The following is a 54,724-nucleotide window of genomic DNA, read 5'->3' on the forward strand; positions in this document are numbered from 1 at the left end:
GACCCTCCCTGCACCCGGCGACGAGACCCGCCCGGCCAGCAGCGCCTCCAGCTTCCACATTCGCGACCTCTTCGAAAAACCCCACGACCAGCCATCCGAGGGCACGGCAACCCCACCCCCATAGAGCGACACCCCGAACCAGGCAGCCAGAACCATCGGCTTGCTCGGAAACGCACTTGTCCGGCGGCTTCCGCAGTGTGCTGTGTTCACGGAGTACTGGCGTCGTTGGCACACTGGCCACGCCACTGGCGTTCTCAAGGCCACTGAAACTTCCTTGACCTGCGTGGACCTAGCGGGACGTTATTCGAACCGCGCTGACCTGCAGAATCTTGAGGCCGCACGTGCCTCGATCCAGGTCAGAAGCGCTCCAACGGTCCCCCAGCGACGCAAACGACCCTCACGCGCCAAGAAAAAGACCCACACCCCGCAACGCCTCGAACGCCGGTTCTCCCCCGGCACGATCGACGAACTGATCCAGACGTACCAAGACGGCACTCCCATCGCCGCACTCGCCACCCAATACAAGGTCTCCAAAACCGCCGTCCTGGCCCTCCTCACGCGACGACACACCCCCCGCCGCTACCAGTCGATGACCAATACCGACATCGACCACGCCGAACAGCTCTACCTGGCCGGCCACTCCCTCACCGCCTGCGCCCAACTCGCCGGATTCCCCGCCAGCAGCATCAACCGCGCCCTCAACAAACGCGGCACTCCCATGCGCCCAGCAGGCCCCCACGCAGCACTCGATAGAACCTCCGGCCGAGCTAGCGACACACGTAGCGCGAGGCAATTTCTCGCCGCCAGCAATCGACCTGAATCCCTGGTGTGTCCGGAGACTCGAACTCGCCACAGTCTACGACTGCGTACGCTCATGCAACGGAATCAACCACAGTGGATCGACCACCGAGAGGTTCTTGGCGTGTCGTAGTGCGACACGCCAAGAATTTTGACCAAACAGCAATCTGCCAGCGAACCAGCGATCTGTCGCTGCTAACCAGAGGATTCCACACTGAATTGGGCCGTAACTAGTAGAGAGCTCCGAACCACGGAGCTCCGAGCGATACAACAGCGCAAGTTTGCGGCAATCTTGAGTCTTTTGCCCTCTACCAGCCGAATTCATTTGATAACCAGTAGCGGTTCCGGAAAAACCAACCTCCGAGGGGAGCGTTGTGGCAGCACCCAATTTGTTTGCTGCAGTACATCTTCGGTCGGCAACCGTCTTTCGATAGACACATCACGGCTCGCCAACCACCGAGCCGCAGCGGCCTCATATCAACACTGCCGCAACAGCTCTCAGTCGACCACCAGCGAATTGGCAAGTAACATCAGCCCACGTTCGCCGATTGCACTCGGAGGACATGTAGCGGATGGAGCTGTATGCTGGCTCGTTCGGCGGTGTGGTGGGGACCCGGAAGGATTGCCGTGCTTCAGGATTCGGCGCTCTGAAGTGAGAACAATCCCAATCAGCACCCCTATAGGCGACGGGGCTTCCAGAGCCGGCCGATTACCCGTCACCAGTAGATAAAACGTGATGGCAACAGAGAATGGGGGGTTCGCCGTATGGATGTGGATCGGTGGACGTCTGTCACCGAGTCAAGTTTCGAGCACGAACGCCGCGGCCTGGAGGCCATCCGTGTCGCGCTACCCGATGCCGACCCCTGGCATGCGTGGGCGAACTTCACCTTCACGGAGCGATACGGGCACGTGCGCGAGGTGGACCTGCTGGTGATCGCACCCAACGGGGTACACATGATCGAGCTGAAAGACTGGCGCGGTCGGCTCATCGTCGAGAACGGCGACTGGGTACAGGAACTGGATAGTAGAGGGTGCCGGCATCATCGCAACCCGCTGCATCTGAACGAACAGAAGGCCAAGGAACTTGCCGGGCTGCTCGCCCCGCACCTTGGATCCGAGCGCGTCTTCGTGACCAGTCATGTCTGCCTCACCAACAAGGATCTGAAGTTCGAGTTGCCGCCGGGCGACCGCGCAAACACGCACACCATCACGGAGCTGGTGCGGGTCTTGAACGGGCCGGTGCTCGACGAGCGCCGCCGAATGACCTCCCAGCGGGCGAAGTCCGTCGCTCGCGCGCTACAGAAGGTCGGAATCGGCCGCAGCGAAGCCGATTTCACAGTGGGCGCCTACCGACTCGAACACCAGCCGTTCGACATCGGCCCCACCTGGAGCGACTATCAGGCCAAACACGCCGACCTCGGCACACCGGCGCGCGTCCGGATCTACGTCTCCGAGCGCGGTGCGAATGCCGAGGCGCGCAAGTCGGTGTACGACTCGGCGAGGCGAGAGGCGGCGGTGCTGCGCCAGTTCAGGCACCCCGGCGTGGTGCGGTTCGTCGATATCGACTCCGGCGCGCATCCCGCGGGTCCGGCGCTGATATTCGAATACGACCCGGCCACCATCCGCCTGGACGAATTTGTGTCACGTCATGCCGGCTCTCTCGACCTCTCGGATCGGCTGCAGCTGGTACGCCAACTGGCGGAAACGATGCGGGCGGCACACTCGAGGCGCATCTACCATCGCGGTCTGGCCGCCCACTCGGTACACGTGATCCCACGCCTGCACGACCGTAGCGGCCGCCAGCTGGGGGAACAAGATCGTTGGCGCACACCGTATCTGCTGATCTCGGACTGGCAGATCGCCACCCAGCGCAGCACCATCAGCCGACCGGGGCTGACCAGCCAGACCTCGACAAGTCTCACGGCGACGCATCTCGCGCCCGGCACCGAGGTGTATCTGGCGCCGGAGCTGGCTGCCCACAAGCCCAAGCCTATCGAGATGGATGTGTACGGCCTGGGAATTCTCACCTACCTGCTGGTGGCGGGCCGTCCTCCGGCCGCGACCCAAGCGGAGCTGCTTGCCAGATTCGAGGCAGGTGAAGGGTTACGGCCGGGCGCGGTGGTGGATGGCTTGCAACCCGACGTCGACGAGCTCGTAGAGGCTGCTACCGCCTACCAGCCGGAGCGCCGAATCTCCACGGTCGACGAGTTGCTGGAGTGGCTCGAGCTCATCGAGACCGAATTGCGCACACCCACGGATCCGGAACCGGTTGCGCCGGAGATCGATCCGCTCGAGGCGGTCGCCGGCGACGTCTTGGGCCGACGCTGGGAAGTACGTCGTCGGCTCGGCACCGGCTCGACCAGCCGTGCATTCCTGGTACGCGATCTCGAGGCCGACCCTCATGCGAAGGATGCGCGGGCCTTCGCAGTACTGAAAGTGGCACTCTCGGACGGTCGCGCCGACGTGCTGACCCGCGAGGCCGAGGTGATGCGGCGGCTGCGCAAGGACGCCCGCATCATTCAGTCGGTGGATCCCGGGATAGTCCCCCTCGGCGGCCGCACCGGCCTGCTACTCGAATATGTCGGCGATGAAAGGGAATTGGCCGGGCCCACCGAGACGGGGAGCAAACGCCGCCGCACCGAGGAAACGGTGGCGCGACACCTCCGCGAGAACGGCCGCCTCACCGTGGACGAGCTGGAGGCCTACAGCGAATACCTGTTCGGTGCAGTCGAATTCCTCGAGGGTGAGGGCATCTGGCACCGGGACCTGAAACCGGACAACATCGCGATTCGAGTACGCCCCAACCGAACTCGGCAGCTGGTGCTGATCGACTTCTCGCTCGCCGGCTATCCGGCCAAGGATACCGAGGCGGGGACCGACGGCTACCTGGACCCGTTCATCGGCACCGTCAGCCGCACCAATTACGACGCGCACGCCGAACGCTACGCACTGGCGGCCACGCTGCACGAGATGGCGTCCGCGGAACTCCCGCGCTGGGGTGATGGCTCGGTAGCGCCACGGCAGACCGATGCGGATCAACTCCCTCATCCGGAGATCGCCGCGGACGCATTCGATCCGTCGATTCGGGACGGGTTGATCGCGTTCTTCCGCAAGGCATTACACCGGGATGCCGCACAGCGGTTCGACGACCTCAAGCCCATGCGAGACGAGTGGCGGCGGATCTTCCTGGAAATGGCACGAGCGGTGCCCTCCCGCCCGCGGACTCGGCAACCGGGCGTGGACGCGACCGTCGGTGCCGACTCCGAAACGCAAGCCGGTCTCGCGCCCGCGGACGCGGAGACATCCGAGCAGGAGCGCAACCGGATCGCCGAACAGGCGACCCGCGAAACCTCTCTGGCGACTGCCGGTTTGACGGCGGCAGCCGAGCAATTCCTATACGGGATCGGCATCAACACGGTCGGAGATCTGCTCGACTACAGCCAGCGCAATCTCATCAACGCCCCCGGCCTAGGGGCGCGCACCCGCATCGAGATCCAGGGCCGCCAGAAACAGTGGGGCAGCCTGCTGGGCCGCACCACGCCCACACCGCTCACTACCGAAGGCCGCCGCGACGCCAGGGAAGAGCTGGCCGAATTACAGTCCACCGCAGCAGATCTGGGCGCGACGGCACTGCGGGCACTGAGCCTGGACACCCTGGTATCTCAGCTGGTGCCGGAACTCAACAGCAACGGCTCCAACGCCAAGAAGGTCGCGATGGTGACCCGGCTGCTTCAGGTCCCCGGTGTGGATAGCCTGCCCGACCTGGGCGTGTGGCCGACAAAGTCGGCGGTAGCAGCGTCTATGGGCGTCAGCTCGCCGGCAATCTCGCAGTCGCTCAAGCAGATGCGTCAGAAGTGGCGTAAATCCGATGCACTGTCCGCGGTACGCGATGAAATCCTGGAACTGCTGGGGGAATTCGGCCGAATCGCCTCCATCATCGAGCTCGCCGACGCCCTGATCCTGCGCCGCGGCACCCGCCTCGACGGGCGGGCGCAGCGCCGGGCACTGGCGGTGGCTGTGGTGCGCGCGGTCGTGGAGGCCGAACAACTGACACCAGACGAGGCGGCGTTCGAGTGCAATGGCCCCCGCGACGGCGCACTGCCGGTGGTGTTGGCTCTGGAGGTGGACGAAGCCAACGATCCGCCCGAAACACCTTCGGTGAAGGCATTGTTGGGCTACGCGGCGCGGCTGGGTGCCGCGGCCGACCGGCTGGCGGATGCGGAGACCCTCCCCACGCCCGGCACCGTGCTGGAACGGTTGAGCGCCATCGACGTTCCACCAGGCGTCGTCGAGTGGCCCGATCTGGGCTGGGACGAGCGGCGGCTGGTGCAGATGGCGGTGGGCGCATCACGGAATGCCGCGGCCACACCGCGATTGGAGATCTACCCACTGACGCTGCCGCTGGTAAGAGCGGCACGTCTCACCCAGGCGGGCCTGATCCGCCTCACCCCTGGTCTGGAGCGCCAGCGCCAACCCGGCATACGGGAGACGGAGGTGCGCGAGCGGATTCGTGCCCGATTCCCGGAACTCGGAGCGGGACAGGGCCTCCCGAAAGGCTCTGAACTCACCGCCGCACTGCGCAACGCCGGCTTTGACCTGGTACTGGAGACCAGTGCCGAGGGAATAACCCGCTACCTGCCGACTCACGGGATAGACGTCCTCAGCTCGCTGTCGGCTTGGTCGGGGCGCCGGTCCACCGCCACCACCGTCCGGGACGGCCGCTGGGCCGACGACCCCACCGTGGCAGCGGCGGCCCGCGCCGAAGAACAACTCACCGCGGCAGCGGGCCGCGATGGCTTCCGAGTGCTGACGGTGCGTTCCTCGATCGCTCACCTGGCCGCCGACGAGATCGCGAGTCGGTTTGCCGCCGAACCGATCTCGATGACAGGGCTCTTCCTGTCCGTCATGCACGACCTGGTTCCCTCCGGCGGCAAGCCAACCTGGGAGACGATCCTCATCTCCGATGCCGCCGAACCCGGCAGCAAGCGTGCTATCCATTTCGCGGACTACGCGCGCACAGCATTCGGCCGCATCGAACCGCAAGTGCTTACACGTCTGGCTGCCGCACCAGGCCCGGTACTCATAACCGACACCTTCGTTTTCGCCCGCTATGACGCCATGGGCGTACTGAACAGGCTCGCGGAGCAGGCCCGGCACGGCGGTCGTGGACTGTGGATGCTCTGTCCTCAGGACGACCCCAATCGCGAGCCGCGCCTGGGCACGGTCGTTGTCCCTTTTCAAGCCGGGTTCAGCGAGTGGATCGTGCTGACCGACGACTGGATCCGCAACAAGCACCGGGCCGGTATCCGAAATATCAACGGCGACAATGCAGGAGTGTCGAAATGATCGACCGCGTCCTATTGCTGGCAGACCTCCGCAAGCAGGTAGTGGCGGCCGAAAAGGATCTGACCGAACAGGTCGAGCACCCCGTCACCGAACTCGCCCGTGCGGCGCGCGATAAGTTGCTCGATGAATACCATGAGGCCAAGAAGGTCGGCCGTACCGCGGCCACATGGTCGACATGGCTTGTGGGCGACGACAAATTCCCGGGTCGTATCCCCCAGGTAGCCGCCGCATGGGTGCTGGGCACCGTCTTCGTGCGCTTCTGCGAAGACAATCAGCTCATCACCGAGCCGTACCTGACCGGACCCAGTACTGACCGCCGCGATTTGGCGCAGGCTCGCTACGACGCCTACGTCGAATCCGATCCCGACCCCACCTACCGCGGCTGGCTACTGCGCGCCTTCGCCGAAGTCGGCTCCGGCCAGGCGGGCAAGCTCCTGTTCGACCCTGCACACAACGCGCTGTACCAGATCCCGCTCTCTCATGAGGGTGCGGGCGCGCTGGTCGAATTCTGGCGTACGCGGGACGAATACGGGCAGTTGATACACGATTTCACGGACCCGCTGCGGGAGGGCGGCAAAGAGGGTTGGAGTACGCGGTTCCTCGGTGACCTGTATGAGGAGCTCTCCGATAATGTGCGCAAGGCCTATGCACTGCGGCAGACTCCAGAATTTGTGGAGGAGTTCATCCTCGATCGCACCATGAAGCCAGCACTCGGTGAGTTTGGCCACGAAGCGCTGAAGGTCATCGATCCGACTTGCGGCTCAGGACATTTCGTGCTCGGAGCCTTCAGGCGCCTGTTCGAGAAATGGGAAGTGCAGCCATGTGGGAAGGACCTGCATCAGCAGGTGCGGGCGGCGTTGGATTCGGTGCACGGTGTGGACCTCAACCCATTCGCCGTTGGCATCACACGCTTCCGACTGCTGGTGGCGGCCATGGCAGCAGCCAAGATTGACACGCTCGCCGAGGCCGCTAATTACGAGTGGCCGATCCACCTGGCGATCGGCGATTCGCTGATCCAGAACCGGCAGCTCGAACTCAACTACAACAGTGCCGGGGATCACGATCCCCTCGTCGAATTCTCCTACGCTACCGAGGATCTGCCTGAGCATTCTAGCATCCTAGCGAACAGACGCTACCACGTGGTGGTCGGCAACCCGCCGTACATCACTGTGAAGGACAGGAAGCTCAACGAGGCGTATCGGAAGATCTACTCCGACGTCTGCTCAGGAAAATACGCGCTCTCGGTACCGTTCGTCGCCCGCTTCTTCGAACTCGCCAAGCGCGGTGGCTCGGACGGCCGTGGGTTCGGGCGAGTGGGGCAGATCACCGCGAACTCGTTCATGAAGCGCGAGTTCGGAACCAAGCTCATCGAAGAATACTTCGCCAAGAGTGTCGAGCTCATCGAGGTGGTCGACACATCCGGCGCATATATTCCGGGACACGGCACGCCGACGGTAATACTCGTCGGCACACCACGATCCGGCGACAGCCGGACGCCGACAATCCGCACTGTGCGAAGCGTGCAGGGGGAACCTAAGGCACCTGCCAAACCTGAGAACGGGCTCGTGTGGCGGGAGATCGTCGAGCAGATAGACAATCCAGGCTTTGTTGGGAAATGGGTTTCGGTGGACGACCTCGAGCGGAAGCGATACTTCAGTAGGCAACCTTGGATTCTCATTGATGGCGGTCTAGAGATGGTGGATAAAATCGCCGACGCAGGCACCGTCAGATTGCGATCAGCTCTGGCACGTGACATCGGTTTCGCAAGCTTCTCTGGGGTTGACGACGCATTCTATCTACCGCGCCATCTGCATAACAGATGGCACGCGCCCGATTACATGCAGCGCCCCATGGCGGTCGGCGAGGACATTCGTGACTGGAATGTGAATCCATCATTCGACGCCTTGGTAACCAATCGGTTAGACGGATCTGTTATTGATTTCGACAGCACCTCCGCTTGGGGTCGGCACTTGTGGCGGTATAAGCAGATAATGGGCCGATTAACAGATTTCGCACGAAATTCACGTTTCGACACAAATATTCCCTGGTGGTCATGGTACCGATGGGTCTCAGACCGTTATCGAACACCAGAGTCCATCAGTTTTAGCCATGTCGCAACCCATTTTCATTCGGCGTTTGATAAATCGGGTATGACGTTCAACCAGCACGCCCCGGTAATCAAACTACCCGAGGGGGCGAGCGACGACGAGTATCTGCGGCTGCTCGGGCTGCTCAATAGCTCCACCGCTTGCTTCTGGCTCAAGATGGTGAGCCACAACAAGGGCAGCACTGTTGACGACAAGGGAGCCCGCCAGTCACGCGTGCCTTTCGACGACTTCTACGAGTTCACAGGAACCAAACTGCAAGGGTTCCCACTAGTGGTAAACGATTTCTCGGTTCACATCAGTAACGACCTAGATCGATTAGCCAATGAACTCAGCCAGACGAGCGCAACATCAGCTGCGCAGATATCAGTACCGTCGACTGCATTGCTGCGCCGAGCCGAATCCTGCTGGCATACAATCCGCCGCCGCATGATTGCCCTTCAAGAGGAGCTCGACTGGCACGTCTACTCCCTCTATGCCCTCCACCCCGAAGACCTCCGTCCTCGTGATGCGGTTGCGCCGGAGCTAAATTTTGGGGAACGTGCGTTCGAGATCGTCCTGGCTCGACGCGTACTCAAAGGTGAAGCGTCGGGCGATTGGTTCGGCCGCCATAACGCGACTCCAACTACCGAAATCCCCTCTCACTGGCCGGATTCCTACAAACGCATCGTGGAAAAGCGCATCGATGCCATCGAAAACAACCGCGCCATAGGCATGATCGAGCGCCCCGAATACAAACGCCGCTGGGCCACTGAGGGCTGGGATGCTTTGCAACACAGGGCACTCCGCTCCTGGCTCCTCGATCGCATCGAGCAGCGCGATCTCTGGCACGACGAGAACGACCAGCCGGTGATCCGCACTCTTCCCCGCCTCATTGACTTGCTCTCGCAGGACGAGGATTTCACCTCCATCAGCGCGATCTACGTCCCACGCCAAGACTTAGCGAAAGTTGTAGCGGATCTACTCACCGAGGAGCACGTCCCCTTCCTGGATGCCTTGCGCTACAAGCCATCCGGCCTCCGCAAACGCGCCGACTGGGAGCACGTCTGGGACCTCCAACGCCAAGAGGACAACGCCCCAAACCTGGAGCAACAGCTCAAGATTCGCGATTCGATCCCGATACCACCCAAGTACACCAGCGCAGATTTCCTCCGCACCTCCTTCTGGCAGGCCCGCGGCAAACTAGACGTCCCCAAGGAACGCTTAATTTCCTACGGCGACACCAACACCCCCACCCCGCAACGCTACGGCTGGGCGGGCTGGGATCACCGGGAGCAGGCTCAGGCCCTCGCCACATATTTCACGACACATGCCCTGGACACCGAGCAGATCACCCCGCTACTAGCCGGTCTGCTGGAGCTCCAGCCCTGGCTGTACCAGTGGCACAACGAATTCGATGACGCTTACAGCGGACCCCCCGCCGACTTCTTCGCCGGGTACCGCCGCCAAATCCAAAGCGAGCACGGATTGACCGACGACGACCTGCGCGCCTGGCGTCCGCCCGCCGCCACCCGCGGCCGGGCCACCGCCGCCAGAAAAACCACCCGAGCACGTAAGACAAAGGAGTGACAGTGACACCGAAACCTGCCACGCCGAAACCGTTGCTGCGGGACCTGATCCACATCAAGGAGCACATCTCCACCTCCGACTACGTGCTCGCCCTGGTCGAGTCGGTGTCCGATCCGGATGCCGCGGCGCAGGCGGTGCGCGAGTATGTGCTCACCGAGCAGTTGCTGGCCGACTACAACCAGGCGCTCACGCTGATCAAGTCCGCGCTCGACGGACACACCTCCAAGCCGGCGTACCTGCACGGCTCATTCGGTTCGGGTAAGTCGCATTTCATGGCGGTGCTGTATGCGCTGCTGTCCAATAATCGAGAAGCCCGGAACCGTACCGAGTTCGCGCCGGTGCTGGCCAAGCACGAGTGGCTGCAGGCCGACGGCCGCAAATTCCTGCTGGTGCCCTACCACATGCTGGGCGCGAAGTCCCTGGAGCAGCGGGTGCTGGGTGGATATGTGGAACATGTGCGCGCGCTGCATCCCGAAGCCCCGCTGCCGCAGGTGTATCGCACCGACGCGTTGTTCGAGAGCCTTGCCAATCTGCGAAAGACCATGGGCGACGATGCGGTGCTCGGTGCGCTCAATTCCCTCTACGCCGACGACCAGGACGACGAGTGGGGGGACACCGTATTCTGGACGGCGGCCAATTTGGATGCCGCCATGGCCGCTCCCGAGTCACACGATCCGGGTGCAGCACTCGATCTGGTAGCGCCCAAGACCCCAGAGGAGTGGCGCGCCAAGCTGGTCGGCGATGCCAGCGCCACACTCATCACCGGCTTCACCCGCGATGCCGCCGAGGACGAGCACGGGTTCATCTCACTGGATGCCGGCCTGTCGGAGATCGCACGGCATGCGAAGGATCTCCACTACGACGGGCTCATCCTGTTCCTGGACGAGCTGGTGCTGTGGCTGCACACCCAGATGCACGACCACAAGTTCGTGGCCCGCGAGACAGGGAAGATGACCAACTTCCGGGAAGGTGGAGACACCCGCCGCGCCGTCCCGATCGTGTCGTTCATCGCCCGTCAGCGCGATCCGCGAGAACTGCTGGGCGGCGAGGCATCCGGTGCGTACGCGGCCGCCATTCACGACAATCTCGAGCTCGCCTCCGGCCGGTTCGACGTGATCGAACTCGAGGACCGTAACCTTCCGGAGATCGCGCACGAGCGACTGCTCAAGCCGCTGAACAAGGATGCCGAGGCACAAATCGACGCCGCATTCGCCGTCACCAAAAGGGTCGGCCCACAGGTGTGGGACGCACTGCTCGGCTCCGACCAGTCCACCGGCGCGGATGAGGCTTCGTTCAAACTCGCCTATCCGTTCTCGCCGTCGTTCCTCTCGACGCTGGTACACATGTCCACCGACCTGCAGCGCAACCGCACCGGCCTCAAACTCATGGGCGAGTTGCTGGCGCAGCGCCGCGACAATCTGTCTCTAGGGCAACTGGTCCCGCTGGGCGATCTGTACGAGGTGCTCACCGCAGGCGGTGACCGGCCCTTCGTCGCGGACAAGCGTGTCATGTTCGAGGCTGCGGATCGCTTGTACCGCAACGATCTTCGCCCCTACCTGCGACGACTGTACGAGGTCACAGGGGACGATATCGAGGCTTACCTGCACCGGCCGACTGAGATCACCGACGCGAAGATCGTCAACGGCTGCAAGCAGTTCACGGCCGACAACCAGCTGTTGTGCACGCTGCTCCTGTCCGCGCTCGCGCCCAGCGCACCCGCGTTGCACGACCTGAACGCACGCAGCCTGGGGGCGCTCAACTACGGATCCATCGCCACCCCGATACCGGGCGCGGAGGTCGGTGTCATCGCGACAAAGATTCGTGAGTGGGCGGGCCAGTTCGCCGAGATCAAATACAGTGAGCCTGATGCCAATCCCGGTGTGCACCTGGAACTTACCGGCGTCAATGTCGATATGGTGCTCGCCAATGCCAGCGTCAACAACACCCGCGCCAACCGGGCCGCCCTGGCGAAGCGGTTGCTGATCGGGGAATTCGGCATCGGTCCCGATACCGATGTATCCGGTTCCCATCCGCTGCAGTTCGTATGGCGCGGCTCGAATCGGACAGTCGAGGTGGTGTTCGGAAACGTCCGTGACGAAGACGAACTTCCCGACAGCCAATTGCAGCCCTATGACAGCAGTCTGTGGCGGCTGGTGATCGATCTGCCGTTCGACGAGGATGACCACACCGCCCGGGAGGATGCCACCCGCGTGCGTGAACTGCGCGCCAAACAGCAGGACCATCCCACCCAGACCGTCGCCTGGTTGCCGGACCACCTGTCCAAGGCCCGCTGGGACGGATTCCAGAAGCTGGTCATCATCGATAAGGCCGTAGCCGACAGGGGCCGGTTCGACGCCCAGTACGCCAGTCATCTCAACGCCGACAATCGCTCCACCGCCTGGAATCTGCTGACCACCCAACGCGACACGCTGATGAATCAGATGCGAGCGGCGTTCAAGAAGGCGTATGGGCTGGACGCCAAGGCCGAGACCGATGTGCAGAATGTCTTCGACGATCATCTGCAGCCGCTGCCCGAGATCGCCGATCTGCGGCTTCCGTTCGGTTCGACGATGCACGACGGTATCCGCCATCTCGCGGGCCTCATGCTGGCTCACCAGTATCCCGCTCACCCGGATTTCTCCGACGATATCGGTAGCCCGGTGCGAGCCGCGGACGCGAAAACCATCTTCGCCCACGTGCATTCGGCCGCGGAATCCAGGGACGGCCGCGTCGAGGTACCGGCCAAGGACCGCAAAATTATGCAGCGCATCGCGGTCCCGCTCGGGCTGGGGGTACAGAAGGAGGCGTATTTCGAGCTATCGCGGCGCTGGGCAGACGACTTCCGGCGTTTCGTAGCCACCGATGGCGTGACCGGCGACCTGCCGGTCACCACGCTGGCCAAGTGGACTGACCGGCCACCACGCGGCCTGGACGAGTTCTTGAAGAATCTGGTGATCGCAGCCTTCGCCGCCATGGACGATCGGGTATGGGTACGTTCCGGCGTACCGCAGGACATTCTTCCCGAGCCGAGCCAACTCAAACCCGTTGACGCGCTGGGTAAGCAGCCGCTGCCGAGCGAACCTGTCTGGGACGTGGCACGGCATCGCCTCGAGACGATCACCGGCAACAAAGCACCGGCGCTACTCCGCGGCCCGCTGGTGCAGCAGCTGGCACGCCAGGTCACCGCATTCGCGCGCGACTTCACCGAACCCGCCGCTGCGCTGGTGCGGCAGTTGGAAAGTCACGCCACCTTCCTGAACCTGAACAGTTCCGATCGTCTGGCGCTGGCGCACCGCGCCGCCGCCCTGCTGACAACGGTGTCGGCAGCGAACGAAACCGGTTCTGCCACTGCCAAGAGGATTGTGGAAGCCTTCGCCGCATTCGATCTCGGTGAGGCGACACCGCAGCACCTCGGCGCGTCTCTCAAGCAGGCACGCGCCGTCGCCGACTCCCTCGAGGCCGCCCCCTGGGGGACACTACGTCTGTACAAGCGATTGGGTGCATCCGGCGAGCAGTTGCTGGAATCACTGCGGACAACCGCCCGCGCCAACCAGTTCACCGACGACCTGGTTGCCAAGCTCACCGATACCGCCGACGCCATCACGACCGCGCTCGACACGGAGGAGCCGGCTCCCGAGCCACCTCGAGAGACGTGGCAGCGCTCGGAGTACATCGACCTGAGCAACGAGTCGAACCATCCTCCGATACACACCGATCCGGTACCCGGCACTCCTGCGCGTTCCGGGTCCCGGCGCTTCACCGCCGTCAACGTCCGCGACGCCATCGGTGCGCTGGAGCATGAGGTGGCGGATCTTGCGCAGCGCGAGCCCAATGCCCAAATCATGGTGAGCTGGCGGGTGATCGAGTGAGCGGAATAGCCACCGACACCATGACAACACTTCCTCGGCTGCGGACTGCGGATGTCGCCCAATATCTTTCGGCCGGCCTCGGCCTCGCCGACGCGCTCGCGGGCCACGGCGACCGGACCGTCGTGCTGTTGCGGGCCGAACCCGCCTGGGATGGGCCGGCCGAGCTCATGATCGGAGATCGTCGTGCTCGGGTGGCGCCCGCCCCCTCCGCCCTGGCGGTACACGAACTCGTGCTGCGTCACCTGGATACGGCTGATGCTCCGCAGGTGCTTGTGGTGCTTACCGACCGCGAGCACGAAGACCTCGACCCGGCCATCCTGGCCCGCACTCACCGGAAAAGGATCAACCCGGTAGATCGCTGGGAAATCGTCCGGAATGCCTTCGGGGCCACCGGAATCGACGAATGGATCAAACGCGAACCATGGGCCGCGGAGGCACTCCTGGATGCAGCCGGCCCCAACGGCTGGCCTCGGGTGCCAGGTGTGCTTTCCAAGGGAGAGGCACTGTCCGCCTTGGCTTCCCGACGGCTGCGACTACCGTCCTCCGACGCCGACCGTATCGACCCGGCCACATTGCTGCACTGGTCACATACCCCGGGCAATCCCGAGTTGCTGCTGGATCTCCGCGATGCGGAACGTGACGGGCTGACGGCGTTTCTTACCGATGACGAGCAGGCCGGTGCGACAGGATCCGTCCTGCTCGATCTGGTCCGGGCCGGTCATGGTGGTGATGCCGTGGCGTTCGGACTGGTGGCCGCGGCCTTGTGGCTGCATCCCGATCCCGACGGTGCCACCTACCAGGCGCGCGGTCGCGCAGAACGCCGCCTGGGCGACCGTCCGGCGCTCAGCGCGGACGAACTCGACCGCCGCATGACAACGTTCGGCCGTGCCTGCCTCGAATACTTCGATGCTCAGCTGGCCCGCGCCCACGATCCCCGCGCCCGCAGCTCCAACTCCCACGTGCCCGGACCCGACGGCGACACCCCCTGGTCCAAGGCTGCCCTTGCAGCCCGTCAGATCGTCGACCCGAACCTGCGGCGCGCGGGCGAGTTGGTGCGCGAACTGGGTGCGGACACCGCGGCTCGCACCAGCCCAGTCCTTCAGGCCGGACTCGATGCCTGTTTCACTGCCGTCGGAAATGCCCTGGGCAGCAACGATTCCGCAGCTGTATCTCTGGCAGCCAAAAAGCTATTCGAGCACCGTCTCGCCGGTGATCCGGAACTCGAGGTGCGCATCGGCCGGGTTGAGATGGCACAGCGACTCGCCCGCTGGCTCGCCGACGATCCCGACACCACTACGGACGCGGTTGCCGATGCAATCGATCGGCACATGCGCGAAACCTGCTGGGTAGATAGGGCTTTGGACTACCTGGAAGCCGGCGGCGACACCGATCCGGCCTTGAAGATTCCCTATCGCACGCTGGTGAACAACGTCCGTCGGCGCCGGCGTGACCTGGATCGCGAATTCGCGACAAGTCTCGCGGTGTGGACGGCCGCGGGCACCGACCCGGGCCGGATGCTCACGGTCGAATCCTTCCTTACGCGAGTGGTCGCGACCATCGCTGCGCACCGCCGCGTGCTATTGCTGGTATTGGACGGAATAAGTGCCGCGATCGCCACGGAACTGGCCGACCAATTGCTCAGCGGCTGGAACGAATACGATCCCTATCCGGATGGTGGTGATCCCCGTCGCCGGGCGATGGCCGCCGCGCTGCCCAGCCTTACCGGCGTATCTCGCACTTCCCTGTTCGCCGGAAAATTGATGCGAGGCGATCAAAACGACGAGAAGCGCGAATTCGCTCGGCATCGGTTCTGGGGTTCGAAGAAGACGGCCGCGGTTTTTCATCTGGACGACCTGCGCGGCGAGAGTGGGCAACCGTACGGCGACGATCTCACCGCTGCCCTTCTCGACCAGAATCAGCACATCGCGGTCGTACTGAATACTATCGATAACGCGCTCGAAAATAATCTGAAACTCGGTGACCCGGAGTGGGAATTGCGTGAGATCGGTGATCTGCGCGCCCTGCTACGGGCCGGCGCCGATCAGGGCATGGCGGTACTGATCACCAGTGACCACGGACATGTCATCGACCGGCACAGTGTGAAAATCGAAGTGGACGAATGGCAATCGGCTCGGCACCGCTATCCGGACACCTCGCGTCCGCTGGCCGACACCGAAATCGCGCTGTCCGGTCCCCGCGTCCTGTGGCCACAGCCAGGCGAGTCCGATACATCTATCGTCGCGTTGTGGGACAACGATTCCCGCTACACAACCCGCAAAGCGGGCTACCACGGCGGCGCCTCGCTCGCCGAGGTCACCATTCCGATCCTGGCGTTTCTGCCGTTCGGCGTTGAACCGCCCACGGTCTCACGCCAACCGATCTGGCGACAGCTCGGCCCGCAGTCCCCGTACTGGTGGTCATCGGATCGTCCGACGCCCCCGGCCGTGCAGGTACACATGGAGATACCCGCACGACGACGCAGTATCGATCGCGTGGCGAAGGAACGGCTGCAGGGCCTCCAGCCGATGTTCGATCTGCCCGAAACCTCTGCTGCTACATCGCCGTCCACATCGAACGTCGCCGGGGACGACCTGGTCGCCCGACTGCTCGAGTCAGAGGCCTTCGAGGGCCAGCGCGCGTTACTTGCCCGACCGCCACAACCGGTGACAGTCGACAAGGCCATCCACGCCTTGCTCCAAGGCCCGCTTCCCATCACTGCACTGGCACAGCGCGTAGGTTATCCGTCTGTCAGGGCCAGCGGCTTCGCCGCCATTCTCAGTCAGCTGCTCAATTTCGACGGCATCATCGTGCTGGAGACCCTGGGCGACGGCCGCACGTTGAAACTGGATGCTGCACGTTTGCGCACCCAGTTCGGGTTGTGACCCCGAGGGACGATTGCAGGGAACCGGAATCCGGCGGCTCGGTATGTCACATGAGGGGCTGGCGGGTGCAGATGACATGCGACACTGGGCATGTGAGTAGCGTGCAGCCCCTGCCCGTGAGCGCGGTCCGGCGGCGCCTGGTGATCGACGCACTGCGTCGCGGCGCCGTTCCCGAGGCAGGGCTCGACTTGCTCGCCACCGGACTGGACCGCTTTGAGGCGGCGATCGACGCCGAACTCGACACGGTGGTTTCCGGCGGATCGGTGTTCAAGGCGGTGCGCGGTGAGTACGGCTCCGGCAAGACGTTCTTTGCGCGCTGGCTGGCCGAAAGCGCGAAACGCCGCAACTTCGCCGTCTCCGAAATCCAGATCTCCGAAACCGAAACCCCACTGCACAAGCTGGAGACGGTGTACCGGCGGCTCACAGAACGGCTCACCACCGCCAGCTTCCCCCCCAGCGCCCTGCGTCAGGTGGTAGACGCCTGGTTCTACACCTTGGAGGAGGACGCGCTTGCTGACGGCGCCTCCGACACCGAACTGTCCACCGCGGTGGAGCGGCTCATGCTAGCGCGTCTTTCCGAGGTATCAAGGCACGCACCGTCTTTCGCAGCCGCCCTGCGTGGCTATCGCACGGCCACACTGGACGGTGACGAATCGACCGCCGCAGCAGTGCTGGCGTGGTTGGGCGGGCAGCCGAACGTCGCCGCCACAGCGCGACGGGCCGCCGGAGTACGCGGCGAGTTGGACCATTTCGGCGCACTCGGCTTCCTGCAGGGGCTATTGGTCGTGCTCCGCGACAGCGGGCACCGCGGGCTGCTGGTCGTACTCGACGAAGTCGAGACGCTGCAGCGGGTGCGTTCGGATGCCCGCGACAAGGCCCTCAACGCGCTGCGCCAGCTCATCGACGAGGTGTACTCCGGGCGATTTCCCGGCCTCTACCTCCTGATCACCGGAACGCCCGCCTTCTACGACGGCCAGCAGGGCGTCCAACGGCTACCGCCGTTGGCGCAGCGGCTGGCCACCGATTTCACCACCGATCCCCGCTTCGACAACCCGCGCGCGGTGCAGCTACGGCTGCCCGGTTTCACTCTCGAGTCCTTGACCCAGCTGGGAATTACCATCCGCGACCTGTACGCGGATGACTCCGCCGACGGCGACCGGATTCGAGCCGTCGCCGACGACACCTATGTCGGCGACCTCGCGAAAGCGGTTGGTGGCGCGCTGGGTGGCAAAGTCGGTGTAGCGCCCCGATTGTTCCTGAAGAAATTGGTCGGCGATGTCCTCGATCGCGTCGATCAGTACCCCGATTTCGATCCGCGACAGCACTATCGGCTGACGGTGACGCCCGCCGAACTCACCGCAGCCGAACGAAACCTCAGCAGCGCTGACGAGATCGACCTGGAACTGTGATCGATCGCAGCGACGGAGCCGATCCGATCGATCGGCTCGATCCGGTAGTAATCCACCACATCGTCAACACACTGGGCTGGCCCGATCTTCGACCGCTGCAGAAGGCGGCCATCGAACCGCTACTCGCCGGAAACGACGCCGTACTGCTGGCCCCGACCGCCGGTGGCAAGACCGAAGCTGCGTGTTTCCCGCTGCTCAGTGCCATGGCGCAACGCGACTGGCGTGGAGTTTCGGTGTTGTATCTGTGCCCACTCAAGGCACTGCTGAACAACCTCGTCACCCGGATCGATAGCTATGCCCAATGGCTCGGGCGCAGCGCCGCGATGTGGCACGGCGACATCGGCGAATCCCAGCGCAACAGCATCCGCCGCACCCCTCCTGACATTCTGCTAACCACTCCGGAATCGTTGGAGGCCATGCTGATCGGAGTCAAGACCGATCACGGCAGTCTGCTCGGCGGGGTCCGTGTGGTGGTCGTCGACGAGGTACACGCCTTCGCCGGTGACGATCGCGGCTGGCATCTACTGGCGGTACTGGAACGCTTGCAGCGAGTGACCGGACAACCGATCCAGCGCATCGGACTGTCGGCGACCGTCGGCAATCCGAGCGAGTTGCTGACCTGGCTGCAGGGCTCAGGAGCGGGGAGCCACCCCGCTTGTGTCGTCGCACCGGATCTCGACGCAGCGGCAACCACAGCAGGACAACCTGTTTCGCTGGTTCCACCACCAGGTGAGGTCGAACTGGACTATGTCGGCTCGCTCGACAACGCCGCAAAGGTGATCGCCACCTTGCACCGCGGCGAAAAGCGACTCGTGTTCTGTGATTCGCGTCGCCAGGTCGAGGAACTCGGAGCAGCGCTGCGAGCCCACGGAATCACGGTGTTCCTCTCCCACTCCTCGCTGTCCGCCGACGAACGCCGCCGTGCCGAACAAGCATTCGCCGAGGCCCGCGACACCGTCATTGTCGCCACCTCCACCCTCGAATTGGGCATCGACGTCGGCGACCTAGATCGGGTCATTCAGATCGATTCCCCCGGCACTGTCGCATCCTTCCTCCAGCGTATCGGTCGCACCGGCCGACGATCCGGTAGCACGCGAAACTGTCTATTCCTCGCCACCAGTGACGATTCCATTCTGCAAGCCGCCGGGCTGCTGCTGCTTTGGGGACGAGGGTGGGTGGAACCGGTCGTTGCCCCACCAGAGCCTCGGCATCTGATCGCTCAGCAGATCCTCGCCGTGACCCTGCAACAGGGGACACTCGGTGATCGGATCTGGGCAGAGGAATGGAACGGCTTGTCTCCATTCGACCGATCCGGAGAGCCGATCTTGCGGCACCTGCAGAACGCCGGCTACCTCGAAGACGACCAGGGATTGTTGTTCATCGGCCTGGAGGCCGAAAAGCGTTTCGGGCGAAAAAATTTCCTCGAACTCACCGCTGCATTCACCGCGCCGCCGCAGTTCACTGTGCTCACGGGCCGACACGAGCTCGGCCAAACCGACGCCTCACTCCTCATCGAGGATCGGCCGGGCCCGCGTGTACTGCTGCTAGCAGGGCGGAGCTGGCGCATCACCTATATCGACTGGAAACGCCGCCGACTCTTCGTCGAACCGGCCGAGGGGGGTGGCATCGCCAAGTGGTCTACTGCGGGTCTGCGTGGCCTGTCCTACACGCTTGCCCGCGCCATGCGTGAAGTCGTGCTCGGTGCCGACCCACCGGTACTGCTGACCCGTCGCGCCGTTACCGCCATCGCAAGCCAACGCGACAAACGTACCAGCACAGTCACAACAGATGCGACGGTGATCGACCGTGATGAAAAGTGCGTCCGCTGGTGGACCTGGGCCGGCTATCGTGCCAACGCGACTCTGGCACATACCCTTGCGGCCATCAGCGAACCCGACCAGCGACCAACGGATCTGGCCATCCGGCTCCGTCCCGATCTGACGCCAGAAACGTGGCGTGCCGCCATCGCCAACACCAACATGGTGCTCCCCAAAGTGGATCCTCGTGCCGTCAACGGACTGAAGTTCGCCGCCTTGCTGCCAGAGCACCTCGCCGCGGCCACCATCGCCGCCCGTCTAGCGGATCTGCCTGGTGCACACGAGATAATCAGGGAGCGAACACTCTTCCGCACCAAATCGTGATGTTGCGGCTTCGCCTCGATGACCCCGCCGCCCACACCCCGGTCCCGCCTCACCGAACAGCCACACAACATGGAACAGAGCTAACGAAATGCTGCACTAGATCGGCTGCGCCGGTCCCCCCAGGACCGGCGCGGGCTGGAGCATGATGCCCTGCGCCCCAGCGAAGCGGCCGGTCAGCGTGAACATCTCAGAGCGAAGGAAGGGGTACAAATCTCTCACGGCATTCGCCACGAAGACGTCAATCTCCTCACTCGAGCTTTTCGTGAGGACCGAATCATCCGGTTCATCAGGGCTGGGTGGCCGCTGATCGTCTGTCGCGAACAGGCCGACAACGGATACCACAGCCACATAGGGCTTCCTCTGGACTTTGGTCTCCATCGTTACCAGGACAGATCTGTTTACCCAGCCCTCCACTTTCAGGGCACCTGCCGATGCTTTGGCGAACCAGTCGGGGATATTCTCGGGCTCATCTGGATTGATCCGTTCACAGAGCAGCCGACCCGGATTGACATGGCGAAATCTGAGGTCTGACAGCTTGGTCATGGTGCCGATGCCACCTCGATCGTCCACTCCGTGGAATGATGCGATCGTTTCGCACCCACCTGTTGATGACTGAAAGCAGACACATCTAGGCCACTCTGATCGTCAACGAGGAGCGTCAAGGTACGTTCGACCAGGTCTCTGACGCGCTTTTTATGCTGCCAAGCGTGGTGAGGCTCGACTTCGTAAGTGATCATAGCGCCGATCGCCTCGGCATACCGATTGACCGTAGCCATCGTGGGGTTGGTAGCACCTGCCTCGAAGCGACTGATGACACTTTTGTCCACGTCGAGGCGTCGAGCCAGCTCAGCTGGCTTGATCCCTGCAGCTACTCGCAAGGCAACCAACTGTCGGATAAGACCGTACTCGGACTTTGCGAGGTCAACCCCTAGACGCTCATCAGCACTCAACGGCTCCAGGCCAGCGATGGTCATGTTGACCTCCTCATACAGGGTGTGTTGACTTTAAAGTCAACGTTAGCAGTCCCAGTTCCATACTCGCCAGGATGTGGGAGGGTTCGCCTCCTCACACCAGTGAATGATGCCCCACATCGCCTTCTTCATCTGTTCCGTCTGCTTCTGATCGGCCCCGCGGTCTCCTCCGCGCTTACAACCCAGGACAGAGCCCACTATCAGGTTGGCTGGCACGTCCGGCTCACCGAAGTAGAGCCTGTGCTCGAAAGCCTTCCCCGGCGGGGACGGTCTCTTCGGTGTCCGCTCATCAACCCGAAGCTCGCCCAGCCACGGCATATCCCGCCCTTTGAACTCGTGCCGATTGACCTTGCCCCCTACCGGCACTCGGTAGCCGTCAGCACCGTTCTCCGAAGCCGACAGCCCCTCCTCTACCGCAGTCTCCATGAGGGCGTAGAACTTCCGGAATGCACCCGGATCGGTCCTCCGAAGATCCTCCAGCTGCGGGCCGCAGAGCTCCAAGTTCCACGCACAACCAGCACAGTTGAGACGCCCGTGCAACTCTGCAGGAGGGATCTTTCCCTTCCACACATCGCGACCAACCAACATAGTTACCCCGCTGCTGCAACAGATCTGATCGAGCAAATCCTACGCACAGGCACCTGATATAGGGATCTACCAGTACTTTCCTGGTGGGCGCACGCGGGATCGAACCGCGGACCGCTGGTGTGTAAAACCAGTGCTCTACCGCTGAGCTATACGCCCCAGTGCTCCGCGGGGCGGAGTGGGTTGGCGCCTTGCGAGAAGGCGCGGGTTACGAATCTAACGCAGTGAGGGCTTTCTCCCAAGCCGCCTGGTCACGGGGCTCTCCGGGGCCGTTCATTTCGGCGAAGCGGATGATGCCGTCCTTGTCTATGACGAAGGTGCCGCGGTTGGCGAAGCCGGTTTTGTCGTTGAAGACGCCGTAGGTTTGGGCTGTCCGGCCGTGGGGCCAGAAGTCGGACAGGAGGGGGAACGTGTAGCCCTGTTCGCTGGCCCAGATCTTGTGGGTGGGTGGGGGGCCGACCGAGATGGCCAGGATCTCGGCGTTGTCGTTCTGGAACTTGGGCAGCTCGTCCCGGACCTTGCACAGCTCGCCCTGGCAGATGCCGGTGAAGGCGAGCGGGTAGAACACGACCAGCACATTTTTCCGGCCGCGGAAGGCGGACAGGGTGACGTCCTGGTTGTTCTGGTCTTTCAGCGTGAAATCCGGTGCGACCGCGCCGACTTCGAGTGACATGCGCGCTCCCTCCTGTCTCTGAAGTACTGGCACGACCGCTGCCGTGGCGAACGGACCTTACCGTCCACGGGGCCTGACGCGGCGCACGCAGGATCACCCCGCGTACCCCGCGTACAGAGGGTACCCAATCACCGCGGTCCATCAGCGCCTGGCGGTCGCCAGAAGCGCCGACGGGATCCCGCGGCCTCCAGGGCCGCACTCGGCCTCCGTGCCGAACGCGACCCAGTGCAGAACTCGAACCCCGGCGATGGTGAGCCGACGGGGTGGGGTGACTCAGCGCTGCTTCGAGGGTGTCTTGGGCTGGGTGAGCTTGGTCCCGGTCCAAGTACCGAGGCTGACCGGTGTCGTCGAGGTCAGTCCCGCCGGCGTGGCGGACTCGGCGATCTCACTCGGATCAACGTGGCCAGGTTGGCCGGTCTTGGGTGTCAAGACCCACACGACACCGTCGTCTGCGAGCGGAGTGATCACGTTCAACAATTCGTCGACGAGATCACCGTCCTCATCGCGCCACCACAGAAGCACGACGTCGACCACCTCATCGGTGTCTTCGTCGAGCAGCTCGGAGCCGATCGCTTCCTCGATCTCCTTGCGCAGCTCGTCGTCGGTGTCCTCATCCCAGCCCAGTTCCTGAACCGCCATGTCGTGGGAAATGCCAAGTTTCTGAGCGTAGTTCTGCGCGTCCGCCGCGGCGACCACGGTGGTGTCCTCCTCAACTCCAGACAATAGATAGTTGCAAGCGAACATGGTCGAACGCCACAACGCAAGCCGATCGGGCCAAAAACTCCGCGAAAAGTCGAGATGCGGGTCGGTGGCAGCCCCCCGACCTCGATCAACACGCCGGACCGAAGCGCAGGCAAAATGCTTACCGCGGACACGCGTCGCGTGCGGCGTTCAGCGAGTCGTTGACCACCTTGCTGGCGTCGTTCAACGGTCCGACGGGCGCGGTGTAGGTCATCTTGCGCGATTCGGCGGCCAGCGCGCGGGCGGCGTTCACATAGGTGGTGAACTTCGCCGCCATATCCGGCGGTAGGTCGCCACCGGCGCTGTTCACCCGGCTCTCCACCGCTCTGGCGGCATCCTCGAGGGTCTGTGCCGCCGTATCGCGCTTGGCGTCCTGATCGGGCGCGTTGGCGTCGTGCGCGTCGACGAACTCGTTGTACTTGGTGACCGCGACACTCGTGGTGCCGCGGAACGGAGTGCAGTTGTCACTGACCGCCTTGGCGGTAGCCGCGGCCTTGCGCGACGAGCTTGCCGCCGCCGATGAAGAAGCCATCTCCGTGCGGTACGCTGCGGCATCAGCCTGGTTCACGGTCGCGGTGCCGCGCACCGAACTGGAGCAGCCGGCCACTACCAGTCCCGTGGCGACCGCGACGGCCGCACACACCATTCCGAACCCGTGCGGGTTCAGCAGCTTCATCGTCTCCCCACTTCTCGACGTCGATTATGTCCGTTGGCAATCGGATGCAATGGGCTCGAGATGCCCACGACGGGTACATCCGTTGCCTCGTGCACGGTACTGGATTTACGACTGACATGATGACCTGGGACGCATCATCGAGGAGGATGTGAGGTGCGCCCCATCCACGAGGGAACGTGGCAAGACGAGACCACCGCCGCGCACCCTCACCGAGCGGACGCACCGAGCCCGACGACGTGCGTGACGTTCGTGACGGATAGCCCGCTTACCAGCGCGACTATCCGGGGTTAGAGCAATCAGCTTGTCCACCCCCTTACGAGGAGCATTGATTTTGACAGACGTGATGCACACGGAGTCTTCGTCGTCATCGTCGATTTCAACCAACGGCGGCGCCGCCGACCCCGGGTCGGCTCGCGCGCAGTCGGGCGGGTCGCGCGTGCGAGTGATCCGCGAGGGGGTGGCGTCGTACCTACCGGATATCGACCCGGACGAAACCAGCGAATGGCTGGAGTCCTTCGACGACATGCTCGAACGGGAGGGCCCGGGCCGCGCCCGCTACCTGATGCTGCGCCTGCTCGAGCGGGCCGGCGAACGGCATGTCGCGATCCCCGCGCTGACCTCCACCGACTACGTCAACACCATCCCCACCGAGAACGAGCCCTGGTTCCCCGGCGACGAGGAGGTCGAGCGCCGCTACCGCGCCTGGATCCGCTGGAACGCCGCGATCATGGTGCATCGCGCGCAGCGGCCGGGTATCGGTGTGGGCGGCCACATTTCGACCTACGCGTCGTCGGCGGCGCTGTACGAGGTCGGCTTCAATCACTTCTTCCGCGGTAAGGACCATCCCGGCGGCGGCGACCAGGTCTACTTCCAGGGCCACGCCTCCCCCGGCATGTACGCGCGGGCGTTTCTCGAGGGCCGCCTGACCACCGACCAGATGGACGGATTCCGCCAGGAGTACAGCAACGGCGGTCCCGGTCACGGCCTGTCCTCGTATCCGCATCCGCGCCTGATGCCGGAGTTCTGGGAATTCCCCACGGTCTCCATGGGTTTGGGCCCGATGAACGCCATCTACCAGGCCCGGTTCAACCACTACCTGCACGACCGCGGCATCAAGGACACCTCCGAGCAGCACGTGTGGGCGTTCCTGGGCGACGGCGAGATGGACGAGCCCGAATCGCGCGGCCTGATCCAGGTCGCGGCGAACGAGGCGCTGGACAACCTCACCTTCGTCATCAACTGCAACCTGCAGCGCCTGGACGGCCCGGTACGCGGTAACGGCAAGATCATTCAGGAGCTGGAGTCGTTCTTCCGCGGCGCGGGCTGGAACGTCATCAAGGTCATCTGGGGCCGTGAGTGGGACGCGCTGCTGGGCGCGGACCGCGACGGCGCGCTGGTGAACCTGATGAACAGCACCCCCGACGGCGACTACCAGACCTACAAGGCCAACGACGGCGCGTATGTGCGCGAACACTTCTTCGGTCGCGATCCGCGCACCAAGGAGCTGGTCAAGAACCTGTCCGACGCCGAGGTCTGGAACCTCAAGCGCGGCGGTCACGATTACCGCAAGATCTACGCGGCGTATTCGGCCGCGCTGGCGCACAAGGGACAGCCGACGGTGATCCTGGCCAAGACCATCAAGGGTTACGGCCTGGGCAAGCACTTCGAGGCGCGCAACGCCACGCACCAGATGAAGAAGATGACGCTGGACGATCTGAAGGCGTTCCGCGACCTGCAGCGCATCCCGATCACCGACGCCGAACTCGAGGCGAACCCGTACCTGCCGCCGTACTACCACCCCGGCATGGAGGCCCCGGAGATCCAGTACATGCTGGGCTGCCGCCAGGCCCTGGGCGGCTATCTGCCCGAGCGACGCAGCACGCCCAAGCCGCTGCAACTGCCCGGCGACGAGCCGTACCGCGGCGTGCGCAAGGGTTCGGGCAAGCAGAACGTCGCCACCACGATGGCGTTCGTGCGCCTGATGAAGGAACTGTTGCGCGACAAGGAAATCGGCAAGCGGATCGTGCCGATCATCCCGGACGAGGCGCGTACGTTCGGCATGGACTCGTGGTTCCCGTCGCTGAAGATCTACAACCGCAACGGTCAGCTGTACACCTCGGTCGACGCGGAACTGATGCTGGCGTACAAGGAGTCCACCGTCGGCCAGATCCTGCACGAGGGCATCAACGAGGCCGGGTCGACCGCGTCGTTCACCGCCGCGGGTACCTCGTACGCCACGCACGGCGAGCCGATGATCCCGCTGTACATCTTCTATTCGATGTTCGGCTTCCAGCGCACGGGCGATGGCCTGTGGGCGGCGGCCGATCAACTGGCGCGTGGATTCATTCTCGGCGCGACCGCCGGGCGGACCACGCTGACCGGTGAGGGCCTGCAGCACAACGACGGTCAGTCGATGCTGCTCGCCTCGACGAACCCGGCGATGGTGGCCTACGACCCGGCCTTCGCCTTCGAGATCGCCCACATCGTGCGCGACGGCCTGCGCCGGATGTACGGCGGCGGGCAGCCGGCGCCGGAGACCGCGGCGCTGCCCGGTACGCATCCGCACCTGTCGCACGACACCTTCGGCGGCGAGAACATCAGCTACTACATCACCCTGTACAACGAGCCCTACCCGCAGCCCGCCGAGCCGGACGGCATCGACATCGAGGGCCTGCTCAAGGGTCTCTACCTGTACAAGCCCGGTGGTGAGGGCACGGTACGCGCGCAGATCCTGGTCTCGGGCGTGACGGTGCCCGACGGCCTGCGGGCGCAGGAGTTGCTGGCCGAATGGGGTGTGCAAGCCGATGTCTGGTCGGTGACCTCGTGGAGCGAGCTGCGCCGCGAGGCCCTGGCGCAGGAGATCGCCGCCCTGCACAACCCGGGCGCCGAACCGGGCGTCCCGTACGTCACCCGGGTGCTGTCGCAGGCGCAGGGCCCGGTCGTGGCCGCGTCGGACTGGATGCGCGGAGTGCAGGACCAGATCCGCAAGTGGGTTCCGGGCGATTACACCACGCTCGGCACCGACGGCTTCGGTTTCTCCGACACCCGTCAGGCGGCGCGCCGGGTCTTCAATGTCGACGCCCAGTCGATCACGGTCGCGGTCCTGGCGGCCCTGGCCCGCACCGGCGCGGTCGACGCGGGCAAGGCGACCGAGGCCGCCGCGCGCTATCGCATCCACGACGTGAACGCCGCCGAACTGGCGACATCCACCGACGAGTAGTGCCCGGATGCGGCAGGCCTGCCGGATATCGCGACGACACAGTCGTGACATCCGGCAGGCCCGGCCGCGCCACCCACATATAAGTACCGCCGACACCGTGGAGTATGGAGACGTGGATCGTAAACCGCCGAGACCGCGTCGGATCTCCGACTCCGACACCTCGACCTCCAACGAGGTGTACCTGCCCACCGGAGCGCTGTCGCCGAATCGGCAGAATCGTGACCCGCTGCCGGACACTCTGCTCAAACGGGTCAAGCAGTTCTCCGGGCGGCTGTCCACCGAGGCCGTGTCCTCGATGGAGGATCGGCTCCCGTTCTTCGTGAACCTGGACGCCGCCCAGCGCGCCGGCGTGCAGATGCTCGTGCAGACCGCGGTGGTGAACTTCCTGGAGTGGCTGCAGGACCCGGAGAGCGATATCCGGTTCAGCCTCGACGCCTTCCAGGTGATCCCGCAGGATCTGGCTCGCCGCCTGACGCTGCGCCAGACCGTGGACATGGTCCGGGTGGCCATGGAGTTCTTCGAGCAGTGGCTGCCCGCGCTGGCCCGCAACGACCGGCAGCTGGTGGCCCTGACCGAGGCGGTGCTGCGCTACGGGCGCGAGCTGGGCTTCGCGGCGGCCTCGGTGTACGCCAGCGCGGCCGAATCCCGGGGCGCCTGGGACACCCGCCTCGAGGCCCTCGTGGTGGACGCGGTCGTGCGCGGGGACACCGGCCCGGAGATGCTCTCGCGGGCGGCGACGCTCAACTGGGACGCCACCGCGCCGGCCACCGTGCTGGTCGGCACACCGCCGCGCGATCAGGTCGCGGTGGTGGGGTCGGTGCACACGACCGCCGCCCGGCACGGACGCGCGGCGCTGGCCGTGGTGCAGGGCTCCCGGTTGGTGATGGTGGTCAGCGGCAATCTGGGCGACACCAGCTATCCCTCGCCGTTCGTCACCGATCTGCTCGCCGAGGCGTTCTCCGAGGGCCCGGTCGTCATCGGCCCCACCACCCGCACCCTGTCCGCCGCGCACGTCAGCGCGGTGGAGGCGATGGCCGGAATGGAGGCCGTGGTGGGCTGGCGCGGGGCGCCGCGACCGGTGCACGCCTCGGAACTGCTACCCGAACGAGCACTGCTCGGTGATCGCGCTGCGGTCGAGTCGTTGAACGAGTATCTTGTGCTACCGTTGGCCGCCGCTGGATCGGCCCTGTCGGACACCCTCGACGCCTATCTGGACTGCGGCGGGGCAGTCGAGACGTGTGCGCGCCAGCTGTTCGTTCATCCAAATACAGTGCGGTACCGCCTCAAGCGGATCGGCGAGGTCACCGGCCGGGATCCCATGAATCCACGGGATGCCTACGTGCTCCGGATCGCTGCCACCATAGGTAGATTGACACGAACTCGTAACGAATCATCGTCATCCGTCACAGAGGACCCATCAAGCACTCTTTACGAAGATCGCCTGTAACGCCCGGACGGAAGCAGTCGATCGGGGCGGTCCACTAGCTGTTTTGTGGGGTCCACACAAAAGCGACCGACAAACATCATTCGCGTCGACATCTCCACAACCGCCTCGGACGGTGTTGTCTATAGACGTGATCGCGTTGTTCGCCCCCGGACAGGGCTCCCAGACACCCGGCATGTTCGCGCCATGGCTCGATTTCCCCGGCGCGCGTGACCGGCTCGAAGGATGGTCCAAGGTCGCAGGCCTGGATCTGGTGACGTTGGGTACTACAGCCGGCGCGGAGGAGATCACCGATACGGCTGTCACGCAGCCGTTGGTGGTCGCCGCGGCGCTGCTGGCGTACTCCGAGATTTCCCAGGAGGTACTTCCGGCCGATACGATCGTTGCTGGACACTCGGTCGGCGAGCTCGCCGCAGCCGCGGTCGCCGGCGTCATCACCCCCGACGAGGCGGTGATGCTGGCCTCGATCCGCGGTGCGGAGATGGCCAAGGCGTGTGCGCTGGAACCGACCGGAATGTCCGCCGTGCTCGGTGGCGACGAGGCCGCCGTGCTCGCCCGACTGGACGAATTGGATCTCGTTCCGGCCAACCGCAATGCGGCGGGTCAGATCGTGGCCGCCGGTCGGCTCGATGCGCTGGCGGAATTGGCGGCGAACCCGCCCGCGTCCGCCCGAATTCGCGCACTGCCGGTAGCCGGGGCATTTCACACCGCATTCATGGGTCCCGCTCAGGATGCTGTGACGAATGCCATCAACCGGATAACCCCCGGCGAACCGACCAGGACCCTACTGTCGAATTACGATGGGCAGCCGGTCGGTTCGGGCAAGGACGCCATCGATAAGCTCGCGGCACAGGTCACCCGGCCCGTCCGGTGGGATCTGTGCACCGAAACCGTTCGCGCGGCAGGGGTTTCCGTGGTGGCCGAGTTGCCGCCCGCGGGCGCCCTGGTAGGCATCGCCAAACGAGAGCTCAAGGGCACCCGGATTTTGGCGCTGAAGACCCCTGAGAACATCCCCGCGTTGTCTGATCTTGTAGCAACCGGATAGCTTTTCCCGCGGTGGCAGTGACGCAACCGCAACCGAATGGTTAGAAACATTCTTCCGTTCGGCACCGACAAAACAATCGCAACCCCGACAGAAATTAGAAGGGAGCCACGCAGTGGCCGCTCTGACCCAGGAACAGATCGTCGAAGAGCTCGGCAAGATCATCGAAGAGGTGACCGGAATCGAGCCCTCCGAGGTCACCATCGAGAAGTCCTTCGTCGACGACCTGGACATCGACTCCCTGTCGATGGTCGAGATCGCGGTGCAGACCGAGGACAAGTACGGCGTCAAGATCCCGGACGAGGATCTGGCCAGCTTGAAGACCGTCGGCGACGCCGTCGCATACATCCAGAAGCTCGAGGCCGAGAACTCCGAGGCCGCTGCCGAGCTGAAGGCCAAGTTCGGCGCGGACGCCGAGTAGGACCGATACCGTGACCACTCCTTCCACCTTGAACGGGAATTTTCCCAACGTCGTCGTAACTAGCCTGGCGGCGACCACGTCGATCGCGGGTGACGTCGATGCGACGTGGAAGGGACTCCTCAACGGCGAGAGCGGTATCGACACTCTCGAGGATTCCTTCGTCGAGGAATACGGCCTTCCGGTCCGCATCGGCGGACATCTGAAGGTGCGGCCCGAGACCCTGCTCAGCCGGGTCGAATGCCGTCGCATGGCGTATGTCGAGCAGCTCGCGACCGTCCTCGGTCGCGAGGTGTGGAGGAACGCCGGCAGTCCAGAGGTCGACCCGGAACGGCTCGGCGTGGCGATCGGCACCGGACTCGGTGGCGGCGACGCGCTGATCGACTCGGTCGACAAGCTCAAGAACGGTGGCTATCGCAAGATTTCGCCGCTGGCGGTCCAGATGGTGATGCCGAACGGACCGTCCGCCGTAGTGGGCCTGGAACTCAAGGCCAGGGCGGGAGTGGTCACTCCGGTCTCGGCGTGCTCATCGGGTTCGGAGGCCATCGCGAACGCGTGGCGGATGATCGTCATGGGCGACGCCGACATCGTCGTCACCGGTGGCGTCGAGGGATACATCGACGCCGTGCCGATCGCGGCATTCTCCATGATGCGCGCGATGAGCACCCGTAACGACAATCCGAAGGCGGCCTCGCGCCCCTTCGACAAGGACCGCGACGGCTTCGTCTTCGGCGAAGCGGGCGCGCTCATGGTCGTCGAGACCGAGGAGCACGCCAAGGCGCGCGGCGCCACCATTCACGCTCGTCTGATGGGCGCCGGGATCACCTCCGACGGTTTCCATCTGGTCGCCCCCGCCCCCGACGGGCAGGGCGCGGCTCGCGCGATGACAAGGGCGATGCAGACAGCTGGCCTGACCAGCAAGGACATCGCTCACGTCAACGCGCATGCGACCGCGACGCCGATCGGCGATACGGCCGAGGCGAACGCGATCAGCCTGGCCGTCGGCAATCATGCCTCGGTCTACGCTCCGAAGTCCGCCCTGGGCCACTCGATCGGCGCGGTCGGCGCGCTCGAGTCGGTGCTCACAGTGCTCAGCATCCGTGACGGCATCGTGCCGCCCACGCTGAACCTGGAGAACCAGGATCCGGAGATCGATCTGGATGTCGTGCACGGCGAGGCTCGCCGTCAGGACATCGAGTACGCGATCAACAACTCGTTCGGTTTCGGTGGGCACAATGTTGCGCTCGCCTTCGGCCGGTACTGATATTTCGCCGGTCGCATAGGACCAGCGCATCCGGTTGGGGCTACCGGGAACACCGGTAGCCCCGACCGGGGCACAAACATACGTAAAGCCGCATAGCGACTCGACATCCTCTCGAGGAGAGAACGCGATGACCACTTTGGCCCCCGCCCAGGCTGATGCTGCGACCGATCCCCGGGATCCGCTCGGCCGGTTGCAGCGATTCTTCGATCCCGGCACTGTTCTCCCGCTCCACCCTCGTGACAAGTCCGGCGTGCTCGCCGCCATCGGCGAGGTCGACGGCGTGCGCACCGTCGCCTACTGCTCCGACGCCACCGTGATGGGCGGCGCGATGGGCGTGGACGGCTGCAAGCACATCGTCGACGCGATCGACACCGCCATCGACTCCCACATCCCCGTCGTGGGCATCTGGCATTCCGGTGGCGCCCGCCTGGCCGAGGGTGTTGAGGCTCTGCACGCGGTCGGCCTGGTCTTCGAGGCCATGGTTCGCGCGTCCGGGCTGGTTCCGCAGATCTCGGTGGTGCTGGGCTTCGCCGCGGGCGGCGCGGCCTACGGTCCGGCGCTCACCGATGTGGTCATCATGGCTCCCGAGGGCCGCGTGTTCGTGACCGGTCCCGATGTCGTGCGCAGTGTCACCGGCGAGAACGTGGACATGGCGACGCTCGGCGGCCCCGACACCCACTTCAAGAAGTCCGGCGTCTGCCACATCGTCGCGGACAACGAGCTGGACGCGCTGCACCGCGGCCGCCGCCTGATCTCGATGTTCGCCGAGCAGGGCGAGTTCGACATGGTCGCCGCCGAGCACGGCGATGTGGACCTCAAGGCGCTGATGCCGAAGTCGGCCAAGCGCGCCTACGACGTCAAACCCGTCGTGCACGAGCTGCTGGACAACGTCGATGGCGAGTCCTCCTTCGAGGAGTTCCAGGGTGGCTACGCGCGCAGCATCGTCACCGGTGTCGGCCGTCTGGCCGGTCGCACCGTCGGCGTGCTGGCCAACAACCCGCTGCGCATGGGCGGCTGCCTGACCTCCGAGAGCGCCGAGAAGGCCGCGCGGTTCGTGCGCCTGTGCAACTCGTTCGGCATCCCGCTGGTCGTGGTCACCGACGTCCCCGGCTACCTGCCCGGTGTCGGCATGGAGTGGGAGGGCGTCGTGCGTCGCGGCGCGAAGCTGCTGCACGCGTTCGCCGAGGCCCGCGTTCCGCGCGTGACCCTGGTGACCCGCAAGATCTACGGCGGCGCGTACATCGCCATGAACGCCCGCTCGCTCGGCGCCACCGCGGTGTACGCGTGGCCGGAGGGCGAGGTCGCGGTCATGGGCGCCAAGGCCGCCGTCGGCATCCTGCACAAGAAGGCCATCGCCGCAGCCCCCGAGGAGGAGCGCGAGGCCATGATCGAGCGCCTGACCGCCGAGCACGAGCAGATCGCGGGCGGCCTGGGCCGCGCGATCTCGATCGGCGTGGTCGACGAGATCATCGACCCGGCCAAGACCCGCTCCACCATCGCCGCCGCCCTGGCGTCGGCGCCGGCCCGGCCGAGCCACAACAAGAACATCCCACTGTAAGTTCTACCGCGGCAACATGACACGGGTGGCCTCCTCGCCGAGGTCACCCGTTTCGCGTCTGGAACCGTGGGACACCGACGGCCGACGGTGACCGATACCCGGTTTCGCCCGCTCGCCGGTCAACCGTCGACGAGATCGGGTTCGGTGGGGTCGGGGTCGTCGGTGTGGCCGACCACCGTCATCTCGATCAGCAGCAGTACGGGCGGCTGGGAGCCGGGGACCATCGTGCTGACGACGTCGATCACCGTCCAGCCGCCGCCGATGCGGCGCATGCGGATGTTCTCGATGACGTTGCGGGAAAGCCCTTCGCGCAGTACACGTTCCAGCTCCCCCCGGACGCACGCGAGGTCGTCGGGATGGGCGGTGTCGCGCTGGTCGACCGTACCCTTCCACTGGATTCCCGGCACCGGGTCGGTGATCCAGCGGATGATCCGCAGCTTGTGCACATCGGCCAGTGCGAGATACGAGTGGTCCGCGTGGCGCCGGCCGAGGGCGGCCAGCGTCGCGTAATCGACCGAGGCAGGTTCGGGCGCAAGGGATTCGGTGACATCGAGCAGTAGTCCGCGCAGCTGCGTGCGCTCGCCGCCCGCGCCGCCGCGCAGCACCAGCCGATAGCGGCGGGCCGCATCGCCCGCGCGCACGGTGAGATCGCCCGCCCAGCTCAGCCGCTCGACCGGATCGAGCGTGCGCAGGATGAGATCCATCGCTTCGTCGAATCTCTCGACGAAGCGAAAGGCTTCCGGCACAGTCCAACTCGACCTGCCGTCCGGAAGCCTCCAGCCGAATGGATTGGCCGCCAAATAGATCGAACGCTCGTCCGACGAATAGTCCACTGCCGCAACAATATAAGGCAGTGGCATTGCATCACCCCCGGATGCGTAGCACACCTGGATCGCGTGCACGCGATCGCGAGGACCCAGCACCGGCGTCACCGCGACGACGACCTCCACCGTCGGATCCGCGCCGGGCTCCCCGAATACCCGCGCGGGCAGGCGTGCGGCGACTCGCGCCCGGCGACGATATGCCTGGACCAGCAGCGGCTGCACACCGATCGGCAGCACCCGCAGTATCGACCGCCACCGCACCGGACGCCCGTCGACCGCCAAGACGGTCCACTCGGCGTCCTCGGAACCGCCCCCCAGCGTTTCAACCAGCACTCGACCGCTGTTCATATTCCCCCTCCTGGTCATTCATCCGACACAAGACTCTGCCACACGGAGGTAATCCACCACCAAGACCGGTCGGTTTTCAAGACAAACCGGACACGGGCCTATGCGGCACCTCGGCCGACGATCGTCCGGCAGCTCACCACATTCCGTCCGGTCCGGACGGGCGGCCTATCCGACGTCGCGGCGCAGCCAGGTGATCTCCGCGCCCTCGCTGCCGCTGCGGTACGCCTCGAGGTCGTCGTCCCAGGCCGTCCCCAGGGCGCGGTCGATTTCGGCGGCGATATCGGCGGGGGTGTGGCGACCGCGCTCGCGCGCCGAGCGCACGATCTCCCGCAGCCGCATCTCCCCCACCATCACATCGCCGTTGGCGCTCATCGCACCGCACCACAGGCCCAGGCCGGGAACGAAACTGTACCGTTCACCGTCGACGCCCTCGCTGGGATCCTCGGTGATCTCGAAACGCAATACCGGCCACGCCCGCAACGCGTTGGCCAACTTCGATCCGGTGCCGACCGGGCCCACCCAATCGGTGGTGGCCCGAAGCTGTCCGGAATCGACGGGTTGCGCCGTCCAGCGCAATTGCGCGGGTGATTTCAGCGTCGAGGACAGGGTCCACTCGATGTGCGGGCACAGCGCGGCGGGCGACGCGTGGATGTATACAACACCCGACGTCGCATCCGCGAACTGGTTCGATCCGCGCACCAGCACACCTCCAGCCTCGACCGGGAACGTCTTCCCCAACGATCGATCGAGCTGGCGTTGCCCGAGTTTACTGGAGTGCTGCGAGTTACGGGTGTTACTTTTCCGCTGTGTTGCGATTCTCGGCGAATTCACCGATCACCGCGTCACTCAACGGGGGCCACGCCGCGCGTGACCAATCGCCGAAATTCTCGTCGGCCAGGGCCACGCATGCCACCCCCGGTACCGGATCCACCCACAGGAACGTGCCGGACTGGCCGAAATGCCCGTAGGTGCGCGCGGAGTTCGTCGCGCCGGTCCAATGGGGAGTTTTCCGGTCGCGGATCTCGAATCCGAGCCCCCAATCATTGGGGCGCTGCGAGCCGAATCCCGGCAGCACGCCGTCGCGGCCCGGAAATTGCACGCTCGTCGCGGCCGCCAGGCTTTCACCGGTCAGCAATGTCGGATCCAGCAACTCGGAAGCGAAACGCAGAAGGTCGGCGACCGTGGAACTCGCGCCGTGCCCGGCCGAGCCATCCAGTTCCGAGGATTTCATTCCGAGTGGCTCGAATACCGCCTCGTACAGATAATCCTCGAACTCGATCCCGGTCTGTTCGACCACGAACCGGGCCAGCACCTCGAATCCGGAGCTGGAATAAATCCGCCGCGCACCGGGCTCGGCCATGATCACCGTGGTGTCGAATGCTAGTCCGGAGGTGTGCGCCAGCAGATGCCGCACCGTGGATCCGGGCGGCCCCGCGGGCTGGTCCAACTCGATCGCCCCCTCCTCCACCGCGACCAGGACCGCGTAGGCGACAAGCGGTTTCGTCACCGAGGCCAGCGGAAACACCCGCTCCGCATCGCCTTCTGTCACCGTTCCCGCACGTGAAACCACCCCAGCGGCAGCATGTCCGACAGGCCATTCCCGAATCTGCTCCAGTGCTCGCACGCGACGAGCCTACGACCCGTTACGCCCGGTCACTGCGCGGGTCCCTCGGATTCCGGGCCGCGCGCCGCCGCCGGACACGCCGCACCCCCACGGCAAACCCCCTGTCCGGACGGACATTCTCGTCTCCGCAATGCCCGAGAGTCAGAGATTCTTGCTATACCCACAGGTCGCATATATGTTTCGGGAGCATCGGTCCAGCGCCACCGCCGAAGTCGCCGACAGCGAACCACGACGCCCGACATAGGGTCCGCGATCCGCGACGGCAGCGGCGCCGAACAGCAGTCGGGAGTCGAATTGCGCAGGCGCAGAACGTTGTTCCAGATCGGGCCGATCGCGGCGCTGCACGCGATATTAGGGGTGCTCGTGGTCTGCTCGACCGTTCTGGCCGCTCCCGCCGCGGCGAGGCCGTCGGTGAACGGCTGCCACCCCGCACCCGAGCATCCTCATCCGGTCGTCCTCGTGCACGGCACGACCGCCACGGCGGCGTCGTGGAGCAAGGCGTTCACCCAACTGCTGGCCCGCGGATACTGCATCTACGCACCGACCTACGGGGTCGATCCGCTCGCAGCGCTGAGCATGCTGCGGCCGGGGACCGGTGGCGTGGGGCCCGCCGACAGATCTCTTGCGGAGCTGGCGGAGTTCATCTCCCTGGTGCGCCTGGCGACGGACGAGCCCACCGTCGACCTCGTGGGCGTCTCCCAGGGTGCGGGGCTCATCGAGTACTACACGAAGTTCATCGACCCCAAGGCGGTCCACGCGGCGATCCTGCTGGCGCCGCCCACCTACGGTTCGACCCTGGACGGGCTCTACACCGTCGCGAACCTGCTCTCCGGAGGCTCGGCGGGATCCTCCGGCAGGCCGGTGAACGCGGCCGTCCATCTGGTCTGTCGCCCCTGCTCGGCCATGACGCCGAGCGGATGGCTCGTCCGCAGACTCACCGACGGACCGGTCGCCGTGCCGGGTGTGCGCTATGCGGTACTCGCCACGCGCAACGATCTGCTCGTCACGCCTCCGGGGAAGGCCTCGTTCATTCGCGAACCCGGCGTGACCAACCAGTGGGTGCAGGATCTGTGCGGCGAGAACTACGTCGCCTTGCATCCGGGCCTGGAGATGAACCCCGTCGTGATCGAATGGGTGCTCAGACAGCTCGATCCGCGGGAGTCGGCGCCGTATCCGTGCACGGCTCCGATAAACCCGCTCGACGTACTCGACTCCGGCTCGGGATAGGCGCGCGCCGATCACTCGATCAGCCGATGCGCCTTCTCGAACAGCTCCAGGGTGATGGCGTGCAGGAAATCGCCGACCTGGGTGGGCGCCTTGCCGGCGAAGGCACGGGCGTGGGTGCCCTCGAGCACGATGCCGAGTTTGAAGCAGGCCAGCACCGTATACCAGGTGATATCGCCGAGGTCGCGGTCGGAGAACCGCACGTAGTGGGCGACCATCTCCTCCGGCGTGGGCAGCCCGCCCGCCTCGCCCAGCTTGCCGACCAGCGCCGCGCCGGTGGTGCCGGGCTCGGGCCGGGTGGCGATCTGCCAGCCCAAGTCCAGCAGCGGATCGCCGATCGTGGACATCTCCCAATCGACCATGGCCGCGAGCTGTGGGCCGTCGTAGCGGAACATCATGTTGGCCAGATGGCAGTCGCCGTGCAGGATGCCGGGGGTCCATCGGGCGGGGCGGTGCCGGTCGAGCCAGTCGCCGACCTGCTCGACACCCGGGATGCTGGGCCCGGGATAGCCGTCGTTGGCGGCGTAGGACTCGAGCTCACCGAGCCAGCGCGGGACCTGGCGCTCCAGGAATCCCTCGGGCTTGCCGTAGTCGTCCAGGCCGAGGGCGCGGTAGTCCACCGCACCGAGACGGGCGATGCCCTCCACCGCCGACAGGCCCATCTGCCTGCGGACCTCGGGATCACCGGCGTGCAGGGCGGGCAGCTCATTCTGCGGGTTGAATCCGTCGATCGGCTCCATCAGATAGAACACCGCGCCGAGCACCGTCTCATCGGGGCACGCCGCGATCACCTCGGGCGCGCGGACCCCGGTTCCGGTGAGCGCACCGAGCAGCCTGGCCTCGCGCCGGATCACGTCGTTGCTCTTGGCGCGCAGATGTTTCGGGCCGCGCCGCAGTACGTAGTCGCGCCCGCCGCGGGTGAATCGCAGCATGATGTTCTGGGTGCCCCCGCCCAGCGGGGCCACGCCCGTGAACTCGCCGGTGGGCAGTCCCTGCTCATCCATCCACTTGCCCACGATCGCGAAATCCACTACATCGCGATCCACCTCGACCGGTTGCGCCACAGACATGACCAACATTGTGCACCAACCGTCGACAACTGAGGGCAGATGCCTTCAATCTCCACTGTGGCACGGGCCACTCGGCCGCACGACGCGACACCGCGAATACGTCGCCGACCGCAGGATTTGCCATGTACGCATGCCTGAGCGCAGCACAGAGGCGCCGCGGCCGGTCGGCTACGGTGAACGCCATGGCAGGGCCGGATCCACAGCACACCACGCGCAACCCTGTCCAGTCCTGCCCGGAGCCGGTGCACCTGACCGTGCTGCACGAGACGATCGAGCGCGCGGTGGACACCGAGGCGATCTTCCTGGCGCTGTACCGCGAGTCGGGGACGGCCTTCTGGCTCGACAGCACGCATGCGGAACCGGGGCTGGACCGGTTCTCCTATCTCGGCGACGCCGCCGGTCCGCTGGCGGAGGTGGTGCGGTACCGGGTGGGCAGCGGGCGGGTCGAGATCGACCGGCACGACGGACCGCATACCGAACCGGGCACCGTATTCGACTACCTGGCAAGTCGTTTGCACCAGAGGCGGATCGAATTCCCCGACGTTCCCTTCGATTTCGCGGGAGGATACGTCGGCTATCTGGGCTACGAGATGAAGGCGGACTGCGGCGCCCCCGCACGCCATCACGCGCCGACGCCCGACGCGCAGTGGATATTCGCCGATCGGTTGATCGTCGTCGACCATGTCGCTGGGCGCACCCATCTGATCGTGCTCTCGGACGCGAAAAACCTTGCGGCAGGGCCTCGGTGGATGGCCGTCGCCCGGGCCGCCCTGGACTCGCTGCCGGCCCGCGGACCGCTCGCCCGGCTCGATTTCCCCGCCGACGAGCATGCGGTGCGGGCCCACCTCACGCGCGGGCGGGAGCGGTATCTGGCCGATATCGCCGAGATCGACGCGCAGTTGCGCGCGGGCGAGACGTACGAGGTCACCCTGACCGATGCCGCTCATGTCGATGCCGACTGCGACGGTCTGGAGGTCTATCGCACGCTGCGCCGTTCGAATCCGGCCCCCTACGCGGCGTTCCTGCGCTTCGGCGAGCTGGAGATCGCCTGCTCGTCGCCGGAACGATTCCTGCGCATCGATCGCGACCGCATGGTGGAATCCAAGCCGATCAAGGGCACCGCGCCACGCGGGAACACCCCGGCCGAGGACGAGTCCCTTTGCCGCGCACTGGAATCGGATCCCAAGACGCGCGCGGAGAATCTGATGATCGTGGACCTGCTGCGCAACGATCTGGGCCGGGTCTGCGAACTGGGCACGGTGCGCGTGCCCGCGCTCATGCGCACCGAGACGTATACGACGATGCACCAGCTGGTGAGCACCATCCGCGGGCGGCTGCGCCCCGACGTGGACGCCGTGGCCTGTCTGCGGGCCTGTTTCCCGGGAGGCTCGATGACCGGCGCGCCGAAACTGCGCACCATGGACATCATCGATGCGTTGGAGACCGAGGCCCGCGGAATCTATTCGGGCACTATCGGATTCCTCGCGCTCGGCGGCGCGGCCGACCTCAATATCGTGATCCGCACCGCGGTCCGCCACGACGGCCGCTGGCGCGTCGGCGCGGGCGGTGCGATCGTCCTGGATTCCGATCCGGAGCAGGAATACCACGAGATGGTTCTGAAGGCCGCTTCCGCCCTGCGGGCGGTCACGCATGTGGCGCGGCAGCAAGCCCCGGCAGGGAGGGCCTGAGGGGACAGAACTCGCGGCCGTATCGTTCCCGCGTGCCGCTGTGCGCACAGCGGCACGCGGGAACGACGAAGCGTGAGCGGGACGGCTGACGAGTCGTCACGGAGCCGTCCCCGCCTCACCGCGCTATCGAATCACCACTGGTGGCAACGCTGGTCGGGGCGTCCCCAGTGGTCGTTCTGGTCATTGTGCCAGTAGCCATGGCGGTCACAGCGCCAGTCGAGCCCGGGAGGGGTACCGGGATCGCGCCAGCCGGGATGGTTGAACCCGCGCCAGCCCGGGTCGCCACGCCAACCCGGAGGCTGGTGGCCCCATCCGGGAGGCGGCATCCACGGTGGCTGCTGATGGACAACACCCGATGATGGACTCGCGGCGGTCGCCGCGGGTGCGGCAGCCACGGTCGGAGCGATCATCAGGGCACTGATGGCGGCGGCGGCGCACAGGCCACCGAAAATCCTCTGCCTCACAGTGTGATCCTCTCGTATCCAATCTCTGCATCGATACCGATGCCGGGCCGAGGCTACCCGGATCGGCCGATCCGGGCTCCCGATTCCGACCGGCAAACCCGACTCCGACCGGTTGGCATGCCGTCTCCGGCTGCGGCGATCGCCGAATCGGCGCCGGACAACGACGAGTTCGGGGACGGGAGGCAACGGGCTCGCAGCATTCGGTGTCGGTGCCGGCTGGCATAGTTCGCACTACGATGACTCACACCGAGGATGGCGCGACGCCGGTACCGACTTCGCTGCTCACCGTGACGCTTTCGTGGCGTTCGGCGCACGCGCTGGACGCTCATGCGCTGCTGCTGGCGGTCGACGACCGTGTCCGGTCGCCGCGCGACGCGGTGTATTTCGGCGCGCCCCGGCATCCCTCCCAGGCGGTGACGCTGGATCAGCGGCCCCAACCGCAGACTGCCCGGCTGGCAGTCTCGCTGCCGCGCACCGAGTCCGACGTGGAGCGCATCGTGCTGTGCGCATCCCTTCGGGAAGACGCGGGCGGGCGGGCGAGGCGAGAAACGCTGCACGACATCGCGGATCTGACGGTCGAAGTCCAGGACGTCGCCGGGCTGGTGGCCCGATGCACTGCCCCTACCCGGGCAGACGACCCTTCGAGGACGGATGCGATCCACCCGGCGGACGACGGTGAGCAGTCCGGGGTACGGGTGACGGCCCTGGCGGAATTCCTCCACAGACAGGACCGCTGGTGGTTTCGCCCTCTCGGGACGACCTGGGCCGAACTCACCGAGATGTTCGCGGATTTCGGCGTCGAGGCACAGGACGCCGGGCACGCGGACAGAGACCGGCTGTCACTGCGGCGCAGTGATTTACGCGATGTCGAGGACGAATGGCGCACGACCGCACCGGCGGATCCCGACCTCGCCGACTGGCATCTGCGGGGAGAGTCACTGCGCTGGTGGAACGGCACGCGCTGGACGGATGAATCCGCACCCCCACCACCAGCGCAGGATGCGCGCGTCTGCCCGCACTGCGGCAGGAGGCGGGGCTGGCGGGTCATCGGTTCCCCCGCGCCGTGCCGGACATGCACCGCCGAGATCGAGGAATATCTGAGCGGCTGGAAGGCCCGGGCCTGGCGGGTGCTGACAGGGTCGGGGCCGCGCGGCGAGGCATGGGCCGAGCTGTGGACCGCGCTGCGCTACCGCCATATCCCTGTCGATACCGGCCGCGCCGCGCTGCGCGGGCCCGGTATGGCGTATGTGGAGCGACTGGCCGCGTTCACCGAGGCCGATGGCGAGCTCACCCAGGAAGACCTGGGCGATTTCGAGGACACCATCACGGCGCTGAGCCTGGCCGGTCCGTTGGTCCAGGAACTGCGCCGGCGCATGCATCGCGCTCGCACGCTGTCCCGGTTGCGCTCCGGGGAGCTACCGCTGGTGCCGGTGGCCGGACTGCATCTGGATCCCGAGGAACGGGTGCATCTGGATGTCGCGGCGACCCGCCTGCGCGTGCTCGCCCGCGGTGAGCATCGGTCCGACGGGCGGCTGATCTGCTCGAACAAGAAGTTGCGGTTCGTCGGGGCGGAGGCCGGCGTCGATATGCCGTGGACGCGTGTGGTTTCCGTCTCCACCGACAACACGGTGGAGGGCCTCGTCGTCCTTTCCACCACCTCGGCGCGCGGCGGAGCCGAGTTCGAGGTCGACGACCCGGATCTGGTGGCCGCGGTCCTGGAGGGCGCGCTGCGCGTCGCCAAGCGGCTGTCCCTGGCTCCGGGCCGCCGCGACAGCCGCACGATCTCGCCGGAGATCAAGGCGCAGGTGTGGCGGCGCGACGGCGGCGCATGCATCGAATGCGGTGCGACCCACTATCTGGAATTCGACCACATCATCCCGCTCAGCCGGGGCGGGGCGACGAGCGCGGGCAATCTGCAGATCCTGTGCCGCTCCTGCAACCGCACCAAGGGATCGCGGATCTGACGCCGACCACTACCGGGGCGGCCCCCATGCCGAGGGCACCGGGAACGGCAGCGGCACCCCGAGCACCGAGCCCTTCAGCGCGCCCAGCACATCGGAGGTCTGATCCTGCGGGCTGCCGTCGGTCTGGGCGGCCACGGTGAAGCCGGGACCGTAGGACGCCGAGGCGACCTGCTGCGGGCCGTAATCGGACCAGCCCCACTTGCTCCCGATCACACCCGGCAGGTGCGCGGTGCCCCAGTTCTGGTGGGTGCCGTCGGCGGCGACCGGAGCGGCCTGAGCCATCCAGCCGAGGATGGGCGAGCCCGGGTCGGTGCGCTGTTTATCGTCCAGGAATGCGGTCAGATCCGCGGCGCTGGTGTACGAACTGCCCCAGTCGACACCGGAGTGGGTCGCGGGCAGGTGGTACTGAGCAGCGGTCGCGTCGATCGAGTTCGGGTACTTGGCGTACAGGACGTCGGCCGCCGAGTCGTCGGAGTAGCGGATCATCCGCTCCCCCAGCTGGCGGTCCTGCGCGGAGCCGTCGCCGTGGTGCAGCGCGTAGTCGACGATGTACAGCTTGACCATCGACAGGCCCGCGCGGGACTGGGTGTCGTTGGGCGTGCCCCACTGCATACCCAGCACATCCACCCGCAACGAGATCGAGGTCCGGCCCGGGACTCCGTTGATCGATGAGTCGATCGGCGCCGTATTCGGCACCGGCGGATCCGCCCACGCCGGCGCGGCGAACAGACAGGCCCCCGTCGCGAAAACCCCCACTACGGCCATGCGACATCCCATGACAACCTCCTCGATCCCTCATGCCTCCGCCGCGCTGCGACATGCGCCGCGCGCCCTGTGTCGACGGATCGCTCGCTCATATGACTCGACAGCTGGTCGGATGCTAGATATTTGCTACGCTACGGCGGCGTGGCAGCTTGACAAAGAGTCGACGCCATACTGTGACCGAATGCACCGATGTGGCGGTCCGGCTGTCACCGCGTGCGAACAAAGGACGAGGTCGTCGACGAGGACGAGCCGTGCGCTCGACCCGTCGTGATCTAGCTTATCGCGGAAGCGCTTGCAGCGGTGACAGTTTCGAGCATCAAGGAAAGACGGCGTGAAGTCGGTGAGCCGCATCGCGTCGACCAGGCAAGATCAACCCGCCAAGGCCGAGGCGGTCGCGGCGGAAATCGCGGCGGTGACAGTTTCGGGCGCCTCCAGCATCACCAGGTGGCCGCATCGAGGCAGCGTGATGGCGCGCACCGGGGCCAGGGTCTCGTTGAGGCGAGCTCCGGCCGCCGGAGACAGGATTCGGTTGTTCGCACCCCAGATGGTGACGATCGGAGGGAATTGCGGGCCCGGGCGGAACTCGTCCAGTTCGGCCAGGCGCGGCAGATCGCGCGCGAGGGCGACGGTGGGCAGTAGGCGCCGCCGGTCGGCCCAGCGCCGATCCAGCCCGGCGAAGATCCCGTCGTCCATCTCACGGCCGCGGGGTCCGAGCTGCTCGCGGACGACCAGGCGCGCGGCTGGGCCGGGCAGGCGCACGGCACCGGCCAGTCCGTCCAGCGACAGATGCCGGGCCGCGCGAGCGGCCCAGCCGGTCGGGGTGGGCCGCAGGGTCGCGGCGGTCAGCGGGCTCGACAGCACCAGCGTGCGCACGCGCCGCGGATTGGCGCGGGCGTACAGCAGCGACAGCGCGCTGCCGAAACAGTGCCCCACCAAGGTGATATCGCGCAGGCCGCGGTCATCCACGAATTCGGAGACAAGTCGCAGATAGTTCGCGACGGTGTATCCCGAGTCGGGAATACCGGATTCGCCGAAACCGAACAGATCCAGGGAGTAGACGCGATGCGTGGCCTGCAAAGCGCGGAACTGCTGCGACCAGATGGTCCGATCACCACCGATGTTGTGCAGAAACAGAATCGGCGCCCCGGAGCCCGCCTGCTCGAACGCGACGGGCACGCCGTGGTAATCGAACACCGGCATCGGGCGCTCTCCTCGTTGAGTGCGTTCTGCATGCCCTTGTGGCTGCATCGCCTGCCCGGACGGAACGATCCTCGATCATCCCTGGATCTGGGCTCTGCCTCCATAGTAACCGGTACTCGGCGTAACACAAGTCGCGGCGGAACGGACCGAACTCCCTGGTCAACGCGCCATTACTGCAAGACTCACAACATCATTGCTGCGACGCTCACGTCATCCCGGTATATCTTCGGCCACTCGCGCCCGCAGCCAGTCCTTCAGCGCGGCCATTCCAGTGTCCCGATCGATCACCGGTCGGTAACCGAAATCGCGGACGGCAGCGGACGTGTCGTAGGTACCGCTGCGGGTCATCACCGCGACCGTGTAGCGCGACAGCGGAGGCGACCAGCGCTCGGCGAGATACGGTATGCGCCGCAGGGTTTCGATGCCCGTGACGATCGCCTCGACCAGGCGGGGATCAGGATGGCGGCGCGGTGGTGCGTAACCGAGATCTGCGATGACCTGCGCGAGAAACTCCCAGACGTTCGTGCGCTCGGCGTCGGCGACGAAATACGCCTTCCCGCCGACGCTTTCCGACCGCGCGGCCAGTACGCAGGCCTCGACGATATTGTCGACATGGCACAGCGAGGCGTAGACGTCGCGGCCGAACGACAGGTCCGGCAGTGTGCCCGCCCGAGCACGGTCCAGCAACCGCACGATCGGCCCGGATCGATCCCCAACGCCCCAGATCGCCCGAGGTCGCAGTGCGCAGGTGGTGAAATCCGCTGTGTCGGCGGCAAGAACCAGCCGTTCGGCGGCGGCCTTGGTCTCGCAGTAGTGGTTGAGGTAGTGGCGTGGGAAAGGCGTCGACTCATCGATGTCGATCTGATCGCCGCCGTCCCGGTCCATCAAGGCGCTGGGGCTGGAGATGAAAACGAACCGTGACGCCCCGCCGTTGCGGGCGGCGCTCACCAATCGCTCGGTCGCCCGGACGTTCTGCGTCCAGAACTGCTGCCGGGTCCCCCGCTCGTCCACCCGTGCGGCACTGTGGAATACGACATCGACACCGGTGGCCGCGCGCTCGAGCGACGATTCGTCGCCCAGATCGCCGGTGATCACCCGCACACGATCGATCACCTCGCGCAGATCGCTCAGATCGCTGCTGGGCCGCACCAGGATCGCGACCTCATCGCCTTCTCGCACGAGGCGGCGCACCAGTGCGCCGCCGAGAAATCCTGACGCCCCCGTGACCAGGCTTCGCATCCTCACACCTCCGTGCGGTGGATACCGGTGCGCCACCAGGTCAATCCGAAGATCTGCGTCATGACCGCGGTACGCACGCGCGAGCGGCTGGCGAGTTCGTCCGCCGCGAGGGCCATGGGGATCTGGGCGGCGTGGCCGACGGTGCTCAGCAGCGCATCGGCCCACCAGACCACCCGCAATATCCGGCTGGAGGGTGCGTGGCCCAGCAGCGCCGCGATCAGCCCGGCCAGCAGATACAGCCAGCCGAGCACCGGGACGGCGCGCAGTACAGCGGTTTTCACCGCATCGACATTCATGACACCTCTTTCGACCGCAGCTGACGAGCGGCCCACGGCGCGAGTTTCTCCCGGCCGATCTTGGCGTTGTGCCGAATATCGACCGGGAATCCGGGATGGAACAGGAATTGCGATATCGGTGTGGTGATATCGAATTCGGCGCGACGGTGCAGCAGTGACGCGTACACGACGGACCGGTCGGCGTGCTGCTCGAGTTCCACGCACAGCACGGGCAGTTGCGCCCCGCGCGGCCCGACACCTACCAGGGCGGTGCGCGCGACGCCGGGCAGAGCGTTGAACACCTGCTCCGCCTGGACGGTGAACATCGGTCCGGACGCGCTGTGCACACACTGAGACTTGCGGCCGCAGAACCAGATTCGCTCCTGCTCGTCGATCCAGGCCAGATCGCCGGTGCGATGCCATACGGTATCCCCGTCGGCGATCTTGCCCGTCGCATTCGCCGATTCCGGCCAGACGTACCGGGTACTGACATTCGGTCCCGCGACCACCAATTCACCGATGCGCAGCACATCGGCGCCCGCAGTCACCGAATCGGCCTCCCGCGCCGGCACATCGGCCCAGGTGGGCAGCGGCTCGTCGGTGATCGGGACGATTCGCGCCCGCACGTGCAGTGCCGTGCGGCCCACGCACACTCCCTCGCCGTGCTGCGCGCGTTCGGTGAGACCCTCCAGAAACTCCCGCGATTCGATGGTCGAGATCGGCAGCGCCTCGGTCGCACCGTATCCGGCATAGACGCGCACGTCCTCGCGCAGCACCTGCCGCAGGCCCGCGACACACCAGTCGGGCACCGGCGCACCGCCGGAATAGATGCTGTGCAGGGTCGCCAGTCGCGCGCCGGACTCGCGGACGTGTTGCAGCAGCGGGATCAGCACGGCGGGTGAGGCGAACATGGTGCGCACACCGAATCTGTTGACCGCGTCCACCACATGGGCCGGATCGGTGGCCCCGACACGGGACGGGATCAACGGCGGCAGTACACATCTCGATCCGAGCAGCAATTCCAGGATGCCCGCCACAGGCGCGGTGATCAGCGAAGTGCCCGGCGCGACGCGTTCGCGGACCGCGTCCACCTGATCGACCATCGCGCCGATATTGCCGTGGGTCAGGACGACGGCCTTGGCCGGTCCGGTACTGCCGGTGGTGTAGGCGATCAGTAGCGGGTCGTCATCCGGCGCCGGCACTCGATTCGACTGCACCGCAACCGGTTCGCGTCCCCAGTCGGCCAACTTGGGCCCCGGCAGGAAACGGGGACCGCCGACCGTCACCGCCAGCCGGACGCGGCGGAACAAGGGGCGCAACAATATCCGCAGCATCTGCGCCTGCGGTACGCCGATGAACGCCTCGGCGTCCACGGCCTGCAGGCAGCGCAGCATCTTTCGCAGGCCCATGCCCGGATCGATCAGCACCGGCACGGCACCGATCTTGAACAGTCCGTACAACACGGCGTACATCTCGGGCCCCGGCGTTACCAGCACGATCGTCCGCGTCCCGCGAGCAACACCTGCGGCGGTGAGCTTTTCGGCGATGACGTCGGTCCAAGCGTCGAGTTCCGCGTAGGTGAGCTGGCGATACTCCGGCAGTCCGGTCGCTGCGCTTCCATCGGGGTAGATCACCGCCGCTCGGTCAGGATGGTCGGCAACAATTCCGCTGAATCGATCGAGTGCACGCCAGTAGGCGACAGCAGTCATATTGTCCCCTCATATATTCTTGCATCCGGTCGGGAACAGCAGACGATGGAATTCCGTTCCGTGGAATAGTTGACTCTGCTCACAATTGAATACAGCATACTTCTCCCAGACATAGGTGAAGGTACGCGAGAAACGGTGAATCCGACGCTACCACTTTACACCCCCCGCCGCTACCGCATGCACTGGTCGGAATCCTTTCAGCGCAGTAACTTATATGTGTCAGAAGGTAACGACAATGGCTCGACCCCACCCCCTACAGACCCCCCTACTCGAATATTCACAGCATGGCAGCCAAGGGCATTTACCCAGGTAGGCAAGGCCCTGATCCGGCAATACACCCTCGAGGTGTCCACTCCCGAGGCAGCCATCGCGGCCCTACGTAACGCGATGCACCTGGTAATGTCCACCTCGGCATTGGTGCTACTGGATAACGACGGCGCCCCGGCATTCGATCATTCAGCCGATTAACACGCCGCACCAGAATTCGACCACACCCGAAAACAATCCAGAGGGTAGGGGGCCATGCGTACACGTTTCGAATCGCTCGGTGCATACACACCCAGAACCGTTCGCTCCACCGAAGAGCTGATCGCCGGACTGGCGATGCCTAGATCCCTGGACCTGGAACGCATCACCGGGATCAAGAATCGCCACGTCCATAATTCCGATCCGGACAATTACGAATCGTCGTTCGTGCTGGCGCTGCGGGCGATCGAGGATTGCCTGCACCATTCGGACTACACCGCGGACGACATCGACGTGGTGATCTCGGTATCCATCACCCGCTTCCGCGGGCCCGATCTGTTCTGTTACGCACCGGCTTTCGCGCTGATGTTGCGCAATGCGATCGGCAACACCCACGCCCTGCATTTCGACCTGTCCAACGCCTGCGCCGGGATGATGACCGGAGTCATGGTGCTGGACCGCATGATCAAGGCCGGGGTCGTGCGCAACGGCCTGGTGGTCAGCGGCGAGCAGATCACCCCCATCGCCGATACCGCGATGCGCGAGATCGACAAACCCTACGATCCGCAGTTCGCCGCGCTCACCGTCGGCGACGCGGCCGTCGCGGTCATGGTCGACGACCGCGGCGACGACAACGACGAAATCCACTACGTCGAGCTCACCACGACCGCCTACGGCGCGGAATTCTGCCTCGGCATGCCGAGCGATAAGTCCAAGGGCATCGCGATGTACACCGACAACCGCCAGCTGGCCAGCGAACACCGCTACGCACAGGCCCTGTCGCGGATGTCGGACTTCTTCACCGAGACCGGACGCAGCTGGGAGAGCGAGAAATACGACTACTGGATCCACCATCAGTTCAGCGGCCCGGCCATCGAGCACATCTGCCGCTTGGCCGAGCAGCATTTCGGCACCCCGATGCCGCAGCTGCTCAACGTGCTCGAAGAATTCGGCAACACGGCCTCCACCTCGCACTTCCTCGTGCTGCACGAACACCTTGCCCGCAAGCGGATTCCGCGCGGGTCCAAGGTGCTGCTGATTCCGGAGGCGTCCGGCATCGTCTCGGGTCACCTGGCCGCGACCATCTCCCGATTGGAGGCCTGAGATGACCACAGCATCGCGCAGTGATTCGGTGACCGGTGATGACCGGGCGACGGGTGGGCGTACGGCGATCGTTTCCGCGGCCGTCTGTACCGACGCGGACACCGGAAGCTATTTCGAGCTGGCCGCCCGTGCCGGCCGAGCCTGTCTGGAGCGGGCCGGGGTGTTACCCGATCAGATCGGAACAATGGTCAACACCGGTGTCTTCCGCGACAGCAACGTCTCCGAACCGGCCGTCGCCGCACTGATCCAGAAGCGGCTCGAGATCGGCCTGGAGTACCGGACCGGGCGAGTTCCGACCTTCTCCTTCGATCTCATGAACGGCGGCACCGGACTCGTGCACGCGCTGATGGTCGCGCAAACGTTCCTGGCGCCGGGGAATTCCGAGTACGCGCTGATCGTCGCGGGCGACACCCACCCCTCCACCGAGCGGGTCGTGGACGAATTCCCCTACCGCGCGGGCGGCGCGGCACTGTTGCTGCACCATTCACCCGCCGCAGGAGGATTCGGGCGGTTGCACACCACCGAGCGACCCGGCGCCGCGGAACCGACCGCGTGGGCGGACCTCAGCGCGGCCGGAGCCAACGGTCGCTCGGCGCTGACGGTACGCGCGGGCGACGGCGACCCGCTCGCGGACGCCGTGCGGGTGGTGCGCGCATGCCTTGACTACGAGGGCCTGAGCCCGGGCGACTTCGCCACCGGGCGGGCGATATTGCTCGCGCCCGCGCCGCGCCCCGGATTCCGCGAGCAGCTGGCATACCGGCTCGGCCTGCCGTCCACGGCCGTCGCCGGGGTGTCCCCGGACAGTGGGGACCCCTATACCGCCGCTCCCGTGCACGCCTACCTCGGTGCACAGGAGGCGGGTCTGCTCACCACCGCACGCAGTGTCGTATTCCTGGCCGCCGACGAGAGCTCCGCGGCGTGCCTGGCATATTGGCCGCAACCGGTGGATCTGGTCGGTGTCGGCGCCGATATGCAAACCAAACACGTTGACGTGTAGCATATTTCACACACGAGACGGCCGCCGGGGGCGTCGGACCTCCCGGCGGTCGTCTCGATGAGTTGTGCACCGGCTGAATTCCCGTGCGCCGCAGGCGCCTTGCTGCAACGATGCCGCTCCCCCACACGCTGCTCTCGCGTGGCCCCTCAGTCGGGCACACCCGATCAACGAAGGGATCCACTATGCAGCGTTCGGTCGCTCGGGACCGAGACCTCACACCGATCGTCACCGATACGCCGGGCGCGCGTCCCGTACGCGCCCGGCATTCGGACGACGACAGCTTGAAAATCCTGCTGCGCAGCGCAGACCCGGCACGTCTGCGGGCGGCTCGCGCGGTCGCGGTGCTGGACATCGTCACCTCCACCGAGGAGATCCCCGCCATGGACACCGTCGCACCCGTGGGGCCGGGCAGTTCCGTGAGCATCGCCATGGACGCCACCGACACCGCGACCGTCGAACTCGTCGCAGCCCTGTCCGATGCCGACCCCGACGAGATGCGCGGCACGCTGCATCAGCTCGCCGAGGCCGGCTTGCTCGAGCAGGCGCGCTTCGCACATCCCGCGATCGCCGCGCACGTCCTGCGCGATCTGCCCGTCGCCGAACTTCGCGACCTCCATCGCAGGGCTGCGGAGTTGCTGCACCGGAACGGATTCCCCGCCGCGGCCACGGCACTGCATCTTGCCCGGGCAGGCGCCGTCCGCGGCTCGTGGGCCGCTCAGGTACTCGTCACGGCCGCCGATCAGTCGCTTGACGACGACGAACTCAGCTGTGCCGCACAGCGATTGGAACTCGCCTATCGCGCAAGCCGACGGGCGGAGGACCGCGCGTCGATCACGATGCGACTGGTCGGGCTGGAGTGGCGCACCGATCCCTCCCCGCGGACGAAGAATTTCGCCCGCCTGAAATCCGCTCTCTACAGCGGGCGGGTGCCGCAGGCCGAACTCCCCCAGGCGATTCTGCGCATGTTGTGGCACGGGTACACCCAGCAGGTCGATCATGCGCTCACCCGGTTGGCCTACCAGCCGCCGCTGTCGGACGCGGCCGCACGCAACGAATTCCTGTGTGCCTGGCTGCGATACATGCATCCGATACATGCCGATCGACACCGCAGGCTGTTCGTCGGACATCCCCGGGCCGGGGAGGTCGCCACCGGTGGCGCCGAGTCCGGTCGAGGACGCACGGTGACCAGGTCGACAAGCGACGGAGGAGCCGCCTGCACCGCCTCGGCCGCCGACGCCGAACCGCCGCGGTATCCGCCCGATCCGCCGACCTTCGGCACGTCATCCACCAGCCCCGGCCCGCTGAGCACCGACCTGCTGACCGCGCTGTCGGTGCAGCATCCGCCCGCGCGTCTCGTCGGCCTGGCACAGCGCAATCTGGCCGCACACCGCCTGGATTCGAGCACGCTCGAGGCCCTGGTGGTGGCCGTGGACTGCCTGATCCAGCTGGATCGGCTCGACACCGCCGACGCCTGGTGCGTGTCGCTGCTGGCCGAGGCACAGGCCCGGCACGCACCGACCTGGCGGTCCATTTTCGCGGGGCTGCGCGCGGAGACACTGCTGCGCAAGGGAAATCTGACCGCCGCCGCCGACAATGCCGCCATGGCACTGAATCTCGTCCCGGCCGAGCACCTGGGCGTCTGGGCCGGGCGGCCGATCGCGGTGCTGGTGCGCGCGCTCACCGCACAGGGCCGGCATGCCGAGGCGGCCGCACAGCTGCGCCGGCCGGTGCCGCGGGCGATGTTCGAATCCCGTTTCGCGCTACCGTACCTGCACGCCTACGGGCACCATTGCCTGGCCATCGGGCAACCGGAGTCCGCGCTGCGCTACTTCCGGCGCTGCGGCGAGTTGATGCGGCAGTGGAATATGGACTTCGGCTGGCTGGTGCCCTGGCGCAACGACGTGGCGGCAGCGTATCTGAGTGCGGGCGAGCCGCGCCGGGCACAGGCGTTCGCCACCATGCATCTCAAGCTGATCGGCGGGCCCGACCGGCATCGCACCGGCGCCGTATCGCTGCGGCTGCTCGCCGCCGCAGGGGATCCGCACCGCCGCGTGCCACTGCTGCGCCACGCGGTGGCCGTCGCACGCGCCGGCGGCGACAGCCTCGAATTGTCCACGGCCCTGGCGGAATTGGGCCGCGCACACCGCTCGGTCGGCGACGTCGACAAGGCTCGCCCGCTGCTGCGGGAGGCCGCTCGTCTGGCCACGTTGTGCGGAGCCGACAGCTCGGCCGGCTGTGCGGCACGCGGCGAACGCCCCGTCGCGAAGAACGTGGCGCGCGAACCCCTCCCAGGGGTCTGTCTGACGCCGACCGGCGTCGACACACTCAGCCCGGCCGAACGCCGGGTCGCGGAACTGGCCGCGCTCGGCCAGCGCAACCGCGAGATCGCCGACACCCTGCACATCACCCCCAGCACGGTGGAGCAACATCTGACCCGGGTGTACCGCAAACTCTCGGTCGCCCGGCGCGGCGAACTGCGTTTCGTCCTGGCCGCGCACCTGCCCGACGCGGAATCCGCAGCAGGGTAACCCGTTCGGCCCGGCCGGATCGGGTATCCGCCGAGGTCACGGCATACGAATCTGGCTCACCACAATATCTTCGGGCAACGGGTAGACCCGGTTGTCACATACCGGGGAGCGGCGGGTCGCTCCCCGGCGTGGCGCTGGCGACTCGGGAAGCACCCGCTCAGCACTTCACCCGAAACCCGGCAAACCGGTCTCTTGCAGGGCCGCGCGGCGTTACTCTGTCATGAGCGTTGCACCACGGTGGTCCTCGCCGGAGTGCGACGTCGGCCAAGCGAGCCACTCCTGCAAAGGAATTCAGAATGACCGTCAGCGACGATCGCACCGTTCAATCCACTCCCGCCGCGCCCACAATCGCCGACCCGGCCCCGTTGGGCCTGGGCGCATTCGCCCTGACCACCTTCCTGTTATCGGTGGTCAACGCCGGCTGGGCCGGTTCCTCCACCGGCAACGCCTGGCTGGGCTACGCCTTCGCATACGGCGGCCTATGCCAGCTCCTAGCAGGCATGTGGGAGTTCAAGAACAAGAACGTCTTCGGCGCGACCGCGTTCTCCACCTACGGCGGCTTCTGGATCGGCCTCGGCCTATGGGCCCGCCTGGTCGCCCCCCACGCCACCGGCCACCAGAGCTCCTACGACCTAGGCTGGATCCTGCTGGCCTTCGCCATCTTCAACACCTACATGATGATCCTGGCCCTCCAGGTCAACATAGCCGTCTTCGGCGTCTTCCTAACCCTGGAACTCACCGAAATCTTCCTGTTCATCGGCAACTTCTCCACCAGCGACACCGTAGTCAAAATCGGCGGCTACATCGGCATAATCACCGCCCTGGTCGCCTGGTACGCCTCCGCCGCCAACGTAGCCAACGGCATCGGCGGCAAGATCCGCCTTCCCGTCGGCGCGCCGTTGGTCGCGTAAGCCCGCAAGTCCACAAAGGCGACTCGGCTCCCGATGGATTCCATCGGGAGCCGAGTCGTCTTCGCCATTCCCCTCGAGAATCGCCGACGACCTCGATGTGCTGCTGGAATTCCTCGCGTCTCCGGACCAAGGTCACCAAGGGGCCGGGCTCTCATGCGGCCGGAATTACCATGGCCGACAAGCTGATCGAAACGACCCATCCATCGGATTGACAGTATCTCCGGCGAGCCCGACCCGTAGGAATACTCGACCGGTGGCCACTGTTGGCGATCATGAACCGAGAGGAGTAGCCGCATGCGTGCACTGGTGGTGGACCCATCCGCGCCCGAGGCCGTGCGTCTCACCGAAATCGCCGAGCCGGTCGCTACTGGTGATGAGGTGCTGGTCGAAGTGCGGCAGGCCGCGCTGAACTACGGGGACCTCAACGATGCCCGGTCCGGACGTGTCCCTCCTGGGGCGGTGCTCGGTTCCGATGTCGCCGGGGTCGTGCTGCGGTCGGGACCCACCGGCCCGCCACCCGGCACCCGGGTAGTGGCATTGGCACAAGGGGCGTTCGCCGAGCAGGTCGTCGTCGACCTCGGCGCACTGGCCGAGGTCCCCGCAACGGTGGGCCTCGTACAAGCAGCGGCACTCCCGGTGGCCGGCGTGGCCGCGTTGCGGTCGCTACGCGCGAGCGGTGCAGTGCTCGGCCGACGTGTGTTGATCACCGGCGCGTCCGGCGGGGTCGGCCGCTTCGCCGTACGGCTGGCCTCGATGGCCGGAGCGCACGTGATCGCCTCGGTTGGGCAGGTCGAGCGCGGCATAGGTCTGGAAGAGCTGGGCGCGGACAAGGTCGTAGTCGGCCTCAACGGCATCGACGCGCCTGTCGACGTGGTGCTCGACAGCGTCGGGGGCCCGCAACTGGTCGCGGCCTGGCAACTGCTCGCTCCCGATGGCAGCCTACAGAGCATCGGATGGACCTCGGGTGAGCCCGCGGTGTTCCCGCCGTACTCCACCATCGGCCCGCCGAAATCGCTGACGTCATTCGTCATCCAGGGCTCAGTGGCCGCCGAGTTGGCCGACCTCGTACACCTCGTCGAGTCCGGTGCCCTGCCTGTGGAAATCGGGTGGCACGGGCCACTGCAGCGGTTCGCCGACGGTGCCACCGCGCTACGCGACCGCCGAGTAAACGGCAAGGCCATCCTCGACGTGGCAGACCAGCCATCGGCTTCGTAGCGCCGCAACACTCTTCACCGATCACGGCCGGAGGCGGCCTGCGCGCACCGGGCCGCCAAGGGCGGTTCACGCTACAACACAGAAGCTCGCCGAAACTCAGCCCATCCACAGATCTTGACAATATCTCCGATGCGGTCCCGGGTGATGTCGGGTCCGGACGTCGAAAGATTCTCCGTCCCAAGGAAGTTGGTGAAGTACCCAATGCGCTGCAGGTAACCATCGATCGTCCGCTGACTACGGTTCTTCCGGTGTTACTCGCTGGTGAAGTCCTTAGTGGTCCCGCCCGCAAGTTCTTCGGGGGTTCACGCGGCTGCCGGTGATGCGGCAGTCTGGTGAGTGCGGTCGGTGGGCTGTTGGGAGTGCTCTTTCTGTTCGTGCCGCTCGATCCGGGCCAGTAGG

The 54,724-nt window shown here is 65.7% G+C and carries 35 protein-coding genes and 1 tRNA gene; 20 read left to right on the plus strand and 16 right to left on the minus strand.

All coding sequences use genetic code 11. From position 1 onward, the window contains the following. Positions 1-397: 397 nt before the first annotated feature. On the minus strand, positions 398-640 hold the full coding sequence (locus JZ791_RS22500; protein ID WP_216897173.1) for a hypothetical protein: 243 nt from the start codon (positions 638-640) through the stop codon (positions 398-400). A 923-nt stretch (positions 641-1,563) separates the two neighbouring features. On the opposite strand from JZ791_RS22500, the gene pglW reads away from it, so the two are divergent. The 6 genes from pglW (at position 1,564) to JZ791_RS22530 (ending at position 20,119) form a co-directional block, all read left to right on the plus strand. Then, entirely contained in the window at positions 1,564-6,144 is a 4,581-nt protein-coding gene (gene pglW / locus JZ791_RS22505) for a BREX system serine/threonine kinase PglW (RefSeq protein WP_216897174.1), read from the plus strand. Next, positions 6,141-9,818: a BREX-2 system adenine-specific DNA-methyltransferase PglX gene (gene pglX / locus JZ791_RS22510; RefSeq protein ID WP_216897175.1), complete on the plus strand. Its 3,678-nt coding sequence runs from the start codon at positions 6,141-6,143 to the stop codon at positions 9,816-9,818. Before pglW ends, pglX begins: the two co-directional genes overlap by 4 nt. A gap of 2 nt (positions 9,819-9,820) precedes the next feature. Then, positions 9,821-13,687, plus strand: a complete 3,867-nt coding sequence (gene pglY, locus JZ791_RS22515) for a BREX-2 system ATPase PglY (RefSeq protein ID WP_308163038.1) — start codon at positions 9,821-9,823, stop codon at positions 13,685-13,687. Between the two features lie 20 nt (positions 13,688-13,707). Then, positions 13,708-16,569, plus strand: coding sequence for a BREX-2 system phosphatase PglZ (gene pglZ, locus JZ791_RS22520; RefSeq protein ID WP_254206121.1), 2,862 nt, complete (start codon positions 13,708-13,710; stop codon positions 16,567-16,569). A 101-nt stretch (positions 16,570-16,670) separates the two neighbouring features. Next, positions 16,671-17,978, plus strand: a complete 1,308-nt coding sequence (gene brxD, locus JZ791_RS22525; RefSeq protein ID WP_308163040.1) for a BREX system ATP-binding protein BrxD — start codon at positions 16,671-16,673, stop codon at positions 17,976-17,978. Further along, positions 17,975-20,119: a DEAD/DEAH box helicase gene (locus JZ791_RS22530; protein ID WP_308163039.1), complete on the plus strand. Its 2,145-nt coding sequence runs from the start codon at positions 17,975-17,977 to the stop codon at positions 20,117-20,119. The genes brxD and JZ791_RS22530 overlap by 4 nt, the downstream gene beginning before the upstream one ends. A 96-nt stretch (positions 20,120-20,215) precedes the next feature. On the opposite strand, the gene JZ791_RS22535 is transcribed toward JZ791_RS22530, so the two are convergent. From JZ791_RS22535 to JZ791_RS22560, 6 genes are all read right to left on the minus strand, one after another. Then, the gene (locus JZ791_RS22535; protein WP_216897177.1) at positions 20,216-20,662 is read right to left on the minus strand and encodes a hypothetical protein; all 447 of its coding nucleotides are present in this window, start codon (positions 20,660-20,662) and stop codon (positions 20,216-20,218) included. Then, positions 20,659-21,093, minus strand: coding sequence for a helix-turn-helix domain-containing protein (locus JZ791_RS22540; RefSeq protein WP_216897178.1), 435 nt, complete (start codon positions 21,091-21,093; stop codon positions 20,659-20,661). Before JZ791_RS22540 ends, JZ791_RS22535 begins: the two co-directional genes overlap by 4 nt. A gap of 666 nt (positions 21,094-21,759) precedes the next feature. Beyond that, positions 21,760-21,834, minus strand: a tRNA-Val gene (locus JZ791_RS22545). 49 nt (positions 21,835-21,883) lie between these two features. Continuing rightward, a complete protein-coding gene (locus tag JZ791_RS22550) occupies positions 21,884-22,348 on the minus strand; it encodes a peroxiredoxin (RefSeq protein ID WP_216897179.1) in 465 nt (154 codons plus the stop codon). Between the two features lie 273 nt (positions 22,349-22,621). Then, positions 22,622-23,044 (minus strand): DUF3052 domain-containing protein, encoded by a 423-nt coding sequence (locus JZ791_RS22555; RefSeq protein ID WP_216897180.1) that lies wholly within the window; start codon positions 23,042-23,044, stop codon positions 22,622-22,624. Positions 23,045-23,210: 166 nt separating this feature from the next. Then, positions 23,211-23,765, minus strand: coding sequence for an Rv2240c family protein (locus JZ791_RS22560; protein WP_254206123.1), 555 nt, complete (start codon positions 23,763-23,765; stop codon positions 23,211-23,213). Positions 23,766-24,108: 343 nt separating this feature from the next. Between JZ791_RS22560 and aceE the strand changes: the two genes are divergently transcribed. From aceE to JZ791_RS22590, 6 genes are all read left to right on the plus strand, one after another. Next, positions 24,109-26,985: a pyruvate dehydrogenase (acetyl-transferring), homodimeric type gene (gene aceE, locus JZ791_RS22565; protein WP_216897204.1), complete on the plus strand. Its 2,877-nt coding sequence runs from the start codon at positions 24,109-24,111 to the stop codon at positions 26,983-26,985. A gap of 112 nt (positions 26,986-27,097) precedes the next feature. Beyond that, positions 27,098-28,432, plus strand: coding sequence for a PucR family transcriptional regulator (locus tag JZ791_RS22570; RefSeq protein WP_438804553.1), 1,335 nt, complete (start codon positions 27,098-27,100; stop codon positions 28,430-28,432). A gap of 127 nt (positions 28,433-28,559) precedes the next feature. Beyond that, the gene (locus tag JZ791_RS22575) at positions 28,560-29,474 is read left to right on the plus strand and encodes an ACP S-malonyltransferase (RefSeq protein WP_216897206.1); all 915 of its coding nucleotides are present in this window, start codon (positions 28,560-28,562) and stop codon (positions 29,472-29,474) included. Between the two features lie 112 nt (positions 29,475-29,586). Further along, on the plus strand, positions 29,587-29,892 hold the full coding sequence (gene acpM / locus JZ791_RS22580) for a meromycolate extension acyl carrier protein AcpM (RefSeq protein ID WP_216897181.1): 306 nt from the start codon (positions 29,587-29,589) through the stop codon (positions 29,890-29,892). 10 nt (positions 29,893-29,902) lie between these two features. After that, on the plus strand, positions 29,903-31,153 hold the full coding sequence (locus JZ791_RS22585) for a KasA/KasB family beta-ketoacyl-ACP synthase (protein WP_216897182.1): 1,251 nt from the start codon (positions 29,903-29,905) through the stop codon (positions 31,151-31,153). 127 nt (positions 31,154-31,280) lie between these two features. Then, a complete protein-coding gene (locus JZ791_RS22590; protein ID WP_216897183.1) occupies positions 31,281-32,711 on the plus strand; it encodes an acyl-CoA carboxylase subunit beta in 1,431 nt (476 codons plus the stop codon). A gap of 119 nt (positions 32,712-32,830) precedes the next feature. Here the strand turns inward: JZ791_RS22590 and JZ791_RS22595 are convergent, their stop codons facing one another. The 3 genes from JZ791_RS22595 to JZ791_RS22605 all read right to left on the minus strand — a co-directional run bounded on the left by JZ791_RS22595 (position 32,831) and on the right by JZ791_RS22605 (position 35,507). Beyond that, positions 32,831-33,883, minus strand: coding sequence for a GAF domain-containing protein (locus JZ791_RS22595; protein ID WP_216897184.1), 1,053 nt, complete (start codon positions 33,881-33,883; stop codon positions 32,831-32,833). A gap of 165 nt (positions 33,884-34,048) precedes the next feature. Next, complete coding sequence (locus JZ791_RS22600; protein ID WP_216897185.1) at positions 34,049-34,582, minus strand: DUF3145 domain-containing protein; 534 nt, start codon at positions 34,580-34,582, stop codon at positions 34,049-34,051. A gap of 94 nt (positions 34,583-34,676) precedes the next feature. Further along, positions 34,677-35,507, minus strand: a complete 831-nt coding sequence (locus JZ791_RS22605; protein WP_216897186.1) for a serine hydrolase domain-containing protein — start codon at positions 35,505-35,507, stop codon at positions 34,677-34,679. 294 nt (positions 35,508-35,801) lie between these two features. Here JZ791_RS22605 and JZ791_RS22610 point away from each other — a divergent pair, with 294 nt between their 5' ends. Continuing rightward, positions 35,802-36,734 (plus strand): esterase/lipase family protein, encoded by a 933-nt coding sequence (locus JZ791_RS22610; protein ID WP_216897187.1) that lies wholly within the window; start codon positions 35,802-35,804, stop codon positions 36,732-36,734. Positions 36,735-36,745: 11 nt separating this feature from the next. Here JZ791_RS22610 and JZ791_RS22615 read toward each other — a convergent pair whose 3' ends face one another. Beyond that, positions 36,746-37,801, minus strand: a complete 1,056-nt coding sequence (locus JZ791_RS22615) for a phosphotransferase family protein (protein WP_438804554.1) — start codon at positions 37,799-37,801, stop codon at positions 36,746-36,748. Positions 37,802-37,983: 182 nt separating this feature from the next. Here JZ791_RS22615 and pabB point away from each other — a divergent pair, with 182 nt between their 5' ends. Both pabB and JZ791_RS22625 read left to right on the plus strand, forming a co-directional pair. Further along, positions 37,984-39,489 (plus strand): aminodeoxychorismate synthase component I, encoded by a 1,506-nt coding sequence (pabB, locus tag JZ791_RS22620; RefSeq protein WP_254206125.1) that lies wholly within the window; start codon positions 37,984-37,986, stop codon positions 39,487-39,489. Positions 39,490-40,189: 700 nt separating this feature from the next. Further along, positions 40,190-41,917, plus strand: a complete 1,728-nt coding sequence (locus JZ791_RS22625; protein ID WP_216897190.1) for an HNH endonuclease — start codon at positions 40,190-40,192, stop codon at positions 41,915-41,917. Positions 41,918-41,926: 9 nt separating this feature from the next. Here the strand turns inward: JZ791_RS22625 and JZ791_RS22630 are convergent, their stop codons facing one another. From JZ791_RS22630 to JZ791_RS22650, 5 genes are all read right to left on the minus strand, one after another. Continuing rightward, the gene (locus tag JZ791_RS22630; protein ID WP_254206126.1) at positions 41,927-42,694 is read right to left on the minus strand and encodes a serine hydrolase; all 768 of its coding nucleotides are present in this window, start codon (positions 42,692-42,694) and stop codon (positions 41,927-41,929) included. Positions 42,695-43,051: 357 nt separating this feature from the next. Beyond that, positions 43,052-43,882, minus strand: a complete 831-nt coding sequence (locus tag JZ791_RS22635; protein ID WP_216897191.1) for an alpha/beta fold hydrolase — start codon at positions 43,880-43,882, stop codon at positions 43,052-43,054. A 210-nt stretch (positions 43,883-44,092) separates the two neighbouring features. Further along, a complete protein-coding gene (locus JZ791_RS22640; protein WP_216897192.1) occupies positions 44,093-45,121 on the minus strand; it encodes an NAD-dependent epimerase/dehydratase family protein in 1,029 nt (342 codons plus the stop codon). A 2-nt stretch (positions 45,122-45,123) separates the two neighbouring features. Continuing rightward, a complete protein-coding gene (locus JZ791_RS22645) occupies positions 45,124-45,417 on the minus strand; it encodes a hypothetical protein (protein ID WP_216897193.1) in 294 nt (97 codons plus the stop codon). After that, positions 45,414-47,105 carry a fatty acid CoA ligase family protein gene (locus JZ791_RS22650; protein ID WP_216897194.1) on the minus strand — a complete coding sequence of 564 codons (1,692 nt, stop codon included), beginning with the start codon at positions 47,103-47,105 and terminating at the stop codon, positions 45,414-45,416. Before JZ791_RS22650 ends, JZ791_RS22645 begins: the two co-directional genes overlap by 4 nt. A 522-nt stretch (positions 47,106-47,627) precedes the next feature. Here JZ791_RS22650 and JZ791_RS22655 point away from each other — a divergent pair. From JZ791_RS22655 to JZ791_RS22675, 5 genes are all read left to right on the plus strand, one after another. Next, entirely contained in the window at positions 47,628-48,674 is a 1,047-nt protein-coding gene (locus JZ791_RS22655; protein ID WP_216897195.1) for a 3-oxoacyl-ACP synthase III family protein, read from the plus strand. A gap of 1 nt (position 48,675) precedes the next feature. Continuing rightward, on the plus strand, positions 48,676-49,671 hold the full coding sequence (locus JZ791_RS22660; protein ID WP_216897196.1) for a beta-ketoacyl-[acyl-carrier-protein] synthase family protein: 996 nt from the start codon (positions 48,676-48,678) through the stop codon (positions 49,669-49,671). A gap of 182 nt (positions 49,672-49,853) precedes the next feature. Continuing rightward, the gene (locus tag JZ791_RS22665; protein ID WP_216897197.1) at positions 49,854-52,199 is read left to right on the plus strand and encodes a LuxR family transcriptional regulator; all 2,346 of its coding nucleotides are present in this window, start codon (positions 49,854-49,856) and stop codon (positions 52,197-52,199) included. A 296-nt stretch (positions 52,200-52,495) separates the two neighbouring features. Continuing rightward, a complete protein-coding gene (locus tag JZ791_RS22670; RefSeq protein ID WP_216897198.1) occupies positions 52,496-53,110 on the plus strand; it encodes an acetate uptake transporter in 615 nt (204 codons plus the stop codon). A 294-nt stretch (positions 53,111-53,404) separates the two neighbouring features. Beyond that, entirely contained in the window at positions 53,405-54,325 is a 921-nt protein-coding gene (locus JZ791_RS22675; RefSeq protein WP_216897199.1) for a zinc-binding dehydrogenase, read from the plus strand. The last annotated feature ends 399 nt before the right edge of the window (positions 54,326-54,724 follow it).

Origin of the sequence: Nocardia alni, from assembly GCF_019038435.1 — a bacterium.
In the GTDB taxonomy this organism is placed as follows: Bacteria; Actinomycetota; Actinomycetes; order Mycobacteriales; family Mycobacteriaceae; genus Nocardia; species Nocardia alni.

Excerpts from the sequence above, each read along its gene's own strand:
- pglW (WP_216897174.1), top strand. The coding sequence starts at position 1,564 with ATGGATGTGGATCGGTGGACGTCTGTCACCGAGTCAAGTTTCGAGCAC.
- pglX (WP_216897175.1), top strand. The coding sequence starts at position 6,141 with ATGATCGACCGCGTCCTATTGCTGGCAGACCTCCGCAAGCAGGTAGTG.
- pglZ (WP_254206121.1), top strand. The coding sequence starts at position 13,708 with ATGACAACACTTCCTCGGCTGCGGACTGCGGATGTCGCCCAATATCTT.
- JZ791_RS22535 (WP_216897177.1), bottom strand. The coding sequence starts at position 20,662 with ATGACCAAGCTGTCAGACCTCAGATTTCGCCATGTCAATCCGGGTCGG.
- JZ791_RS22540 (WP_216897178.1), bottom strand. The coding sequence starts at position 21,093 with ATGACCATCGCTGGCCTGGAGCCGTTGAGTGCTGATGAGCGTCTAGGG.
- JZ791_RS22550 (WP_216897179.1), bottom strand. The coding sequence starts at position 22,348 with ATGTCACTCGAAGTCGGCGCGGTCGCACCGGATTTCACGCTGAAAGAC.
- JZ791_RS22560 (WP_254206123.1), bottom strand. The coding sequence starts at position 23,765 with ATGAAGCTGCTGAACCCGCACGGGTTCGGAATGGTGTGTGCGGCCGTC.
- aceE (WP_216897204.1), top strand. The coding sequence starts at position 24,109 with ATGCACACGGAGTCTTCGTCGTCATCGTCGATTTCAACCAACGGCGGC.
- JZ791_RS22590 (WP_216897183.1), top strand. The coding sequence starts at position 31,281 with ATGACCACTTTGGCCCCCGCCCAGGCTGATGCTGCGACCGATCCCCGG.
- JZ791_RS22595 (WP_216897184.1), bottom strand. The coding sequence starts at position 33,883 with ATGAACAGCGGTCGAGTGCTGGTTGAAACGCTGGGGGGCGGTTCCGAG.
- JZ791_RS22615 (WP_438804554.1), bottom strand. The coding sequence starts at position 37,801 with ATGTCTGTGGCGCAACCGGTCGAGGTGGATCGCGATGTAGTGGATTTC.
- pabB (WP_254206125.1), top strand. The coding sequence starts at position 37,984 with ATGGCAGGGCCGGATCCACAGCACACCACGCGCAACCCTGTCCAGTCC.
- JZ791_RS22625 (WP_216897190.1), top strand. The coding sequence starts at position 40,190 with ATGACTCACACCGAGGATGGCGCGACGCCGGTACCGACTTCGCTGCTC.
- JZ791_RS22630 (WP_254206126.1), bottom strand. The coding sequence starts at position 42,694 with ATGGGATGTCGCATGGCCGTAGTGGGGGTTTTCGCGACGGGGGCCTGT.
- JZ791_RS22635 (WP_216897191.1), bottom strand. The coding sequence starts at position 43,882 with ATGCCGGTGTTCGATTACCACGGCGTGCCCGTCGCGTTCGAGCAGGCG.
- JZ791_RS22640 (WP_216897192.1), bottom strand. The coding sequence starts at position 45,121 with ATGCGAAGCCTGGTCACGGGGGCGTCAGGATTTCTCGGCGGCGCACTG.
- JZ791_RS22645 (WP_216897193.1), bottom strand. The coding sequence starts at position 45,417 with ATGAATGTCGATGCGGTGAAAACCGCTGTACTGCGCGCCGTCCCGGTG.
- JZ791_RS22650 (WP_216897194.1), bottom strand. The coding sequence starts at position 47,105 with ATGACTGCTGTCGCCTACTGGCGTGCACTCGATCGATTCAGCGGAATT.
- JZ791_RS22655 (WP_216897195.1), top strand. The coding sequence starts at position 47,628 with ATGCGTACACGTTTCGAATCGCTCGGTGCATACACACCCAGAACCGTT.
- JZ791_RS22660 (WP_216897196.1), top strand. The coding sequence starts at position 48,676 with ATGACCACAGCATCGCGCAGTGATTCGGTGACCGGTGATGACCGGGCG.
- JZ791_RS22665 (WP_216897197.1), top strand. The coding sequence starts at position 49,854 with ATGCAGCGTTCGGTCGCTCGGGACCGAGACCTCACACCGATCGTCACC.
- JZ791_RS22670 (WP_216897198.1), top strand. The coding sequence starts at position 52,496 with ATGACCGTCAGCGACGATCGCACCGTTCAATCCACTCCCGCCGCGCCC.
- JZ791_RS22675 (WP_216897199.1), top strand. The coding sequence starts at position 53,405 with ATGCGTGCACTGGTGGTGGACCCATCCGCGCCCGAGGCCGTGCGTCTC.